This window comes from Mycobacterium sp. NGS68, from assembly GCF_059812195.1.
Genome location: NZ_JCALCE010000030.1, coordinates 1 through 55,521, shown reverse-complemented (window position 1 = coordinate 55,521; position 55,521 = coordinate 1). Strand labels below are relative to the sequence as shown.

Below are 55,521 nucleotides of genomic sequence, written 5' to 3'. Positions count from 1 at the left end.
CGACATTCAGGTCGGGATCGCCGAATCGGTTGTCCACCGCGTGCACGAGCAGGCCGTCGGTACTCTGCCGAAGGCTCGCGTCCACCGCCAGCGCCGCCGCGGCCACCAGAACATTGACGGGGACCTGCTTTTCCTCCGACAGGGCAAGGATCGCATCAAAGGCCTTGCCGGAGACAGTCACCGAGTCGTGCAGGACCCCCTTGGCGGCGGCCCCGGGCGCGCGATCCGAGGATTGACCGGGTCCGCCGTGGCGCGCCTCGTCGGCGAGTTCACGCTGCACGACATCGCCGAGGCGCTCAAGCGACTCCTCGACCTTGGCCGACTCGCGGCGGTGCGCCTCCGCCAGCCTGGCCAAACCCCTACTGACACAAGGCGGCTCCGCCTCATCGTCGGCCAGATGCCGGGCCAGATCGGCCTCGATGATTCCTGTGGCGCCGCCGTCGACCAGGATGTGGTGGGTGTACACCTCGAGGCCCGACACGGCACCGTCGTCGTTCGTGCGGACGGTGTAGCGCACGAGTGGTGGGCCGAGGATGCCGTCCGACCATCCACGGGTCAGCTCGTCGTCGCCGTGGTTTGTGTCGTCTGACCGCACCCGCACGATGTCGTCGAATTTCAGCCGCTGCACGAGCTCCGGATAGTCGCCCGCCGCCTCGAGAACGCACAGTTGTACGGGGTTGTCCAGAATCGAGCGATGCAGGGCCGCCAGGAATTTCGAGAGCTGCAGCGGATGGAACCGGTAGGTCTTGCCGATCAGGTACAACGCGGAATCGCCATCCTGGCGCACGCCGTTGTACAGGTTGCGCTGCGACCTACTCAGAGGAACTCGATCGACGCGACCTTCGTCAGGCGCGCTCACTCAGGCTCTCCAGCTCCCGGACCCAGCCGGCGATCGACAGGTTTTCCGCCAGGCGGGACGGCACTTCCGATTCCCGGTCCACGCCCAGCTGTTTCATCAGCAGAACGAATCGCACGGAATCCAGACCCAGGTCCCGCAGATCGGTCGCGTCGCCGTCGATCAGGTCCGCCTCGTCGATATAGAGCACCTCGCAGATAGCGCCGAACACCCTGTCCCGCATCGTCTCAGCCACGCGCCGCCACTCCGTTGATCGCCGTCGCCAGCGAGGCACGCATGACCTTGCCGGACTGTGTTCTCGGGATGTCGGCGACGATCACGATGCTCGACGGGCGCGCCGCCGACTCCGACTCCGCGCGGAAGCGGGCCGCGATCGCCTGCTTGAGCTTGCGGCCCGCCCCCTCGTCCAGTTCCTCCGAGGGGACGACGGCCAGGCCCACCAGGGCGCCGAACTCGGCGTCCGGTATCTCGTAACACGCGGCCTCGCGGACGCCGGCGACGCCCTCGGCGATGCGGTCCACCTCGTCAGGCGCGACGTTCACCCCGCCGGAGATGATCATCTCCGACGATCTGCCCTTGATGTAGAAGAAGCCGTCCTCGTGGCGCTCCAGCAGGTCGCCGGTGTTGACCCACCCGTCGACCAACACCTCCGCGGTGCGTTCCGGATTGTTCCAGTAGCCCAACATGTTCGCCGGCGATTTGATCCAGAGGGTGCCGAACGACGAGGCCCGCTCGCCGTCGGGGCCCGCGAGATACACCTCGACGCCCGGATACGGACGTCCCACCGCTCCCGCCTCGATCTTGGCGATCGAGCCGTCATCGGTCGGCAAACACAATGCGGTGCAACCTGTCTCGCTCAATCCGTAGACCTGGGCGGTGCGAACGCCCGTCGCCTCGATGAAGCGCACATCGGCCGCGATCGCCCGCGAACCGCCGTACCCCACCAGTCGCAGCGACGGCACCTTCGCGTCCGCGGTCTTCAGCTCGGAGACCAGTTTCGACAACAGCGTCGGAACCAGACACGTCGTCGCGACCTCATGCGTATTGAGGATCTCCAGCAGCGAGGTCGTGTTCTCACCGCCCGTGACACACAGCCCGCCGCGCATCAGACAGGTCAGTATCCACCACAGTCCGCCGATGTGGGTCGCCGGCAGCGGCGAATACGTGGTTTCGCCGTCGACCCAAGTGACCCAGTTCAACCCCTCGTGCCGCAGGATGTCCTGGACCGCGAAGAAGGTGCGGTTGGCCAGGAGCACGGCCTTCGGCTCGCCGGTCGTGCCACTGGTGAAGATCATCGCCATCGGATCGTCGGCGCCCAGCTCCGTCTCGCCAACGTCCAGCGCAGCCCCGTCCGGGGCGCCGTTACTTACATCGACGGTGAGCGCGGGTATCGAGCGCAGGCCTTCCGGTAAACCGGATGACCCGATCCTGCTGCCGGGGGTGACGAGAACCGCACTTGGGGCAGTGATCTGACCGAACCGATCGATGGTTGCCGGCGGAAGATTCCCGTCCGCCATGACCGCGATCGCCCCGAGCCTCGCGCAGGCCAGCACCGACAGATATGTCTCCGGCCCGTTGTCTGAGACGACCAGCACGCGGGACCCCCGTGAAACCGACTGTGCACGAAGGGCCGTGGCAAGCCTGTTCACCTCGACGACGAGTTCGGAGTACCGTAGCGCGCTGCTGCCGTCGCAGCGGCGCAGGGCGAACGCGTCGGGCCGCTGCCGCGCCTGGTCGAAGACGCGCTCCAGCACGGTAGATGGTAAGTGCGACATGGCTGTCCAGTGTTCTCCTAGTTGCGGATCACGGTATGTTGAGGGCCGCTAATTCGACCTCGGCGGACGCGGCCCCGCCGTACTCGTCCCAGAACTCGATGGCACACGGGACCGAGAGGTACCGCAACGAGCGGTCCATGACCTTGAAGTTCTGGCACAGCAGGCGCGCGGAGAACTTCTGGGCGTGGATCATTCGCTTGAACCGCGACGACGTGTTCTTGATCAACATGCTGGGCAATTGGAGGTCGAAGTAGTCCGAAATCGACCATCCCCGCAGTACCGGAATCTCCTCGTTGAGGATGGCCGGCGCGAAGGCGCTGTACGCGAGCTGATTAAAACACAGGATCAATTCCGCCGCATTGAAGTGCCCGGTGGCCCGAATGTAAGCGGATTCGGCGATGCTGAAATTGCCGTACGCCAAGACCGAATCCTCGGTGGCCTTGTAGCTGGCGTCGATGAGATAGCGACATCCCTTGTACGAGTAAGGTTCTAGCACCCGGACGAGGAGGTCCTCCTCGATCGGAGCGGTGTCGCTGATGTCCGCGAAGGATGTCCCGGTTCGGATCGAAGGGGACAGGTTGATGGCAGTCATACTGCGTATCCTGGTGTCTCGAGGCCGTCCAACATGGTCAGCCGGTGGGTGGTCAGATGGCCGGAGGCCGTGCCGTGCTTTGCGCGGTGCATGAGGACGCGGTTGTCCCACAAGATGATGTCGCCAACCTCGTAGTGCTGAGTGTGGATGAATGGTGATTTGAATTCGGGGTCGGTCTGGCCCGTCGCCGCCATGAGTTCCTGCAGGATCGCCGGGTCGAGCAGGTTCCCGTCCTTGTCTTCGATCTTGGTGGTGCCCGTCGCGCAGATGTAGAGGATCTCTTCTCCGGTGTGCGGGTGCCTGATCACCGTGGGCCACTTGATCGGCGGTGTGGTGCGGCTGATTTCGGCCCAGACTTCACCGATGGGCTTGAAGACGTCGCTGGGGCGGATCTTGATGTGCCGCCGCGGGTCGTGGGTGCTGAACGTTCCCCGGACCGGGTCCCGCTGGTCCGCCGGCAGCGATTCCCAGACGCGATTGAGATCGATGAAGTAGGTCCCGCGGTCGCTTCCCGGCACCGTGAGCGGCAGGACCATCGAAAACGCGAACGGCTCCGGCATGAACATGTAGTCGATATGCCAGAACGCCCCCGTCTTCGGGACTCCCTGGCCCTCCTGGGTGGAAGAAACAAAGATCTCCGAGTGGTCCTCGTGGTGGTACATGGGCTCGTAGTAGGGAACGATCTCCCCGATGATCCTGCCGAGCCGGATGAATTCCTCGGGCGACGGGTGAACGTCTTTCAGGACGACGAGCTTGTTCGTGTAAACGATCTCACGCAGCTCTTCGGTGCTTATGTGGTCCAGATTTTTGGGATCGAGCCCGGTAACCTGAGCACCGAGTCCCTCACCTTTCACGTTGAGCGTCATCGGCTGTCTTCTCCTCAATTGCTGTGTCGGTCAATTAGCAGACTGATCCGTGCCGGCGCTCGGATACGGCGCCCTCACACGACTTTCGGCTTCCTAGCCGTGATGCCGCACCTCCTCGACGAGTTCCAGGATGGTGTCGTCAAGGTTGCTGGCCGCGGCCTGACGGATTCTGGACGGACTCTTGGCGAACCTTTCGAACGGCGGGACGCGCCGCCGTGTGCGAAGTCGAATCAGACTGCGGGACAACGTCATCGTTGGTCCAGAGTGTCGAGGCTGTCGGTTGTCCAGGTGGTCGGCAGCAGCGGAACGGTGGTGCCCGTGTCCTCGGACGCGAGCCGGATCATGCCGGCCGCGGTACCGGTGGGTGTCGGCGCGGTGCCGGTAAAACCGAGGGGGCCAGCGCCTGCGCTGCTGGCGGTCGCGGCGTCGGCTGTATCGGCGTCGCCGTCGCTCATGGTGGCGGTCGCGTCCAGGAACTCGTCGCGGTAACCGCGGGCGCCCGCCGCGGCCTTGCTGCGTCGCTTGCGACGGGCCCGCGCCTCAAGCGGGACGGTTCTCGCGGCGGCCGCGGCCGCGGCCGTATCGCTCATGCTGGCAGGCGATTTCGCGCCGATTGTGGGGTCGAAGCTGACGCCCGGTGGCACCAGGCCGGGTACGGCGTAGCCGATGCCGGGCGCCGGGGGAGCCGCGGTCGCGGTCGCGGAGGCGGGTGCTGTCGGCGCGGGGTTGCCGGTCGGTGTGGCGGCGGAACCGGGGGCGACGGAAAGCGGCAGCGCAACCCCGAGATCCAGGCGCGGGCTGAGGGCCGCGACGGGATCGGAGTCGGCGTCGTCGGGCAGCTCGTCGAAGTCGGGCCACTTCAGCAGCAGGGCCAGCGCGCTCAGCGCGCTCAGTGCGCTCAGGGCCGGGGTGAAAAACGGCAGCAGCAGAAGAGAATAGGACGCGTAGTAGGGATACCAGAGGACGTCGTACAACAGCAGGGCGATGACGGCCAGGACGACCGCGGTGGCGGGGCTGAAGCCGAGCCGTTGGAAGAATTCGAGAAAATACTTGTACGGGTCGGCGATGAAATTGAGTAGATCCGTGATCAGCTGGCCGATCGAGTTCAGTATCTGCGGCTGGGTGCTTTCGGCCGCGGCGCCGGGCGCCAGGATGGTCGGCGCCGGCTGGGTGGGTGGCGTCGCCGCGGCGGCCGCCGCGGTGACGGCCTGGTAGGTGGTCATGGTCTGGGCAGCCTGCACCCACATGCGGACGTAGTCGGCCTCGTTCAGGGCGATCGGGATGGTGTTCAGGCCGAAGAAGTTGGTGGCGATCAGGACGGCATGGGTCGCGTGGTTGGCCGCCAGTTCGGGCAGGGTGGGCATGGTTGCCAGGGCGGTGCCGTAGGCGGCGGCTGCCGTTTCGTGCTGTGCGGCCCGCACCGCGCTGTCGATCGAGGACTGCTCGAGCCAGGCCAGGTAGGGCACGTGCGCGGCCACATATTGGGTGGCGCTAGGTCCCTGCCAGCTGCTGCCCTGGACCTCGGCCAGCAGCTGGCCCAACTCGGCGGCCGTCCGGGTGTACTCGGTGCTGAGCTGCTGCCACTGGGCGGCGGCGGCAAGTAGTGATCCCGGGCCTTCGCCGGCGCTCAACAGAGCCGAGTGCACCTCCGGAGGTATCGCCATCCATATCGGCGCGGTCAGGGCTCCACCTCCTCGCACGGGCTACCGGACTCGTGGTGCTTGGCCACTTCCGGCGCCCCACTCGCGGTGTTAGTCGTCCGGCGGACGCGGAAAGTTCCCGCGGCGCGCGATTAGGGTGGAGCCATGCCAGGCGTCGATGCCCGTCATCTCGGCGGCATATCCGAAACCGCGCTGCTCACACTGCATCAGCGCGCGACCGAGGCCGCCCGGCCCGACGGCCTCATCTCCGACCCGATGGCGATCGCCCTGCGCGACGGCATCGACTACGACTATCACCATTTCGGGCGCCTGCACCAAGCGACCGCCCTGCGGGCCCTGGCGTTCGACAACGGCACCCGGGAGTACCTGGCGTCGCACCCGCGCGCCACCGTGATCGCGCTGGCCGAGGGGCTGCAGACCAGCTTCTGGCGGCTTGACAACGGCGAACTGACCTGGCTCTCGGTGGACCTCGAACCCATCGTGCGGCTGCGCCAACAGCTGCTGCCGTCATCCGAGCGGCTGCATTACCGCGCGCAGTCCGCACTCGACTACTCGTGGATGGACCAGGTCGACGACGCCGACGGCGTCTTGATCACCGCCGAGGGTCTACTGCAATACCTGCAGCGCGACGCGGTGTTCGACCTGATCAAAGCCTGCGCCGCACGATTTCCCGACGGCCGGCTGCTCTTCGACAGCATCCCCCGACTGCTGAGCGTGTATTCGCAGCGACGCGGCTTCAAACTCAGCGAGCACTACACGGCGCCCCCGATGCCGTTCTCGTTCACCGCTAACCAATACGACGAGCTGCGCGCCATTCCCGGCGTCCGCGCGGTGCGCGAGCTGCCCGGACCGCCCGGTCGCGGCAAGCTGCTGCGGTGGGCCGTTCCGCTGGCCTACCGGATGCCGCTCCTCGGCCGCCTCCGCGCCCCGGTGACACTGGTCGAATTCGCCACGCCGGGCCACTCGTAGGCTGACGCGGTGCACTCAAGCCAGACACGTCCGTCGCGCCCGGCGGTCCGAACCGGTGTGCTGCCGTGGCTGGCCGCCGGTTGTGTTGCCGCGTTGGCGGGTCTGGCCTGCTACGCGCTCGCCTCCGGGCATCGTGTCTACGACGCGAAGGGCGAGGCATACCCGGGTGTGTTGACCGCGGCGGCCGAGCCGCTGGGCTACTTCATAGCGGCCCTGGCCGGTGCGGTCTGCTTCGGCGGGTTGCTCTACGTCGTCGTCGTTGCGGAACCCGACGGGGACGGGGTCATCGACGAGCGGGCGTTCGCGACGCATTTGCTGATCGAGCGGACGTCGGCGCTGTGGGCGTTCATCGCGATCGCAATGGTGCCGGTGCAGGCGGCCAGCGACGCGGGCGTCTCGGTCGTCCGGCTACTCGGCCGCGGTGCCGTCGGTGACGCGATCGGCGCTTCCGAGATGGCGCGGGGCTGGGTCGCGGTCGTGCTCGGCGCCGTGGCCGTGGCGGTATGCGCCCGGCTGTCGGTGCGGTGGGTCATGCATGTCGTGCTGCTGGTGCCGGCCCTCATCGGCGTCGTCGCCCTTCCGCTCACCGGCAACGCGGGGGAGGGCCCCAACCACGACTACGCGACGAGTGCGGTCATCGTGTTCGCGGCAGCGCTTGCCGGGTTGGCGGGGGTCAAGGTCGCGGCCGCGATCGGCCCGCCCGCCACCGCGCTCGCGCGTCGCGTGCTGTTTCTCGAAACGGTTATGGGCGCCGTCGTTCTCGGCTACGGAGCGCTGCTTTGGTGGATATTGGCCGGTCCGGGCAACCTGGCCGGGACCGCGTACGGCCGCGCCGGCGCCGCCGCCGCCGCGTTGCTGATGTTCACCTGGCTGACGGACCTGAGGTCGCTGATGTCGTCGCGACGCGGCCCGTCGCGATCGGTCGGCGCGCTGACGAGCATCGCGGCGGTGGCACTGGTGTCGTCGATGGCGACGCAGACTGCGCCGCGGCTGCTGGCGCACCGGTTCACGACATGGGACGTGTTCCTCGGGTATGTCCTGCCGAATCCGCCCAGCGTGCTGCGGATCCTGACGGTGTGGCGCTTCGACACGTTCCTCGGCGCGGGTGCGCTGATCCTGGCCGCGGTCTACGCGTTGGGCTACCTCCGGTTGCGGCGACGCGGCGACGACTGGTCCGTCGGGCGCCTGCTCGCATGGACGGCGGGGTGTCTGGCGGTGACCTTCACCACTGGATCCGGGGTGAAGGCCTACGGGTCGGCGATGTTCAGCGTCCACATGGCCGAGCACATGACCTTGAACATGTTCGTTCCCGTGCTGCTGGTGCTGGGCGGACCGGTGACTCTGGCGTTGCGCGCGCTGACGCCCGCTGGGACCGGCCAACCGCCGGGGCCCAGGGAGTGGATCCAGTGGCTGGTGCACTCGAAGGTGACCGCGTTCCTGTCGCATCCCGTCATCGCTTTCGTGCTGTTCGTGGCCTCGCCGTATCTGGTGTACTTCACGCCGGTCTTCGACACTTTGGTGCGCTACCACTGGGGCCACGAGCTGATGAGCCTGCACTTCCTGCTGGTCGGCTACCTGTTCTTCTGGGGCATCATCGGGATCGACCCCGGGCCCCGGCGGCTGCCCTTCCTGGGCCGGCTCGGACTGCTGTTGGCGGTGATGCCGTTTCACGCGTTCTTCGGCATCGCGACCATGACCATGAATTCGGTTCTCGGCGGCCAGTTCTACCGCTACGTCGGCCTGCCGTGGCTGTCCAGCCTCAGCAGCGACCAGCATCTCGGCGGGGCGATCGCCTGGAGCTCGAGCGAACTGCCGGTGATTCTGGTCGTCGCCGCCCTGGTCGCGCAGTGGGCGCGGGAGGATCGGCGCACCGCGTCGCGGTCGGATCGGCATGCCGACTCCGGCTACGGCGATGACGAATTCGACGCCTACAACGCGATGCTGCGCGAGTTGTCGCGCAACCGGCAGCGGTAGCCGGTCAGGAGCCGAAGTTACGCAGCCGCAGGCTGTTCGAGATGACGAAGAACGACGAGAACGCCATCGCTGCACCGGCGACGATCGGATTGAGCAGCCCGGCCGCCGCGATCGGGATGGCCGCGATGTTGTACCCGAAGGCCCAGACCATGTTGAGCCGCACCGTGCGCATCGTCGCGGCGGCCAGGTCCAGCGCCAGGGGCACGACGGCAAGGTCGTCGCGGACCAGGATGATGTCGGCGGCGCCGATGGCGACATCGGTGCCGCGCCCGACGGCCATGCCCAGGTCGGCCCGCGCGAGCGCGGGCCCGTCGTTGATGCCGTCGCCGACCATCGCAACCACGCGCCCGCGGTCGCGCAATTGCTCGATGACCTCGACCTTGCCCTCGGGCAGGATGTCGGCGATCACCTCGTCGATGCCGACCCGGGCGGCCACCGCCGCCGCCGAGGCCGGGTTGTCGCCGGTCAGCAGCATGGTCTGGAAACCGCGCGCGTGCAGAGCCGTCACGGCATCGGCCGCCGAGTCCTTCACGGCGTCCGCCACCGCGATCACACCGCAGACCTCGCCGTCGATCTCGACGAATACCGCTGTTTCGCCCCGCGATTCGGCGCTGTTTCGGGCCTCGAGCAGCGCCGCATCCACGTCTCGGCCGCCCGCGGATGTGATCCAGGCGGGCTTGCCGACGCGCACCGACCGCCCGTCCACCGTGCCGCTGACTCCGCGCCCCGGCACCGCGCGGAAGTCGGCGAGGATGCCTCGCGGTGTCGCCGATGCCGCGATCGCGAGCGCGACCGCGTGCTCGGACGCGGATTCCAGCGTGGCGGCGGCGGCGAGCACGTCGTCGGCGTCCCAGCCCGGCGCCGGCGTTGCCGCACTGACCGTCAGCCGGCCCACAGTCAGGGTGCCGGTCTTGTCGAACACGACGGTGTCGACGGCCCGGGTGGCCTCCAACGAGTTGTAGCCCTTGAGGAATATGCCCAGTTGTGCGCCGCGACCGGAGGCCACCATCATCGCGGTCGGGGTCGCCAACCCGAGGGCGCAGGGGCAGGCGATGACCAGCACGGCCAGCGCGGCCGAGAACGCCCGATCGGTTCCACCGCCGGCGATCAGCCATCCCACCGCGGTCAGGGTCGCGATGGCGAACACGCAGGGGACGAAGACCGACGCGATGCGGTCCGCCAGACGCTGGGCGTTGGCCTTCTGTGCCTGTGCCTGCTCGACCAGCCGGACCATGCCGGCGAACTGCGTGTCGGCGCCCACCGCGGCGGCCTCCACGATCAGCCTGCCGTCGAGCACCGTGGTGCCGCCGATGACGTGTGTGTCCGGAGCCGCCTTGACCGGCTTGGCCTCGCCGGTCATCGCGCTCATGTCCACCGCTGCAGATCCGTCGACGACGAGACCGTCGGCCGCGATCGTCTGCCCCGGCCGCACCACGAAGCGCTGACCCTCTTTGAGTTCGTCGGCCGGGAGCACCATCTCCGACCCGTCCGGTTGCAGGACGGTGACGTCCTTTGCACTCAGCGCCGCCAGGGCGCGTAGCGCGCCGCTCGCCTTCGATTTGGCGCGTGCTTCGAAATATCGCCCGGCCAGCACGAACACCGTGACCCCGGCGGCGACCTCGAAGTAGATGGCGTCGCTGCCGAGCAACGCCTGCCAGACGCCCCTTGGCTCGGCGGACTGATGGTGGCCGAAGACGGTGTACAGCGACCAGATCGTCGCGGCGGTGATACCCACCGAGATCAGGGTCTCCATGGAGGCGCCGTGGTGCATGGCGTTACGCATCGCCACCCGGTGGAACGGCCACGCCGCCCACGTCACGACGGGCAGGGCCAACGCCGTCAGCACCCAAGCCCAGCCCGTGAACCGAGTGCTGGGCAGCACCGCGAACATCACCGACAAGTGGGCGACGGGCACGAACAGCACCGCCGCGACAGCCAGCCGGACCAGCAGGCCACGCGCGTTCTCCTCGTCGGGGTCGACGTCATCGTGGGCGGCGTCCGTCTCGCGCAGCGCCGCCTCGTAGCCCGCCTGGTGAACCGCCTCGCACAGCGTGTCGGACGAGGTGTCCTCGTCGGCGTCGATGGTGGCGACCCGGGTGGCGAAATTCACGCTTGCCTGAACCCCCGGCAGCTTGTTGAGCGTCTTTTCGACGCGCTTTGCGCAGGCGGCGCAGGACATGCCGGTGATCTCGAGTTGTACCTGCCGCACCCCCGCTGCCTGCGTGTCCGTTGCCGCGGTCATCGACATCGTGGCCCTTCACCTCCTATGAACCCGTCGCCCACAAGTCGTCACAGCCGGGCGATAAGTTCCCGAGGCGATCCATCGTCAACGTCCAAACTACCCAGCCCCGCGCTCGTGCCGTGCTGACTATGCGTTGAGTGTGGTGGTTACTCGTACTAATGGGCGGTAGACGCAGAGTCATCGCGACGGCATACCTGCCCGGCGACCAAGCGGCGGTGTTTAGTTTGCGATATGGAGTACCAAACTCGGTCGCAGTGGCAGAAGCGCGTCGTAATCCGCCTGATCGTGGCATTGGTGGTCGGCGTCGTCGTTGCGCTGACGCTTGGCTGCACGACGGGATGGCGGTACGCGCCGGCGGTCGGATGGATCGCGGCGGCGTCCGTCTACCTCGCGTGGACCTGGAGGGTCGCTCTGCCGATGGACGCCGAACAGACACGCCGGCACGTCGGGCCCGAGGACCCGCCGAGGGGATGGGTCACCGACGGCATCATCCTGGCGGCGAGCGTAGCGAGCCTGGCCGGTGTCGGGCACTTGCTTGTCGCGGGCTCGAAGTCCGGGGTGGAAAAGCAGGTCGCCGCGGCGGTCGGAGTGGTGAGCATCGTCGCGGCGTGGTGTGTCATCCACACGGTCTTCGCCGTCCGTTACGCGGACGTCTACTACTCGAACGCGGCGCGGGGGATCAACTTCAACGGAAAAGAGCAGCCGCGGTTCGTGGACTTCTTCTACCTCGCGTTCACCATCGGGATGACCTACCAGGTGTCCGACACCAGCCTGGAGACGGGACGACTGCGCGCCATCGTCCTGTGCCAGGCAGTGCTTTCCTACCTCTTCGGCGCGGTGATCCTGGCGGTCACCATCAATCTCGTTGTCGGGCTGAGCAGCTCAAGCGGCTGATCCGGAACGCTTGTCCAGCCTGTGACGCATTGCACACCTTCGTCTATCTCTACGTCTAGACAGCTGTCCATTTTCCTGGGTAACGTGATTCTCACCCGCTATTCGTTCGGGGCACTCCGGTACACGTAGCTGTGCAGCGCGGTGACAAAGACGTTCGCGTGCGTCGGCATCGACAAATGTGCAGTAGCAAGGGCGGCATCGAATCTTCTTCTACGAAGGGGCCATACAGTGCAACGACTCACCGGTTCGGACGCGATGATGCTCTACACCGAGGCCGCCAACGTGCCCATGCACACGGTTAAAGTCGCGATCGTCGACGCGCCGGCCGCCGGCTTCTCGGTGGACACGGTCCGCGAGGTCCTGCGTCGGCGCCTACATCGATTCGAACCGTTGCGACGGGTCCTCGTCGATACCCCCTACGCGTTCCACCGCCCGATGTGGCGGGAGCATTGTCCGGTGGATCTCGCGTATCACGTGCGGCCACTGCGCTTACCGGCCCCGGGCGGGCGGCGCGAGCTGGACGACGTAATCGCCAAGCTGATCGAGCGGCCGCTGGACCGCAGCCGCCCGCTGTGGGAGATCTACGTGGTCGACGGTCTGGCAGACGGGCGGTTCGCCGTCGTCACCAAGATCCATCATGCGCTGGCCGACGGAGTCGCGACGGCGAATCTGCTTGCCGGCGCGGTGGACCGGCCGGAAAGCGTGAATGCTCCCGAATCCGATGCGCTTCCAACCAGGACCCGACTCCTCTGGGACGCCACCCTTGACCATGTCCGGCAGATCGTCGAGTTGCCGGACCTCTTGCGTTACACCGCGGCCGGTGTGCGCCGGGTCCGCCGCGGCAGGCGCAGCCACGCCGCCGAGCCCGTCAAGGCCCCGAAGTCCTTCATGAATCACCGGCTGACCACCGGGCGCCAGTTCGCAACGGCCAGTATGCCGTTCGCCGACATCAAGCAGGTGACCCGGGAATTGGGCTGCACGGTAAACGATTTGGTTCTGGCCATGAGCGCCGGTGCCGCCCGGGAACTGCGACACCGCTACGACGGCCGCTCCGACTCCCCCCTGGTGGCGATGGTCCCGGTCTGCCTCGACGCGGCGCCGGGGAGAGCGGCGGGGAACAACTTCACCCAGATTGCGGTCGCGCTGCCCGCCGATGTCGACGACCCGTTGCTGCGGGTCGAACACAGCCATGACGCGGCGATCGCCGCCAAGCGGACGCATGCCCTGCAAGGCCCCGAACTCTGGACGCGCTGGTTCGCCTACATGCCGCCCAATTTGGCACGGCTGCTCAGTGGCTGGATGGCACGCACCAACTCGCACAACAAGATGCAGAATCTGATCGTTTCCAACGTCCCTGGCCCGCGCGAATTCGTGACGGTCGCCGGAGCGAAGGTCGCCGAGTTCTACTCCGTGGGCCCGCTGGTCGCGGGCAGCGGACTGAATATCACCGTGTGGAGTTATGCCGACCAGCTCAACATTTCGGTGCTGTCCGACGCGGTGACGCTTGCCGATGCGCACGAGGTCACCGATGCGATGATCTACGAGTTCGGTGAAATCCGATCGGCGGCAATGCTTCTCGATAACCGCCAGGCCAGCGTGGCCTGACTGGACCGCTACGGAAGGACAGCATGAGCACCACCGACACCGACATCCACGCAGCCGAGATTGCGAAATGGGACCCGGGCCTCACCGAGCGCGTCATGGGGATCATCCGACCCGTGCTCAAGCGCTACTTCCGCTCCAAGGTGCACGGCCTCGACAACATGCCCGCGGGCGGCGCGCTGGTGGTTTCCAACCACTCCGGCGGTCAGTTGGCATTCGACGTGCCGGTTTTCGCTATCGACTGGTACGCCGAGCGTGGGTACAGCCGTCCGATCTACACGCTGAGCCACGACATGATCATGGTCGGCCCCATCGGAAACTTTCTGCGGCGCATCGGTTTCATTCCGGCCAACCACGACAACGCGGCGAGCGCACTGCGCAGCGACGGCATCGTCGTGGTGTTCCCGGGCGGTGACTACGACGCCTACCGGCCGACGGCCACGCGCAACGTCATCGACTTCAACGGTCGCACCGGTTACGTGCGGGCGGCGATCGAGGCGGGTGTGCCAATTGTCCCGATGGTCTCCATAGGCGGCCAGGAAACGCAGCTGTTCCTGACGCGCGGCACCTCGCTGGCGAAGCTCCTGGGGCCCATCGCGCGTCTGGGCCGGGCGAAAATTGTTCCGATCACGGTGGGCTTTCCTTTCGGTGCAAGCCTTTTCGTTCTGCCGCCGAATCTTCCGCTGCCCGCCAAGATCGTGACCAAGGTCCTCGAGCCGATCGACATCCGCAAGCAGTTCGGCAGAAACCCGGACGTCGCAGCCGTCGACGCCTACGTGCGCGAGGTCATGCAGGCTGGGCTCGACGAACTCGCCGCCGAGCGTCGCTTCCCGATTCTCGGCTAGCGCGCTGGACGCGTGGATGTAGTAGCGTCTAGACACATGTCCAACGGTATGTCGGTCGAGTCGGCGCGGCGCCGGTTCACCGGTAAGCGCGCCGACACCGTCCTCAAACTCGGCAGCGCCACCCTCGAGGTGCTGCGCGACGTCGGCTACCAGGAGCTGACCCTGCAGGCGGTGGCCGCTCAGGCCGGGCTGGCGCGTGCGACGGCCTATACGTATTTCTCGTCCAAGGAACACCTGATCGCCGAGGTTTTCTGGCGGCGTATGTCGAGCATCGAGCCGGCCGTGGGCGAATCCGACGTGGTGGAGCGGGTCGCGGGCGTGCTGCGTGACCTGGCGTTCATCGTCAGCGATGAGCCTGCCCTGGCCCATGCGGTCGCCGTCACGATGAACAGCGGCGATCCGGATGTGGAACTGCTTCGGATTCAGATGGGCCGCTTCGTCCGCAACCTTCTGCTCTCGGCGGTGGGGGAGGACGCGGACGCGGAATCCGTCGAGCTACTCGAGCTGATCTATGTCGGAGTGATGGTCCGCGCGGCCAGTGGCACCATGTCCTACGCTCAGGTCGCCGACCAGCTTGACACCGCCACACGTCGCATCCTCTCCAGTCCGCAGCCGAAGCCGCGTCGACGCCCGTCCAAACCAGCCAAGACCCGGTAGCTCAGACGGCGTCGCGTTTTGCCGGGTGATCGGCGGGTATCACCCCGTAATGGTCGAGGAGACAAAGCCGGCCCTGCGAGCGGTGGCGCTGGTCTGCAGCCTCAAGCCGAATCCCGCGCCATCCAGCAGCGCGCTGATGGCCGAACACGTGATCGGGCAATTGAAGCGCAGCGACGTCGAGTGCGAGCTGATCCGCTGCGTGGACCACGCGATCGCGCCGGGCGTCGAGGACGACATGGGCCCCGGCGACGACTGGCCGGAGATCCGTCGCAAGGTGCTGGATGCTGACATCCTGCTGCTCAGCACACCGGTGTGGCTGGGCCATCCGTCGAGCATCACGCAGCGCGTCCTGGAACGCCTCGACGCCGAGTTGTCCAACACGGACGACAACGGAACCCCGGCGATGGTCGGCAAGGTCGCGATTGTCAGCGTGGTGGGCAACGAGGACGGCGCGCACAAAGTGGTCGCCGACGTGTTCCAAGCGCTCAACGACATCGGCTTCAGTATTCCGGCGCAGGGCTGCACCTACTGGAACGGTGCGGCGATGGAAACCGCGGACTACAACGACCTCGACGAAGTGCCAGAGCAGATCTCCTCGGCCACCGCCGCGGCCGCCCGCAATGCGGCCCATCTGGCACGCACGCTGAAGCAGCAGAAGTACCCGGCGTACGACGCGTGATCGGTCCGCGAATTTCTACCGGAGAGGACGTAATGAGTCTGCAAGAGACAGAGACTGCGCAGAGCGAGACCGGGATAAGCCGACGACGGGTGTGGGTGACCTGGGGACTCGTGCTACTGACCGTGCCCGCGGCCGCGGCCGTGATGATCTTCGGGATCGGTGCGGCGATGAGCGTGGCCGCGTGCAGCAGCACCCAATGCCCCAACCTGGGGCCGAGTGGCTTGCTCTACGGCGTTCTGCTCTACGGCGCGCCCGTGGTGGCCGTAGTGACCATTGCCGTCAGCATTTTCAGCGCGTCGCGTCGGTGGGGCCTGGCGGTGCCGTTGTGCGGGTTGGCGATCCTGCTCACCGACATCGCGGTCATGGCGATCGTGTTCAGAACCTAGCTGAACCCGACGGACCTAGCTGAAAGCACCTGGAAAGCACATGGCCCCAGCCCGATCGCCGGGCTGGGGCCATGTCGACCAACAGTTACTGGTTGGACTTCTGCCGCTCCTCGGCCGCCTTGGCGGCGCCGCGGGCGGAGTCCGCCTCAGCTTCCTTCTTGGCGGCGTCGCGCTGGGACTCACCCTTGTCCTGCTGGGCCTCGCCCTCACGCTTGACGTCGTCGCGGCCCGTCACGGCGCCGATCACTTCCTTGGCCTTGCCCTTGACGCCTTCCACGACGCCTTCGACCGCTTCCTGGGGTCCACTCTTCTCGCCCATGAATTCCTCCCTGTCATCGCTTCTACGAGGCTGCGAGCGCTCAGTTTTCGACTCCACACAGCCAGCGGCACCTGAGACGAAACCGCGAACCGGTCGCGTCGTTGCGTCCCAGGATTTCCCGCTTCGGGCAGGGTTTCCGGGTGACCGCCCACTCAAACATGTGTCATGGCTCACCCCGGCGCTGTCGCACCAACCTCAGGAGTTAACTTGTCATGCGCGGGTGGATCACGGTTTGGTTACGATGGATCGTCACGATTCCCTAAGAACCAGGCCAAATTTCTGAGAATTCTCAGCTTTGTCGCGGCCCTCTGGTTGTCCGCTTAGCAAAAAGGGCTTATTCGGGTGGCGCATGACACTTGATGGCCCGCCTGCGCCGTTTCGTCCAGCGCGAACACAAGATTGACGCGGTTTCGATTCGGTTACTTTGGATTTCGGGGGATCGGGAACCTCCATGATCGATTCGAGTTCAATTCACCATTCGAAGGACAAATCATGAAATTCAGCAGTGTGCCCGCACGTCGCCGCATCGCCGGCATCAGCGCAGGCTGTCTGCTCGGGGGATTGGCCATCGGCATCGTCGGCGCGCCTTCGGCGGCCGCGGCCGCCGATTGCAGTCCGGAAGGCGTCAACGCCACCGTCTCGTCAGTGACCGGCGCGGCGCGCTCCTACCTGGACGGCCACCCGGGCGCCAACCAGGCGGTAATGGCGGCCTACGGTCAACCGCGTCCGCAGGCGGCCGCGGGATTGCGCAGCTACTTCACCGCCCACCCGCAGGAGTACACCGACCTGCGCGGAATCCTGGCGCCCATCGGGGACACCGAGCGCCAGTGCAACGTGACAGCGCTGTCGCCGGGTCTGGAGTCCGCCTACCACGAGTTCATGGCCGGCTGACCTATTGGCCTGACCCTGTAAGTCATACCTGCGCGCCGCATCTGCGGCGCGCAGGTATGAACGATCCTCCGTGCGGGTAACTTCTGGTAAGTCAACGGAAGTGGGGACGGACATGCGGCTACGGCGCAGCGTGGTCAGTGGCCCGGGAATTGCGCGCAGGCGCTGCGGCAAGGGGTTCGCCTACAGCGACCCGCAGGGCGATCCGGTCTCTGACCCCGACACCCTGCAACGGATCAAGGATCTGGTGATTCCACCGGCGTGGAAGAAGGTGTGGATCAGCCCGCACCCCAACGGACACATTCAGGCCGTCGGCACCGACGCGGCCGGACGGCGCCAGTATCTCTATCACGAGGCGTGGCAGCAGGAACGCGCGGAAGAAAAGTTCGACCGCGTTCTCGAGATGTCCAAGGAACTACCGCGGTGGCGGCAACAGATCGCTAAAGATCTCGCCGGCCGGGGTCTGACCCGTGACCGGGTGCTGGCGCTCGCGCTGTATCTGCTTGACAGGGGGTACTTCCGCGCCGGTGGTGAACGGTATGCGGAGGAGAACGAGTCCTACGGCATCGCCACGCTCCAATGTCAGCACGTCACGGTGGGACGCGACGCTGTCAAGTTCGACTACCCGGCCAAGAGCGGAGTGCAGCGCACGCTCGAGATCGAGGATGCCCAAGTGGTCCGGGCGGTTCGGGCGCTGCAGCGACGGGGTACCGCATCGGAGCGGCTCCTGGTGTGTCGCACCGGATCCCGATGGTCGGAGGTCCGGGCTGAGGATCTGAACGCGCGGTTCAAGGAGTTGGTCGGCGATGAATACACCGTCAAAGACCTGCGCACCTGGCACGGAACGGTGTTGGGCGCCGCGGCGTTCGCCGACGCAGACGCTGCCGTATCGCGCCGGGTGGCCAAGAGGGTGGAGGCCGCCGTCATGCGAGAGGTCGCCGAGGAACTGGGCAACACCCCGGCGGTCGCGCGTGGCTCATACGTAGATCCGCGCGTCGTGACCGGTTACGAACAAGGGGTAACCATCGCCTCCGCAATACGCCGCGCGGAGCGTGCCCGCCACCCGAACGACGCGCAGGAGATCCTGGAGAGAGCGACCCGACTGATGATCGGGCGAGCGGCCAAGGGCGGCAACGCGTCTCGCTCAGCCCTGGCCAAGACGGCGTAAGTGCCTCAGGCCGCCGGGCTGGTGGACACTCTCTGCGGTTTGCGCGGAACGGTCACCTGACTGACGAAGTTGCCCAGGTAACGGATCGCGCGGCGCCCCTCCGGCAAAATGTCTGCGGCTAAGGGGAAGTCGTGGATCTGACCCTCCCACACGTGCAAGTCGCACCGAACCCCCGCGGCTTGCAGCCGCGCCGCCATCAATTCCGCGTCGTGGAGCAACAATTCGTCGGCGCCGGCATGAATCGCGACCGGGGGCATCTGGGACAGGTCGGCGTCGACGGGCGGCACGAGTGGCCGGTGCGGTCCCTCGGGATTCAGCCGCCGATGACATTGGTCGACGTACTTGGCAAAGATCGGTAGCACGCCGCTGCCGAACATCGCACATCGACGGGCGTTGGGGTGCTCCAGGCGCCGAGAGGTGCCCAGGTCGGTGAGCGGCGAGACGGTCGCTATCCCGGCGGGCGCGCGCCCGCCGGCGTCGATTGTGGCCAGCGTGAACATGAAAGCCAATAGCCCGCCCGCAGAATCGCCGGCGATAACGACACTGCTGGGCGGATAGCCGTGGCTGCCGAGCCACCGCAGCGCGTCGGCGCAGTCGTCGACGGCATCGTCCACCGCGTGCTTGGGCAACATGCGGTATCCGACGTTGAGGACGACGGCATCCGCCTCGCGGGACAGCCTAGCCACCAGCGATCGGTGTGTGTTGAGTCCGCAGGCCAAAAATGCGCCGCCGTGCAGGTACAGCACCGCGCGCGATCGCGAAACCCCGTGCGCGGAAACCAACTCCGCCTCACAGTGGGGGAGCTTGACCCTCTTGAATGTCGCTCGCCCGCCTCGCGGCATGACACCGGCGAGGGAATCGATCGCGGCGAACGGCCAGTTGAGATTTGGCCGCAGCGCCCAAACCCGCACCGCATTCTTGACAAACGCGCGACAGCTGGCCGCCAAGGCGACGGATTGGATGCTTCGCCGACGGTGTACCGTCCGCGAAGGTGCCTGGGCTCTGCCGGAATTCATAGTGATCAGCTTCCTAACGTTGCAAATCGCATACCCGGCCAGATACGCGATAAACGTCAGTGCAGAGGAAGCAGAATTCGGCGAGCGGCTAATTCTCGATGGTGAAGAACGATTCGCCGTCCTCGGGTGTCCCGTCGATCTGGCCCTTTTCACGACCATGGGCTTCCGGATCGATCCGGTCCAGTTCGTCGTCGCTGACCACCTCGAGCGCACCACCCTCCCCGGCGTCGTGCGCGTCCCGCGCGGGTTCCCCACCGGGTCCGTCCTCGGGGTTTTCCGCCGCCAGCTTTTCATCGAGCGACTCGTGCACGTCGGCTTCGATCCAGGCATCGGGCGGGTCGGCCACCTCGTCGCCGTCGTTGTTACGCACCTCGTCGGAATCCAGGCTCTCCGACTGGTCCAGCATGTCGTCGTTGTTTTCGCGTTCCACAACGGCCGATTGCCCGGCTCGTAGCGCAATTAAACCGATACGAGGTGAACCCATCGATCCCGCGAAGACGAGATATGTTGCGGCTAGGGTGGCTATACGGAATTTGTTGGAGCGTGAAAGACAACCATCGGGATGACGGCTGACGAGGACTGGGACCGCCTGATCGGCGACTCGGAAGTGGTGCGCAAGGCGTACGACGCCACGCCCGTGGTGCTGTGCACGCTCGAAGGGCCGAATCACCTTCTGGTGAGCTGCAATGCCGCGTTCCGCGCCTACTACCCTCGCGGCGCCCAGCTCGGTCGCACGATCGAGGAAGTAGCGCCCGAACTTCGCGGCCTGGGGATCATCGACATCTATGACCGGGTCTTCCAGACCGGCGAACCATTCGACGTCTCCGAACTGCGCGTACAGGTCGATCTGGACGGGTCGGGCGTTCGGGAGCAGTTCCTCAACATCGCCGCCGTGCCCCAGTGCGCACCCGATGGGAGCATCGTGGGCGTGGTGGTCGTCGGCAGCGACAGCACCGCGCAGGTGCGGATGCGGTTGGCCGCCGAGAAGCGGGCGCAGGAAATCGCCGGGCGTTACGAGTCCCTGCGCGACTCGGCCACTGTGATGCAGAGGGCGTTGCTGTCCCCGGTGGTACCGGTACTGCCGGGCGCCGAGATCGCCGCGGCATACCTGGTTGCGGCCGAGGACACGGCGGCCGGCGGTGACTGGTTCGACGCCATTGCCGATTCCGCCGGGCGCATCGTGCTGATCCTGGGCGACGTCGTGGGCCACGGGGTGGAGGCCGCCGCGGTGATGGGACAGCTGCGCGCGGTCACCAGGATGCAGCTGGAGATCGACGGCAACATCGTCGAATCCTTGTCGGCAGTAGATCATTTCGCCTCCGACGTGGGAGGGGCGAAGTCAACGACGCTCTGTGTGGCGCGGCTGGATCCGATCACCGGCGAGTTCGAATACTGCACTGCCGGCCATCCGCCGCCGCTGCTGATCGCCGCGGACGAGGCACCCAGGTACCTGGAGCCGACGGGCGCGGGCCCGTTGGGCAGCGGCCGTGGCTTCGCCACCGGGACCGCACGTCTCGAAGTCGGCGACGTGTTGCTGCTCTACAGCGACGGGATCATCGAGCGGCCCGGCCGTACCCCGGCGGCCAGCAGCGTCGAGGTCGCCGAAGTAGCGGCTCGAGTCCTTGGCGGGGAAGCGTTTCCGCTCGACCTGGCGCGGCGGCCCATGGAGCGGCTGTGCTCGGAGGCGTTGGAACTGTTGTTGCGCACCAGCGGCTACAACGACGACGTCACCATGCTGGCCGCTCAGCGTCGCACCGCGCCCCCGCCGCTGCACGTTTCGGTACTTGCGGACCGCAATGCCGAACGATCGATCCGGAACCGACTGCGCGACTGGATCGACATGCTCGGCGGCGCCCGTACGAGCCGTGGCGCTCTCGAGCACGCCATCAGTGAGTTCGTCGCAAATTCAGTCGAACACGCCTATGCCACTACGATTCCCGGCGATGTGACGATCGATGCGGTGTTGGGCGCCGACGGCAAAGTGCGCGCCTGTGTCTCCGACCGCGGCACATGGAGCGCGGACCCGGTCCCGGGCGCGAATCGCGGACGCGGCCTGTCGATCGCTCAGAACCTGGTCTCCGATACCACCGTGCGTCACGACAAGAGCGGCACCACAGCCACTTTGGTCTATCGACTGACCACCGACGCACACATCGTGACCGATCCGGCCACCGCGCCGGAGACATCGGCCGCGCGGCCGGCGTACACCTTCGAGGTCGGGGTCAGTGAAGACGGGTACGTCATGGTGGCCGGCGACGTCGATACGTTCGCCGCCGCGGCGCTGACCGAATTCCTCTCGATGCGTACTCACGCCGGCGCCGACCCGATATGTGTCGACCTGAGCGCGGTGACACTTCTGGGCTCCGCCGGCGTCAGCGTGCTCGCCGAGGCGTACCAGCGTGCCACCCGCCAGGGCAGCGTGTGCCGGCTCGTGGCACCGCCGGGCGGGATCGCCCACCACGTGTTGTCTCTGGTAGGGCTGCCGATCACCGACGAAAGGGTTGACACCGAAGGTCCGTAGAGCGAAGCGGATCTCCCGGAGGTATCCAGAATGCGAAATGAATGATGCCTTCGAACGCAGGCCATGGTCGGTCGCAGACTGCGAAATGTCCTGTCTGTAAACAGCGTTGAGCGATGGCGCGAACCGAATCCACGCCGCACGCGGACAATCGGCGTTCCGCGGGCCGATAGTACGATCTTTGCGTGCATCGGGACGCGATACTGGAATCGGGTGTGCATGGAGGATCTCGACTTCGACAGCTGCGATTCGGATCTGATCGAGCGATTTCTCAGCCACGCCTACGGACCCATCCGAATCCGCGCCGACGGCAGCGATGCGCGCGCCCGCGTGACACGGCGCTGGCTCGGCCCGGTCAATGTGGACGATCTCGCCTTCAGTCACGACATGACCTACTCCGCGGCGCCGCTGCATCGAATCTGTCTGTGCCGCGTACATTCTGGACACATCGAGATGAACCGATTCGGCGAGGCGGCCGACGCTTTCGTCCCAGGTGATCTAGCGCTGCTCGCCCTACCGGACGTGTCGTACTCGGGCCGCGTGTGCCAAACGCATTATGACGTAACGATGTTCGACGCGGCTCAGCTGGAAAGAGTTGCCACGACGGCACCGAATGCCAGTGAGACGCGCATCCAACTGACGAGCCATCGCCCCGTCTCACAGGCCGCCGCCCGGCAGCTCAGCGCGCTCATCGACTACGTCCGCTCGCTGGCCACAGCGGAGACTAAACCGTCTGAACTACTGGTCGGGACCGCGATGGCACACCTCGCCGCCGGCGTGCTGAATGTGTTTCCCAACAACGCGCTCACCGAACCGACCGCTGCGGATCGCAACGGGGCCGTTCCGACGCTCCTGCGCCACGCTATGGACTACTACATAGACGAGCACGCCCACGCCGACATCGCGATTGCGGACATCGCGGCTCACGTCTACGCCACGCCGCGCGCCGTGCAGTACGTGTTCCGCCGCCATCTCGACCTCACGCCCACGCAGTATCTACAGCGGGTTAGATTGGATCGCGCACACCGCGAACTCGTCCTCGCCGATGCCAGAGTGACCACGGTGAGCGCCGTCGCGGCGCACTGGGGATTTGCCCATCCGGGTCGCTTCGCCAACATCTACCGGCACACTTACGGCCGGAGTCCCCGACAGACGCTGATCGGCTGAGGTCACTGCGTGGCCACGGGAGCCGGCCGATGCCCGGAAATCAATCGCTCGCCAAGGTCGTAGTCGTCGTCGGCGTTGTAGGTCAGCACACCGACCACCGCCTCGCCCGACTCGTACCACACGGTGAAACCGTCGGAATGCTCGACTAGGCGGCTTCGTTCGTAGCCGTCGCCCCACGCGTGGTACTTGACTGTCGCATCTCCGATGGATGTCCAAAACCCGGGCACCGTATCCCAATTCGTCCGCTGTCCCGCGGCGCCGGCCCCGGCGATGGCACCCTGGTCCATCGCGTCCTGCCAATGTTCAATGGCCAGGGGCCGCCCGGCGACCTCGTGCCGCGCCAGCGCGACGTCGCCCGCGGCATACACCCCGGGCACCGAGCTGAGCATGTCGGAGCCGACGACGATGCGCGAATCGCGGATCGGCAACCCCGCCTCAGCGGCGATGCGACTCTGCGGCGCAACGCCGGTGGCCGCGAGCACCAGATCGCAGTCGATGGTCACACCGTCGTCCAGCCGCACACCCACGTCGGTGATCCCCTCCACGGTCGCCCCGCCCACATGGCGCACGCCGGTGTCCGTCACCAGGTCGCGCAGCCGTCTCGCGGCCTCCGGTCCGAGCCGCTGTTCCTGCGGAAGCGGCTCGGGGGCAACCAAAGTCACCGACACGCCCCGCAGCGCCAGCGATGCGGCGGCCTCACAGCCGATGAAACCTGAGCCGATAACGACGGCCGAGTCCGCGCTTGCCGCGGCGTCGCGCAATGCGATGGCGTCGGTCAGCGAACGCAACAGCCGCGCGCGTTTCCCGCCAGGGAAGGGCGGGGTCACCGGCGCGGCGCCGCAGGCCAGGATCAGGGTGTCGAACGAGTGGCGTTCGTCGCCGGCGTACAGCGCACGGCCCTCGAGGTCCAACCGGTCCACGGCGGCATCGAGTACAACCTCGATCGCGCGATCGCTGTACCACTGCGCGGGGTGCAGGGCCGGTTCGTCGGCCTCACCGCGCAAAAACTCCTTGCTCAACGGCGGCCGCTCGTACGGCAGGTCGACGTCGGCGCTGAAGATCCGTATCCGCGTGTCTGAATTGTGTTCGCGGAACGATTCTGCCGCGGCTACACCGGCCGGCCCGCTGCCCACGATGATCAATCCGGGTTCGGTCACTACGGTCTGATACCCGCGACGGACCTGCTCAACCCGGGTGTTTTAGGGTCCACCAGGCGGGTATGCGCCAAGGCATGAAAGCTGTCACCTGGCACGGCAAACGCGACGTGCGCGTGGAGACGGTGCCCGACCCGAAAATTCAGCAGCCGACCGACGCCATCATCGAGGTCACCTCGACGAACATCTGCGGCTCCGATCTGCATCTGTACGAGGTCCTCGGCGCCTTCATGAAGCCCGGGGACATCCTCGGACACGAACCGATGGGCGTCGTGCGAGAGGTCGGAAAGGACGTCGGCGACCTGCGGGTCGGTGACCGCGTCGTCATCCCCTTCCAGATCTCCTGCGGCAGCTGCCACATGTGCGACCGGCAGCTGTATACCCAGTGCGAGACGACCCAGGTGCGCGAGCAGGGCATGGGCGCGGCGCTGTTCGGTTATTCGGAGCTGTACGGCGAAGTCCCCGGCGGCCAAGCCCAGTTGCTGCGGGTGCCGCAGGCCCAGTTCACCCATATCAAAGTCCCTGTGGGACCGCCTGATTCGCGCTTCGTCTACTTGTCCGACGTGCTGCCGACCGCCTGGCAGGCGGTGGCCTACGCCGACATCCCGGAGGGTGGCACGGTGGCCGTGCTCGGCCTGGGCCCCATCGGCGACATGGCCGCACGCATTGCCGACCACCTCGGCTACCGCGTCTTCGCCGTCGACCTGGTGCCCGAACGGCTCGCGCGTGCCGCGAAGCGCGGCATCCACACCATCGACCTGAGCCACCTCGACTGCTCCTTGGGCGAGGCCATCCGGAACCTGACCGACGGGCGCGGCACGGACTCGGTGATCGACGCCGTGGGGATGGAGGCGCATGGATCCCCGGCGGCCAAGCTGGCCCAGCGGGCGACCTCGGTACTACCGGACGCGCTGGCCAAGAAGCTGATGCAAACCGCCGGAGTGGATCGGCTCAGCGCGCTGTACTCCGCGATCGACGTCGTGCGGCGCGGAGGCACCATCTCGCTGATCGGTGTGTACGGCGGAATGGCCGATCCGCTGCCGATGCTCACCCTGTTCGACAAGCAGATCACTCTGCGCATGGGCCAGGCCAACGTCAAGAGGTGGGTGGACGACATCATGCCCTTGCTCACCGACGAGGATCCGCTGGGCGTCGACGACTTCGCCACCCACGTGCTCCCCCTCGACGAGGCCCCGCACGCCTACGAAATCTTCCAGAAGAAGCAGGATGGCGCCGTGAAGGTCATGCTGCGGCCGTGAAATCCGCCACGTCGGGATGCTCGGCGTAACCGCAATACTGCTGTCCGCCAGAATATTTCACATATCGCCACGCCGGCGGCGTTGCCGGTGCGCGGTTTGACAACTCACTCGGTAGGGTATGAGGTGCGCCATGACCAGCACAGCCGCTCAGTCCGCTCAGCCCGCCGTCGAGGTGTGGCCCGGTAAGGCATATCCATTGGGCGCGACATACGACGGTGCCGGCACCAACTTCGCGTTGTTCAGCGAGGTGGCCGAAAGTGTCGAGTTGTGCCTCTTCGACGCGGACGGCACCGAGACCCGCGTGCGGCTGCCCGAGGTCGATAGCTTCGTCTGGCACGGATTCGTGCCGAACATCGAGCCCGGGCAGCGCTACGGCTACCGCGTCCACGGCCCGTACGAGCCCGAGGCCGGGCTGCGGTGCAATCCCAGCAAACTACTCCTCGACCCGTATTCGAAGGCCATCGACGGCACGTTCGACTGGAACCAATCGCTGTTCAGCTACAACTTCGGTGATCCCGACAGCCGCAATGACGACGACTCGGCGGCCAGCATGCCCAAGTCCGTGGTGATCAGCCCGTACTTCGACTGGGCCAACGATCGCCCGCCCAGCCGCGAGTACGCGGACACGGTGGTCTACGAGGCACACGTCAAGGGGCTGACCCAGACCCATCCGGACATTCCCGAACAGATCCGTGGCACCTACGCCGCCGTCGCGCACCCGGTGATCATCGAACACCTGAAGAACATCGGAATCACGGCGATCGAGTTGATGCCGGTGCACCACTTCGCCAACGACTCCACGCTGATCGACAAGGGCCTGTCGAATTACTGGGGCTACAACACGATTTCGTTCTTCGCGCCCGATCCCAAGTACTCCAGCGCCACGTCGCCGGGAGGGCAGGTGCAGGAGTTCAAGGCCATGGTGCGTGCCCTGCACGAGGCGGGCATCGAAGTCATCCTCGACGTGGTCTACAACCACACCGCCGAGGGCAATCACCTGGGCCCGACGCTGTCGATGCGCGGTATCGACAACGCCGCCTACTACCGGTTGGTCGACGACGACAAGCGCTACTACATGGACTACACCGGCACCGGCAACAGCTTCAACGTCGGGCATCCGCACTCGCTGCAGCTCATCATGGATTCGTTGCGTTACTGGGTGACCGAGATGCACGTCGACGGCTTCCGCTTCGACCTGGCCTCCACGTTGGCCCGTGAGTTCTACGACGTGGACCGGCTCGCGACATTTTTCGAACTCGTGCAGCAGGATCCGACGGTGAGCCAGGTCAAGCTGATCGCCGAGCCGTGGGATGTCGGACCGGGTGGCTACCAGGTGGGCAACTTCCCGCCGCAGTGGACGGAGTGGAACGGGAAGTACCGCGACACCGTGCGCGACTTCTGGCGCGGCGAGCCGGCCATCCTCGACGAGTTCGCCTACCGATTGTCGGGGTCGGCCGACCTGTACGAGACCACGGGTCGCCGGCCGGTGGCGTCGATCAACTTCGTCACCGCTCACGACGGGTTCACGCTGCGCGACCTGGTGTCCTATAACGAGAAGCACAACGAGGCCAACGGCGAGGACAACAACGACGGCGAGAGCCACAACCGGTCGTGGAACTGCGGCGCCGAGGGCCCCACCGACGACCCGGACGTCAACGACCTGCGTGCCCGCCAGCAGCGCAACCTGATCACCACGCTGCTCCTCTCCCAGGGTGTGCCGATGATCTGTCACGGCGACGAACTCGGCCGGACCCAGGAGGGCAACAACAACGGCTATTGCCAGGACAACGAGCTCACCTGGATCGAGTGGGCCGACGCGGACACCGGCCTGCTGGAGTTCACCGCTGTCGTGTCGGCCCTGCGCGCCAACCACCCGGTGTTCCGCCGCCGTCGCTTCTTCAGCGGCAAGCCGGTGGGGCGTCGCGGCCAGGATGGCCTGCCCGATATCTCCTGGTTCGCGCCGGATGGCACCGAGATGACCGAGGAGGACTGGGGCGCGGGGTTCGCGAAATCCGTCGCGGTGTTCCTCAACGGCCACGGCATTCCCGACCTCGACCCGCGGGGCCAGCGGGTGCTCGACGACTCGTTCCTGCTGTGCTTCAACGCCCACTACGAACCAATCGAGTTCACCCTTCCACCGAAGGAGTTCGGCGCCGGCTGGCGGACCGTCGTGTGCACCGCGGCGGAAGCGGCCCCCGAGCAGTTGGGCCCCGCGGCGACGTTCACCGTCGGCGCCCACGCCGCCGTCGTGCTGCAGGCCGAGTCGGCGCCTGCCTAGCCGGGGATCTTGCCGAGGATGTAGTTGGCGATGCCGACGGCGGGCTTGGCGCGGTCGGTCACCGTCCCCAAGGCGGCGTAGGACAGGTTCAGGTCGACGACGACGTTGCTCTTGACGGCGAGCGCCCGCACGGCACGCCGCAGTCCCTTGGTCTCCACTTCGATGGTGGTGATGCCGTTGCCGGCGTCGGTCGTAGTGCCGATGGAAAACGTCAGCGTCTGTCCCGACGGGAGCGTGGATTTAACCTCGGAACCGCCGCACTGATGCCAACCTGACAGTAGTTGTGTCAGTTGCTTCTGGGCCGCCTCGGCGTCCCGGAACGCCGCCACGCCCGCGACCACCTGCCGCGAGTTGCGCGGATCGCTGGTATCGGTGAATTCCGCAGCGCGGTAACCGAATACGGCTTCGACGCGGTAAGCGTCCGGGGTGCCGGGGCTGATGCTGCCCCAACACTCGGGGCGGTCGATCTGTCCCTCCCGGCCGCTGGTTGCGATCTGGTCCCAAGTTTTCCCGGTCGCCAGGTGCTGATCGCCCGTGATCTTCCTGACGTCGGCCACGCCGGGCAAGAGCCCGGCCAGGTCGGCCGGTGCCACGGTGGGTTGGGGGCTGGCGGCGGTTGCGGTGACGGGCGCCGGTCGCTGGTCGGAGCGGATGGCGCTGAGCCCGGCCCAGCCGATCAGTGCGACGACGGCCAGCGCGATGACGGCGTACGACAACCACAGCCCGGCCAGGGCCCGGTCGCGGCCGCGCTCGCCGGTGCGACGGATCTTGGCGAGTCCCAGGTGCCCGAGGATCGCCCCGGCCGGCGCGAACACGAACGCGAAGACCAGCGACAACGTCGCCAGCGCATTGACCGGCGGTTCGGGTGGCTCCGGATAGTCCAGCGTTTCGTATCCGGGTGAGTCGAATTCGAAGGGCTCGACAGGGTAAGGTTCGGCACCAAAAGCGTTGTGACCGAACGGATCATGAGGGTTGTTCACGCCCAGTGCCCTCCCTAAGCCCGCCCTAACCAGGGATTGCGGAAGCCATGCCATCGACAATAGCTCGTACGCCCGCCCGCGGGGACCGCCCGTAGCCTCGCAAGATGGCGTACTATTACCAACTGAGTCCGTTCTGGACTTTTCGCCGTTTAGCAAAGAGCGGTCAGTAGTCGCACGACTGCTGGGATGCGCGGCTTCGGCAGAAATCCGTCACCGCCGTTCCGTAATTGTGCGCGGTAAAGCGAGATCCGTCTCGGCGGATCCGGGTGCAGTGGGAGGACCATGCGCACCGACTGCGGTGTTTGCTACGGACGGTTCGCCGAAAGCGTGCCGGCGACGCGACCTAGGCGGGCCACGCGATGACCGATGTAATCACGCCCCCCGTGTCCACCCGGGCGGCACCGTCGTCCGGGGACTCCTATGACGACGTTGTCGACATGTTTGTCGCGCTGCGCAGGCTGCCGGCCGAATCGCGCGAATTTGCGCGCCAGCGTGAACGCATCGTGGTGCGCTGCCTGCCCTTGGCCGACCATGTGGCGCGGCGCTTCGCGCGTCGCGGGGAAAATCTGGACGATCTGACCCAGGTCGCGCGGCTGGGCCTGATGAACGCCATCAACCGGTTCGATCCCACGAAGGGACCCAGCTTCATCGGCTACGCGGTCCCCACCATGATGGGCGAGGTCAGGCGGCACTTCCGCGACTACACGTGGAGCATGCGCGTGCCGCGCCGGTTGCGTGAACTGCACGTCCAGATCGGCAAGATCACGCCCGAGTTGATCCAGAAGCTGGGCCGCGCGCCGACGGCGAGCGAACTGTCCGAGGCGCTGGGGATTTCGCGCGAGGAGGTCGTCGAATGCCTGATCGCGGGTGATGCCTACCGGCTCGAATCGCTGGACGCGCCCCTCGGCGACAGCAGCTCGGGCAAAGACCGAATGGTCGCCGAGTCGGTCGGCGAGACCGACCCGCAGATCGACCACATCACCAACCGCGAAGCGGTCCGCGGCTTCCTTGCGGTCCTACCCCAGCGCGAACGCGAGGTCTTGCAGATGCGGTTCTTCGAATCGATGACGCAAAGCGAGATCGCGCGGCGCGTCGGCTGCTCGCAGATGCAGATATCGCGGATCCTGGCCAGCACGTTGCAGCGCCTGCGCGACCACATGGAGTAGCGGGCTGGGGCCACGCAGCGGCTCGCAACTTCGATACGGGCGTGCGTCAGGTAAGGGCCACGACAAGCACCACGACAATGATGATCGCGGCGATCACCAGCACCGTCCACGCTGCGGCGGCACGGTTGAACCCGCCGCCCGGTCGCGTCATCTGCGGGCTACTTGAGGGGGCGACGCCCCACTTGCCCTTCGGCGACATGTTGGGTGGGTCGGGCGGCGGCGGATTCGGTTCTGCGCTCATGCTTGCAGTGCATTGCCCCTCCGGGCGGGCCTAAACTTCTTGGAGATTAAGGAGAGGCGGGCGAGAATCGTGACGGACCGCTACGACGAGGTCATTGCGCACGCAATGACCGAGTTGGCGACCAGCGTGGGGGACGATTCTGTGCCCCTCGAAACCGCTCTCAGCGAGCTCACGGCCACGGCCGTGCAGTTAATCGATGGTGTGGACTGCGCCGACATCCTGCTGATCAATGGCGACGAGTTTCGCTGCGTCGGTTCGACTTCCGCGACTGCCACCATGGTTGATGAGGCGCAGAAGCGCACGGGGGAGGGGCCGTGTATCGACGCTGCGGAGCGCGATGTCATCGTTCGGTGCGACGACCTGAACAATGATGGCAGGTGGCCGAATTTCGCGCGCGCGGCGCGGGATGCCGGTGTGCTGCGCGTGATGTCGTATCAGCTCTACACCCAGGGACCCGATAGTGGCGCACTAAACCTCTTCGGGTTTCAACCGGGATCGTTCAACATCGAACTTGAGGCGTTGGGCGCGATGCTTGCCACCCACGCGGCACTGTCCATCATTGCCGACGACCGGCAGAAGCAATTCGAGTCCGCCCTGGCCAGCCGCGATGTCATCGGACAGGCCAAGGGCATCATCATGGAGCGGTTCGACGTCGATGCGATCCGGGCTTTCGAGTTGCTCAAACGGATTTCGCAAGAATCGAACGTTCCGGTGCGGATCATTGCCGAGCGCCTCACGGCCCGCGGTTCGAGCCGGTCGGCCGACTGACTCGCTATCGCCCGACGTTCCTTAGCGCGTTCGCGTAGTTTTCTGGTCGCATCCTCGCCGATGTCCAAGGTCCGCGGCCTCACGTTGCGCGTCTTGCCTGACAGCGCCAAGGGCGCGGTGAACCGACTGCTTTCCGTGCTGTCCGGGACCTGAGACGAGGCGTGCCGTGCCCCGGGAGGGCAGCTCGTTTATGCGGCGATAACCCGGGTACCACCACTGCAAGCATTCTTCAGCCGGCAGGAATGGTCCTGCGCCATGGTTTATCAGGTTGCGAAAGTGCTGTGAATTGTGGTGCCCCACTTGAGTTAGGGGGCTTGGTCAATGCGTGTCGCTTCGGTGCCGGGCTCCCACGTTTACGTGCGCCACCTGTCGCAGCCGGGCGGAATCGACAGCGTTGTGCGGCTCGCCGATCCGGTTCCGGCCGACGGACGAAAGGTGCCGGGTGGCTGGTGGCCACCCATGATGCTGGAGCCGGGCTGGGTGACGTCCCACCACAGCCAATTCGACGTCTTCCATGTGCATTTCGGCTTCGACGCTATAGGACGGGAGGTCCTGACGGGCGTGGTGCAGGAGCTCAAGGCCCATGGCAAGCCGCTGTTGTACACCATTCACGATCTGCGCAACCCGCACCATCCCGATCCCGCGGCTCACACCGGTCAGCAGGACGTGCTGATTACCTCCGCCGATGCGTTGATCACGCTGACATCTGGTGCCGCGCAAGCGATTCTGCAGCAGTGGGGACGCGAATGTGTGGTGATTCCCCACCCGCATGTGCTGAGCAGTCATCGCATCGCGCGACCGCGCCACGACAGCGAGCAATTCGTGGTGGGCGTACACGCCAAGAGTTTGCGCGCAAACATGGACCCCCTGCCAATCGTGAACGCGCTGACCGACATCGTGGCATCGCTACCGCGCGCCGTGCTGCAGGTCGACGTCCACGACGAGATCTTCTACCCCGACAACCATTGGTACGCGCCGCAAACCGGCGACGCCCTACTGGACTGCGGCCGCTTCGACCACGTCCGTGTCCGCGTGCACCCGTACTTCACCGACACTGAGCTATGGGAATATCTGGGCGCGCTGAACGTTTCGGTGCTGCCGTATCGGTTCGGCAGCCACTCGGGTTGGCTCGAAGCATGCTTCGATCTGGGCACCGCGGTTATCGCGCCCACCTGCGGGTTCTATCACGAGCAACGTCCCTGCGGTGTATTCGAGTTCAGCGAGGACCGCTTTGATGAGGAGTCCCTGCGCCTGGCAGTCGGTGACGCGTACACGCGGTGGTCGACTGGGCAGGCCGCGCCCCGCGGAACGTGGTCGCAGCGCCGCGCCGAACGATCCGAAGTCGCGGGAACCCACCAGCGGCTGTACGAGCGCCTGGTGTCATGACTGCGACGCTCCGCATTGCGCTGATCGCCTCGAGCAGGTTCCCCATTAGGCAGCCATTCGCAGGGGGACTGGAGGCCCACGTGTGGCACCTCGCTCGCGCGCTGGCGGAGCGCGGCCACGACGTCTCCATATTCGCCGCCCCGGGCTCAGATGTAGGCCCGCGCTGTAACACGCTGGCAGTTCGGCGGATCAGACTGTCGGAGCAGGCACGGACCGATGCGTCCATGCCGGCTGAGGCGTTCTTGACCGACCACCACGCGTACCTGACGTTGATGATGCAGCTGGCCGGCTACGAACGAGACGATTTCGACATCATCCACAACCACAGCCTGCACTACCTCCCGATCGCCATGGCGCCGTTGCTGTCCACACCCATGTTGACGACTGTGCACACGCCGCCCACGCCGTGGTTGGAGTCGGCGATCGGCACGTCGTCCGGCGTGGGCACGTGGTTTGCTGCCGTCTCGCAGCAGACGGCAACCGCGTGGCAGGACATCATCGGCCATATCGCAGTGGTACCCAACGGGATTGACGCGCAGTGCTGGCCGTTGGGTTCGGGGGGCGGCCCGCTGGTGTGGTTTGGGCGGATTACCGCCGAGAAGGCGCCTCATCTGGCGATCGCTGCGGCGCGAAAGGCGGGTATGGCCTTGGTCCTCGCGGGGCCGGAGTCCGACCCGGCCTATTTTGCCGCCGAGGTGGCGCCGCAGCTGGACGACGACATCCGCTACGCCGGCCATCTTGCCCAGGATCGGTTGGCGCAGCTCGTGGGCGGCGCCACCGCCGCGTTGATCACCCCGGTATGGGACGAACCCTATGGACTGGTCGTCGCGGAAGCGATGTGCTGCGGTACCCCCGTGGTGGCATTCGAACGCGGCGGTATCCCCGAACTCGTTGCGCCCCAATCAGGTCGGCTCGTCGCGCCCGAAGACGTGGCCGCCATGGCGGAAGCAATTCCGGAAGTGGCGCGTCTCCCACGCACAGCGGTGCGCGAACACGCCGTCCGGACTTGTTCCGCGGAGATGATGGTCAGCGCCTACCTCGACCTGTATCGGCGGATGATCGCCGGATGGAGCTAGTTCAGCCATGATTGGCTACTACATTCACCATCACGGCTTCGGGCATCTGGCGCGGGCGATGAGTGTGTGCGCCGAACTCCGTCGGCCTGTCACGGCATTGAGCTCCCTGCACATCCCGGAGCCGCACCCGTTCGACACGATCGTGGAACTGCCGCGCGACGACCAGTCCGAAGATGTGCGGGAACCCACCGCGCACGGGGCGCTGCATTGGGCACCCCAGCACGACGACGGTTTTCGCGCTCGCATGGACGCGATTGCGCGCTGGGTGAGCGAGGCGCAGCCCGAGGCCTTCGTCACGGACGTATCGGTGGAGGTCGCGGCTTTCGTTCGACTGCTCGGCGTGCCTGTCATCGCGGTGGCGCTGCCGGGTAAGCGCTTCGACGCTCCTCATGTGTTCGCGCATCGTCTGGCCGATCACATTCTGGCGGCGTGGCCGCAGCAGTTGTGTGTGCCGGCGTGGTTGCGGCCCTACCAGGAAAAGACAAGCTACGTCGGTGGTATCAGCCGTTTCGACGGACGAACATGTTCTGCGTCGCCGAGCGGCGACCTCGTGCGGGTGCTGGTCCTGGGTGGGGCCAGCGAGACCTTCGGAACCGCTGTGCGTGACTGCGAGCGTGCCTGTCCGGGGACGACATGGACAGCGCTGGGCGGGACCGATGGCTGTTGGGCCGCTGACCCGTGGCCGCTGATCTGCGCTGCAGACGTAGTCGTCACCCATGCGGGCCAAAGCTGCATCGCGGACGTGGCGCTTGCGAAGCGGCCGGCCATCGTGATCCCGCAGCCCCGTCCCTTCGACGAGCAGCGGACCACCGCACGGGTCTTGCGCCGATACCGGCTGGCCACGGTAGCCGAGCGATGGCCCGACCTTCGCGCCTGGCCCGGGTTGCTCACCCAGGCGACGGCCGGCGCGCCGGAGAAATGGGAGCGCTGGCAGGTGCCGGGAGCGGCGGCCCGCGCGGCGGCAGCGATCGAATCGACCGCCCGACGCTGCGGGAGATCCGGGTGAAGACGGCGGTGATCACAACGGTGCGAGGCAGAAGCGCCCATTTCCGTCGGCAACTCGAAGGATTGGCCGCCGGCACCAACCAGGCCGATATGCACATTGTCGTTGCGCTCGACGACCCGCACGTCGCCGGGATCGTCGCGGAAGTCCACGCACCGGTACGGGTCGTGGAGTTACGGGCTTCGGGGCCCCTGCCGATCGCTCAGGCCCGCAATCGAGGTGCGGCCACCGCGTTGGAGCGGTGCGCCGAACTCCTGATATTCCTTGACGTCGACTGCATTCCGAGCGCGGAGCTGGTCCGCCGCTACCGGCAAACTGCGGCTCAGCCTGAACATGTCGACGCTCTGCTGTGCGGACCGGTCACCTACTTGGCGCCGCCGGGGCCGCGTGGCTACGCGCTGACGAACCTTGAGGCGCAACGTCGTCCGCATCCCGCCCGCCCGTCACCGGCCGACGACGAGGTCGTGACGACCAAGGACTACACATTGTTCTGGTCGCTGTCCTTCGCGGTCAACGCCCCAACCTGGAACAGGATCGGCGGCTTCTGCGAGCGATACCGCGGCTACGGCGGGGAGGACACCGACTTCGCACAATGCGCTGCCGCACAAGGTGTTTCGATGCGCTGGGTTGGTGGCGCGCACGCGTTTCACCAATACCATCCGACGGCCGACCCGCCGATCGAGCACCTCGACGACATCCTGCGGAACGCGTCGATCTTTTATGAGCGCTGGGGCTGGTGGCCTATGGGGGGATGGCTGGCGGGTTTCGAGGCCAGCGGCCTTATCGCGCGTGACGCCGAGGGACATCCATACCGTCTTACGCAACCACGCGGAAATGCCGCGCGCTCTGATCGGCCGGGTCGGGCAGTCCCATGCCCGCCTCGACACCCGACCGAAGATAATCGATGACGGCGTCGTTCAGGCGCTCTCCGGGTACGACAGCCGGGATGCCGGGCGGGTAGGGCGTGATTTGCTCGGCGGACACGCGGCCGGCGGCCTTGTCAGCCGGAACCATCTCGGTTGGTCCGAAGAATGCGTCACGGGGCAGTTGGACCGTCTCCAGTTGCAACTCTTCTGGGGAGACCAGCTCTATCGGCCGCGGCTTGTCGAAATCCTCTGCGGCAGTGCGCCATCGAGTCAACGCGTCCACCAGCCGATCGGCGGTGTGTGTGTCGTCGGCGAACGACATCGTCGCCAGCATCCGACGATGATCGCTCAGCCCCAGGTCCAGTTGGCAGTTCTCGCGGAGCCAGTCCACCGCCTGGTAACCCGATGTGCCCGTCGCCGAGATATCCATCAGGATCTGTGTCGTGTCGAGGTCGCGGGAAGCCTCCTTGCCCAGGAGCTCTTTTTCGAGCACACGCAGATCCGGGATCTGCGCGAGGCGGGACCGCAACTCGCCGGCGAGATCGAGTTCGGCCTGCAGCAGCCCGTGGCCGCACTCGACCATCTGGCGGCGCCAACCATCAAGGGCCGCATAGACCATGACGTTCGGGCTGGTGGTCATCAGCAGATCTGCGCAAGCCGAGAGCCGGACCGGGTCCACCAGCTCGCCCTGCAGGTGAAATACGGACCCCTGCTCGAATCCTGCCCCCATCTTGTGCACGCTGACGACGCAGATGTCCGCGCCGGCGTCCATCGCCCAGGTCGGCAGATCCTCGTGAAACGGCAGATGCGCGCCCCAGGCCTCGTCCACGATCAACGGCTTCTTGCGGTCGTGGCAGACCTCCGCGATGCCTTTGATGTCGGCACAGGTGCCGTAGGGACTCGGACTGACGACAAGAGCCCCGGCGGCGTCGGGATATTGTTGCCAGGCGGCGTCGACCTGCTCCGGCGACGGCGGATGCGAAAAGTGGTGCTCGGCATCCCACCGAGGGGTGATCCACCTGGGCCGCACGCCGGAGAAGATCAGACCGGCCACGATCGACTTGTGGCTGTCGCGGGCTACCAGCAACCCCCCGTCGTTGCCGCCCGCCACCGCCATCATCGCGGCCTTGACCGACAACGAGCTCCCACACGTGGAGAAGAATGCCGTTTCGGCGCCCACGGCATCGGCCATCAGTTTCTCGGCGCGCTGCAGAAACTCTCCCCGCGCTAATCGGTCGTCGAGTCCGCCGGTCGCAAGCACGTCGTTACGAAACGGATCCTTGCCCATCACGGCCAGGACGCGGACGTCGGCGCCGGTGCCCTGGCGATGGCCCGGGGGACTGAAGCCGTAACGGTTGCTTCGGTGGTAGTCGACCAGCGCGTCGAGCAGGGGGGCTTGGGACTGATCCATGAGGAACCGGGTACCCGGGCCTCAGGGCGCCAATCTAGACGTGGGAAGGGCTTTCCCAGTGGTGCGAATACGCCTGCCACCAATTGGCCCGGCGCGGCTCCCGGCACCGCTTGCCCGCGGCGGGGCGGGGGTCGGGGAGGACCGGCCGGACGAGGCGGAAACGGTCGATCAGGGGCGATACCGAACGCAACTCGTCGCACAGCGCGTGGAATCTGCCTTCGTCGAGGTCGCTGAGCTTGCCGAGCGCACTGTAATGCACCATTCGGCGCAGGCGCCCCACCGCGATGGTGCCCCACCTGATGCCGAAGTCATAGCGCTGGCTCTCGCTTACCTGCCCGACGGCACCGAGCTCCTTGAGAGCCCTGATCTGTGCGGTGAGCAAGTCGACATCTGCGTCGACGTCGACCGTCGTCTCGCTGCTGCGCGCCTGTGTCACGCTCATTGTTCGCTCACCGTCCCTGTGCGATGCCCGCTATTCGAGTTGAAATACCCGCGTGCGGGCCCCGCTACACCCGGTTATGCGTCCTGGTCACGGGTAAGTTTGGTGCGTCCCGCCACGGGTAGCCGCGAACGTAGGCGCGCAACAGCCCCGCGCGCCTCGACCCACGACCAGAGGAGGTCGGGAGCGCGATTGTGACCGCGACGAAGCACGTTGACGCTGAACGCTATCTGCCCGAGGACCGCTCGCTGCGGTCGCTGGCGGCTGCCGCCCGTGATTGCCAGGGCTGCAAGCTGTTTCGCGAGGCGACGCAAACCGTCTTTGGTCACGGGCCCGCCGACGCGCACATCATGCTGATCGGTGAACAGCCCGGCGACCAGGAGGACCGCGCCGGTTTGCCATTCGTCGGCCCCGCGGGCCGGCTGCTCGCCAAGGCGCTCGAAGACGCCGGCATCGACGCCGCGTCGACGTATCAGACCAACGCCGTCAAGCACTTCAAGTTCACCCGCAAGGGCGGAAAGCGGCGGATACACCAGAAGCCCGGCCGCACGGAGGTCGTCGCGTGTCAGCCGTGGCTGATCGCCGAAATCGAGGCGGTACAGCCGGCGGTAATCGTTTGCCTGGGCGCGACCGCCGCGCAATCGTTGCTGGGGCCGTCATTTCGGGTTTCGGCGCAGCGCGGGAAGGCGTTGCCGCTGCCCGCTCCGGTGGATCTGGGGACGACACCCGTGGTCGTGGCCACCGTCCACCCGTCGGCAGTGCTGCGCGATCGCAGCGACCGACACGACGAGGCCTATCAGGCATTCGTCTACGATCTCCGCGCGGCGCGGGACTGCCGCCGATAGCCGCGGTCCCGTGCATCGTTAGAAACGCTTGTGCGGCAAGAACTCCTGCGCCTTGGCCTTGAGGCCCACCTTGATTGCTTGGACATGATCTGCCTTCACGTGCGTGCGGCGACCTCAAGTGATTTCGGTGCTGTCCCGTTGATCCGGCTCATCGACTTCCCGGGCCGAACGCAGGCCGAGCAGCCACGTGTCGACGTCGGGGCCGAGGACTATCGCGTGGCTCGGCGCCCGCAGGCTGCCGTCGGCCAGCGCGGGGAGAGCCGGTTCGACGGCGTGCACCCGGCGGTCATCCCCTTGCTGGGCAAGCATCTTCGCGGTCAGCTCCGGCAACCGGATCTGTTCCGGGCCGGTGATGGTCAACGGCGCGTGCGTCTGCCCCAGCGCCGCCTCGACTAGAACGTCGGCCACCGTGTCGGCGGCGACGGGCTGAATGAGCCAGTCTTCGACCAGCACCTCGTGCTCCGTTGTCGTCACTGCTGCCGGGTTGGTAGCGAATTCGTGCCACTGGGTCGACGACACGACGGTGGTCGGCACCGGACTGGACAGCACTATTTCCTTGGCGGCGCGTTTGGCGGCGTAGTAGGGAAATTCGTCGAATGCCGAATCGTCGACGCCGGCGATCGTCATGAGAACCAAGCGCTGGACGCTTTGCGCGGCACAGGCCCCGACCAGATTTCGGGACGCCGTGGTGAGGATCTGCGTCATCTCGGTGATGTCGCCACGGCCGTCCGGCGGCATCGGGTTGGAGACATCGATGACGACATCAACTCCTTGCAGCGCCTCCAGCAGGCCGTACCCGGTGATCAGGTCGACGCCATAGGCCCGGGCCACCTCGACGACGGCGACGTCCCGGCCCTTCAGCCTGGCTACGACGCGGTTCCCGGCGGTGCCGTTAGCCCCGACTACAGCGATAGTGATCGTGTCGTAACCCCGCTTTCGACGCGCTTCCCGAAAAGCTGCCGGATGGTGCGCATACCCGCGAAAAGGGCGTCCAAACGGCGGTCCACCGCAGGGGCCGGGCGGCGCTCGTTGCGACCCGCCACCAGGCAGTATCGCCGAAGTATGACGAAATTGTTTGGCCGCCTCGCGCGCGGGAAGCCGATATCGGCTGAGTGCAAACCCAAAGTTACCGAAAGTGAGGGTAGATCTCGTGGGAGACGAAAAGAGCGGACCCAAAGAGGCCGTCGAGGGCGTCGTCGAGGGCGTCAAGGGCAAGGCCAAGGAGGTCGGCGGAACCGTGACCGGCCGCGACGACCTGGTCCGCGAAGGCCAGGCGCAACAAGACAAGGCGGACGCCCAGCGCGACGCGGGCAAGAAAGAGGCGGAAGCCGAATCGGCGCGCGCCGGTGCCGACGCCGCAGAGGCGCGCCAGAAAAAGAATCAGTAGATTCCGGACTCCGGATCGTGAAATCAGCCGTACGCAGACGCGCGTCGAGGTTCGTAGCCTTTCTGCGGGCCGGGTACCCGGTGGGCACGCCCGCCACCGGGTACATCCCGTTGTTGGCGTTGCTGCCGCGACGGCTGGCCGACGACGAGATCACAGTGATTGCGCGCCGTGTCGTTGGGCACGGCCGGCGCCCGCCGATCAGCTTCGTCGACATCGGGGCGCAGATCACGCGGCTGACCGACGAGTTGCCGCTACCGGATGACATCCGGCGTGTGCAGCGGCGGCTCGTCGGCGGCCGCTAAAACGTTCAACTGCTCGGGGGTGGGGCGGGATCGTCGGAATGCACGGCCGCCCACTGTAATTCGGCGTTGCGAACGCGACGGTGGGCCATCACCAGCCACGCCACTCCGGCCGTGGCCAGCACTGCGGCCACCACGACCGCCCCGGCTCCGACACCGAGGTGGCCGGTCGCCAGCGCAAACAGGCCCACGATCAGCGCCACGACACCTGCCGCCACTCCCACCAGACCGGGCGCATTAGAGCCGTCCTTCAACGACTCACCGGCGTGTTGGCGGGTAGTACGTTCATGATCTACTGGGTCGTGCTCGGGGTGGCTCAAGGTATTACTCCCTCGTGAGACAGGTTATTTGCCGGCTTTGTTCGGCTTCGGCCACCATCGGGCGAGGTCTGACCAAACCGGTTTTGGCGAACGAACCGGCATGGGCAACGTTCTACCCGCTGACTGTGGGAACCAAACGCGGCGCACGCCACGCCGGTGGGTCCATCACAGCCTCGCGAACGGGTGTTGACCAGCCCAATGTGGGTATGTATCGACCGAAGACGCGCTCACAGAAACGAGAATCCGATGAATCACCCGATCGCTGACACCCTGGAACGGCCCCGACGGGCCCCCGACGGCGCCCCTGCCGTCCTGTTCGACGTGGACGGCACGCTGGTGGATTCCAACTACCTGCACATCCATGCGTGGCAACGCGCCTTCGATGACGAAGGCATATCGGTCGCAAGCTGGCGCCTGCACCGCAGCATCGGCATGGATGGCGCGAAACTGGTGCGCACGCTTTCCGGTAACGCGCCGCGCGACGTTCAAGACCGGCTCAGCGAGGCCCACAGCGCGTATTACCGTGACCTGGCATCGAAATTGGAGCCGCTGCCCGGGGCCTGCGCGCTCCTGCGCGGCGTCGCCGATCTCGGATTGCAAGTGGTGCTGGCCAGTTCGGCGCCCGAAGACGAATTGGAGATCCTGCGCAAGGTGCTCGACTGCGAGGACGTCGTCTCGATCACGACGTCCTCGCACGACGTCGACACCGCAAAACCCGATCCGGGGATCGTGCAGGTGGCCCTCGATCGTGCCGGCGTGACCGCCGACCGGGCCGTATTCGTCGGTGACTCCGTGTGGGATGCGCGCGCGGCGGCGGGAGCGGGGCTGCCGTGCATCGGCTTGTTGAGCGGTGGCATATCCGGCGCCGAGTTGCAAACTGCCGGTGCGTCACCGATTTTCGCCGACCCGCGGGACTTGCTTGAGAATCTGGACTTCACCCGGATCGCGGAGCTGGCGCCCGAAGACTGAATCGCGAGGTATCACGATGGGCGATCGTCGCTCCGGAAAGTCAGAATCCGACGTCGAGTCCGACGACCATGTCGCGCAGTCGCGCGCAGACCGGGACGAGGACGGCGGGTACGTGGGACGCAAGTCCTCCGACGACGACTTCGGCAGCGGGGAAACCGGCGCCGAAGCACGCAGCCGCGACAGCTGACCGTCTCATCCGCGGTCGAGTTCGACCACCAGCGGGCGGTGATCGGAAATGGGCATCAGCTCAGCCTGCGCGGCGCGGCCATGCAGGTGACGGTCGTCGGTCAGGATGTGGTCGAGCTGACGGTGCGGCTCCTCGGCGGGAAATGTCGCGGCCACGGCCAGCGGTCGCATGCCTGTCCAGCGGCGCGCCGCGACGGGGGTGAGGTTGAGATCGCCGATCAGTAGCCGTGGACCGGGAAAGCCCCGCAGGTCGTGGACGAGCCGTCGCAGCTGGCGCCGGTTCCAGCCCGGGACGAACGACAGGTGGGTATTGGCGACCGTGAGTGTGCCCAGCGGAGTTTGCATCTGCGCGATGACCGCCGCCCGCGGCTCCTCGTCGACCATCATCACCCGGTTCGGCCCGGGCAGATACATGGGAAACCGCAACGGAATCCGGGGCAGGCGCACTACTTGCCAACTGGCCACCGGAAATCGGGACAGCAGGGCGATCCCGTAGGCGGCGGTCCCGGGTTGTTCGTCGCCGGTGGCGGCCATCCAGGTGGCGCCGGGCGTTCCCGAGATCGCCGCCACGAACCGGTGTTCCACGGCACCCATGGCCTCGGCCGCGGCCGCGGTGAGGTCGGCCCGCTCCGAACGCGGTTGCTCGAAGTCCACTTCCTGCAAGGCAAGCACGTCCGGGTCCAGGCGGCACACGCAGTCCCGCAGCAGCGCGGGATCGACGCCGTCGCCGACGGTGCGGCCGTGCAGGATGTTGAAGGTCGCTACCCGCACGGCTACCCCTTCGCCCCGGGCACCTCTTCGCGGGCAGCAACCGACCGGCCGTCACCGGTGTCGAACACCTCGATGACGACGTCACGGTCCCGGTAGCAGCCCAGCGCGGTTAGGCCCGGCGTATCCGCGAGGATCGCATGGGCGGCATCGCCGGTGAGCGGGTAGTCCGCCACCGCGTGCCGCCAGTGTGCCGCAACGATTGTCGCGCCCGGGTGCAGCCGGGGGCATTCGCGGCGCAACACCGCGGCCAGCGCGTCGGCGTGCAGGTAGTAGGCGACCTCGCTGAGCACCAGCAAGTCGAAGGGTCCCGCCGGCCACGCCTGGTCCAACGACGACGGCGCCAGCGTTACCCGGTCACGACAGCCGGCCTCCCGCAGCCTCGCGTCCGCGGTCTGCAACGCCGCGTCGACCACGTCGACCGCGGTCACGTGATCGCAGCGCGGCGCCAGCCGCGCCGTCAGCGTCCCGATCGAACAGCCTGGCTCGAACGCGTGGCGGTACCGGCGATTCGGCAGCATTGCCAGCGTGATGTCGTACTTGCGCTGCTCGTACCACCGCGTCGAGAGCTGCCAGGGATCGTCGCTGCCGGCGTACATGCGGTCGAAGTAGGCGTCGGGCAGGCGCGCGGTCACCGGAACACCAGCTCTCCGACCGCGAGCAGCCGCTCCAGCACGAACGCCGGCAGCACCGGTTCCGAGCCGTCGGCGCCGTGTTCAAATTGGCTTTGAAAGCATTGCACGGCACGGTGTTTACGCTCGAGCGCCGACGCAGATACGGAGACGGCGTACGCCCGGTCCCACGGCACAGCGGGGTCGGACGGGATGGCCCAGTGCCACATCCAGACGGGAAATTCGACCAGCGCCGCGTCGGTGCGCACGCATGCCGCGGCGGCGGCACGGCCGACGGCCTCGTGGTCGGGATGTCCGTCGCCGCGCCAAGTCGCCGCACACCAGGTACCGGGTGCGGCAGTGGCGAGGATCTCGGCCAGGGCATCGGTGAGCTCGCCTTCGTGGGCGGCCACGTCGCCGTCGGGCAATCCGAGTGACACGACCGAACCGACCCCCAAAATGCTTGTTGCCCGGCGGAGTTCGGCGCACCTGGTGGACTCCAGCTGATTGCGTTCCGACGGTGACGCGCCGGGGTGGGCGGCGCCGCCGTCGCTGACGGAGACCACCCGGACGTCGACGCCCGACGCGGCCAGCTGCGCCGCCATCGCGCCCAGGCCGAGGGTCTCGTCGTCGGGGTGGGGCGCGACGACGACCAGGCCCGGGCATCCGGTCAGGTCAAGCACCGGCAGGGGCGCCTCGGCAAAGGCGGCCAGCCACGCCGGCGGGGGTGTTCCCGGGTGGGACAGCGGCGTGGCCGCGAGGCGGGCACTGTTGCCGGTGGACACGAGGCTCAAGGGTACTCAGCACGGCCTGCCCGCCAGCCGACCGAGTTCGGCGAGGTCTCGCTCGGCGTGGCTTTGGCGCACGTAGATGGTCAGGTCGGCGACGCGTTGGGCATGCCGGCCGTCCTGGCACAGCGGACCCGGCCCCAGGGCGCGGCCGGTACGGGTGATGGCTTCGTCGACCGCGTGCTCGACGACCGTGCGTGCCCGCCGCGCCAGCAGTTGGGCGATGCCGGCCCGGTCGAACGGGTCGGCATCGATCTGCGCGGCCACCGAGCCCAGCATCGCCTCGCCGGCGGCCAGCGCGGCGTCCACGGCACCCAGGTGTGCGAGCGAGTATGCGTCTGCGGATTCGCTGCTGGCGCAGCGATATAACGGGCTGGCCACCCGGCGCGCGCCGCCGAGCCAGCAGGCCGCCACGCCCACAGCGCCGTGCCAGAATCCGGGCCGGCTCAGGTAATCGCCCGGATCGCCGACGGCGACGGCATGAACGTTGCTGAACTGGACGGGCCGGGTGTCGCTACCCGCCATCCCGGCGTTCCACCAGGTGCTCGGCAGCGGTTTGACGCCGGGGTCGGTGATCGTCACGGCGAACAGCCCGCGCTGGCCGCTGTCGGTGCGGGCGGTAACCAGCGCATGCGTGCAGAATCCGGCTCCCGAGCACCAGACCTTGGTACCGCTGAGCGTATGACCGCCGCCTCCGGTGCTGCTGGCAGTCAGGACCGCGTCGGGGGATTCGGCCGCCCACACGCCCCACAGTTGATTCGATTCCGGTGGCTTGCCGCCCAATTCGTGCAGGATCGCGACGGCGTCGGTATGCGCCTCAGCGATCCGGGCCGCCACGATGTCTTCCTCGGCCAGCAGTGCCAGGCGTTGCCAGCGTTCGCTGGTGCGCCCAGACGCGGGCAGCGGCAACTCAAGTCGTCCCGATTCCAGCCAATGCCTTACCAGGCCCGCGGTCACGTGCTATCTCCTGTCGCTGCTCGGCCCAATTGTGCGAGGTGATGGGCGAATCCGCGCGGCGCGCGGGCGTGGGCGCGCGCCGACGTGATGACCGACAATTCGGTGTCCCGGTGAATGCTGTAGCCGGCGGCCTCGAAGCGGGTCACCAGGTCGACATCCTCGCCGGAAGCCAGCGTGCGAAAGCCGCCGACACGCCAGTACGCGCGCGCGCTGAAACCCATGTTGGCCCCGTGGATGTGCTCCTGCTCGGCGTCATAGGCCCGCTCGTACCGCTCGGCGACGTCGGCGGAGTGGTGGCGCCAGTCCGTAACCCGTACGACGCCCAGCACCATGTCCGCGCCGACTTCCAGCTGGTGCACGAGCCAACCCGGGTCCACCTTGCTGTCGGCGTCGCTGGTGGCGTACCAGCATTCGGCGCCCGGCTCGTACAGCGAGCGGGCGTAGCCGAAACCGACCGCCCGCGCGGCGCCGACGTTGCCGACGTCGACGCTGACGAAGTGCACGTCCGGCCCGTACTCACCCGCCAACTCGCTGCTGCCGTCGGTGCTGGAGTCGAGGACCACCACGATGGTGACCGGAATGGGCACGCACAGAGCGGCGGTCAGCGCCGCGCGCAAACAGGCCGGTAGGCTGGCTCGTTCGTTGCGGGCGGGAATCACGACGGCGACCTGGTTATAGGTGCGGAGGGCGGGCGCTGACATAGCTGGGGATTGCCCGTTCCCCCGGGGCCTAAACGGGCCGGGTTGCCGAACGCGACGGTGGGTATGCCTGTCGGCGATGGTTCCGATCGAGACGCCCACAGCTTCGGTGTGCGCACCGTTGCGCGAAGCGCTGCGCGCCGCCGCGTCGGCGCTCAAGGAGCACGGCCCGCGTTTCGCGTTGGCCGGCAGCTACGCGTTATGGGCTTACGGCGCACCCGAACCCAGTCATGACGTCGACCTGGTGGTCGCCGAGTCCGACGTGGCGAGCGCCGAAGTCGCCCTGCGCGACGCCGGATTCCGCATCGAGCACCCACCCGAGGATTGGCTTTTCAAGGCCTGCATCGGTGACCGGGTCGTCGACGTGTTGCACCGCGTCAATGGAGTCCCCGTGGACCACGCCACCCTGGACGGTGCTGAGCAACGCGACGTGCTGGCCATCGGCATGCCGGTGCTGCCGCCCGGAATGGTTATGGTCCAGAAACTTCGGGCGCTGAACGAGCATTACTGTGATTTTGCCAAGCTGCTGCCGGCCGTGCGGGCCACGCGTGAACAGCTGGATTGGGATGCGGTCCGGGCCCAAACCGCCGACAACGACTACGCCGTCGCGTTCCTGGTGCTGGCGGACCGGCTGGGACTCACCGGCTGACGGCGGGGTCAGTGGTTGCGCAGCTTGGTGATCAGCTTGTCCTTGGTCAGTGACGAATACCCGGACAAGCCAAGCTCTTTGGCGCGCTTCTTCAGCTCCGGAACCGTCCAGTCGGTGTAGGAGCCCGCGCGGCCGCCCTTGCGGCCGACCGAGGACTTGCCCCGTGCTGCGGCGGCGTTGGATATGCGGGCCGACTTTTCCTTGGAGTTGCCCTCCTTGCGCAGGTCCTGGTACATCTTCTCGTTTTTGATCGACGGGTTCGGCACGTTTCACCCTCCTGAGCATGATGGGACACGAGCCCCTGCAGAATGCCCCGTCCGACGGCGCTCAAACGCGCATGCTCACGCACCTATCCAGGACGGGCCCGGTTGCCTACGCTTTGAGCGGGTAACCGAGAACGTGGTGATTCCCGCGAGCAATGGATCCGGCGCGATGCGCGGTGTGGTGGCGATAGGCGCTTCGGCAGGAGGCGTTGAAGCGCTGACGAGCCTTGCCGCCGGGCTGAAGCCCGACCTGCCCTACGCCTTTCTTGTCGTCCTGCACATGCCGGCGCGCGCGCCGAGCATTTTGGCGCGAATCATCGACCGGGCCGGTCCGCTGCCCGCCGTCACCGCCGACGAGGGCGCGCCGCTGGAACCGGGTCATCTCTACGTGGGACGTCCGGACCGTCACCTGCTGGTCGCCGACCACCACGTGGTGCTGTCGCAGGGCCCGACGGAGAACGGTCATCGGCCAGCGATCAACGCGCTATTCCGTTCGGCAGCACTGTCTTTCGGATCCCGCGCGGTCGGGGTGCTGCTGTCCGGAGTGCTCGACGACGGCGTACTTGGCCTGGCGGCGATCCGCGCGCGCGGCGGCATGACGATCGGCCAACTACCTGACGACGCGCTGTTCCCGGCCATGCCCACCAACGCGCAGGACGCAGGCGTAGTCGACACCCAGGTGGCGGCCGCCGACGTGGGCGGCGTGCTGGAAAAGCTATCGCAGCGAGAAGCCCAGGAGCTGAAGATGGAACGGGACCCCGCGATGGAGATGGAGAATCGCATCGCGCTGTCGTCGCGGTTCGCCACCGATTTCGACACCCAGGACCTGGGCCCGCCGTCCGGGTACACCTGTCCGGACTGCAACGGGTCTCTCGTCGAGCTGGGCGTCGGCAGCTTCCGTTGTCGTGTGGGCCATGCCTGGACCCGCGACGCGCTGTTGGCGGCCCGCGACGACGAGGTGGAGAACGCGCTGTGGATAGCGGTGCGCAGCTTGCAGGAGAAGGCGAAATTGGCTCGGCAAATGGCGCAAACCGTCGGTCGTGGAATGCTTTTCGAACGCTATGTCTCGCTCGCCGAGGAAGCCGAGCGCGCTTTGTCAGTGCTCAGCCGGCGGCTCGCCGCGAGCGGCCCCCAGGCAGGTGATGGTGGTGACTGAGTTGAAACCCACCATCCGGGTCGACGCGAACCGCGCGGGCGAGGTGTGCCTGTTGCGAGTTGCGGGAACATTGGATGGCGCGACGTACCGCGGGCTTCGTGACGCGGTGATTAAGGCGGCACTGGACCAACCCCGCGCGGTGATCGTCGACGTCGACGAGCTGTCTGTCCTGTCCGAGTCTGCGTGGTCGGTGTTCACCAGCGCCCGCTGGCACGTGAACATCTGGCCGGACGTGCCCGTCCTGCTGGTGTCTACGCACGCCGAGCGGCGACGGGCGATGTGGCACAGCGGCGTCACGCGGTATGTCCCGGTGCACGCGTCCCACGAGGCGGCGGTCGCCTCCATTGCCGAGCGCACGACGGACGTTCGGCGCCGGGCGCGCATAGAACTCCCCGCCAGCAGGGTAGCCATCGACATGTCGCGCAGTGCGGTCTCCGACTGGTTGATCGCTTGGGCGCAGGAGGATCTGGTTTCGGCCACCGGGACGGTCGCGACGATCTTCATCGAGAACGTCCTCGCGCACACCGCGAGCGCGCCGGTGCTGATCGTCGAGAGCTACCGGGAAACGGTGACCGTAGCAGTGGAGGATGGCAGCCCGCTGCAGGCTGGTGTGCACGAAGACGCCAGTCGCGGGGCCGAGATCGTGTCGGGTCTGGCCATCGTCGCCGCGCTGTCCCGCGCGTGGGGTAGCACCCCGACGCCGTCGGGCAAGACGGTGTGGGCGCTCATCGGTCGCGAGAACCGACTGTAACGTCGCGAGTAGTGTCAGGTCCTTCGAAACGACGCGTACTCAAAGAGGACTCCCATGGACGACGCGACCACCGACGAGTCCTTTGAGGCTTTGCTGCGCTACATGCGCGACTCCCGCGGCTTCGACTTCACCGGCTACAAGCGCACCTCCCTGATGCGGCGCGTCCGCCACCGAATGGACCAGGCCGGATACACCAGCTTCGAGGACTACCTCGACGTCTTGCAGGCCAGTTCGGACGAATTCGCGTCGCTGTTCAATACCATCCTGATCAACGTGACCGCGTTCTTCCGCGATCCCGAAGCCTGGGAATTCATCAGCGACGAGGTCATCCCCCGGCTGCTCGCCGAGCGGTCTCCCGGCGACCCGATCCGGGTTTGGAGCGCGGGATGCGCGTCCGGCCAGGAGGCCTACACGCTGGCCATGCTGCTGGCCGAGGCTTTGGGCGTCGACGCGTTCCGGCAGCGGGTGAAGATCTATGCCACCGATGTCGACGAGGAGGCCCTCACCGAGGCACGTATCGCGTCGTATGACGCCCGGGCGGTGGAGTCGGTGCCGCGCGATCTGCTGGCGCGCTACTTCGAGCAGGTCAACGGTCGCTACGTCTTTCGCAAAGACCTGCGGCGCGCGGTCATCTTCGGTCGCAACGACCTGGTCAAGGACGCCCCCATCTCGCGCGTCGACTTGCTGGTGTGCCGCAATACGCTGATGTACCTCAACGCCGAGACACAACGAAACGTGCTGGGCCGCTTGCATTTCGCGTTGGCGCCTCAAGGCACCCTGTTCCTCGGGCATGCGGAGATGCTGTTGAGTCACAGTGACCGGTTCACTCCGCTGAACCTGAAGAACCGGATCTTCCGCAAGAGTGTCGGGTCCCACAGCGGCGTAGACCGCTACGATCCGGCCGCGGCGTTCTACGACCGCCACGGTGATTTGCCCGGCCTGACGACGTTGCGCGAGTTGGCGTTCCGGGCCAGTCCGGTGGCGCAGATCGTCGTCACCGGCGACGACACCGTCGCGATGATCAACCAGCAGGCGGAGACCACCTTCGGCCTTTCCGCGCGCGACATCGGCCGGCTGCTGCGAGACCTCGAGGTGTCCTATCGTCCGGTCGAACTGCGCGCCTATCTGGAGCAGGCCAAGGTGGACCGGCGGTCGGCGCGGATCCAGGACGTCAAGTGGCAGCGCCCCGGCACCGACACGGTGTGGTTCGAGATCCACATCAACCCCCTCATCGACGCCGACAACGGCCTGCTCGGGGTGTCGATCGTGTTCTTCGACGTCACCGCGACGCGCGCGCTGCTCGACAAGGTCGTCCATACCAACCGGCAGCTCGAGGCGGCCTACGAGGAATTGCAGTCCACCAACGAGGAACTCGAGACCACCAACGAGGAATTGCAGTCCACGGTCGAGGAACTCGAGACGACCAACGAGGAGCTGCAGTCCACCAACGAAGAGCTCGAGACAATGAACGAGGAGCTGCAGTCCACCAACGACGAATTGCACACCATCAACGACACCCTCCGCGAGCGCAGCCTCGAGCTCGACGAGGCGCGAACCTTCCTGGATTCGCTGGTCAACTCGGTACGGCTGGGAATGGTGGTGGTGGATCGTGAGATGCGGGTGGCGGTGTGGAACCGCCGCAGTGAAGAGCTGTGGGGGCTGCGGTCGGACGAGACGACGGGGAAGAGCTTCACCTCGCTGGACATCGGACTGCCGCTGGAGTCCGTGCGGCCGTTGATCGGCAATTCGTTCGTGGACCCGGACGGCTACGGTGAAACGGTGGTGGACGCCATCAACCGGCGCGGACGGCCGGCCCGGGTGCGGGTCACGTGCACGCCGTTTCGGTCCACGAGCGGAAGCGTGGGTGGCGCGTTGCTGCTGATGGAGGTCGTGGAGCAGTCCTGAGGCGGGCCGCTTGCCGCTCAGGCCGGCGAACGTCCGGCCGCGCGTTCGGCGGCCTGCTGGGCTCGGCGCGCACGCCGCAGCGACTCTTCCGCTCGGTGCCGAGCGAGGGCCACGGTGTGCGCCGTGGCGCCGCGCCCGGCGGCCAGATCCTCGCGTCTGCGCCGCAGCTCGGCCACCCGCAAGCGGGCGGCTTCGGCGCGGGCCGCCGGGCTGTCGACGACGGGCTTTGGTCGTGTTTGGGTTGGACGGTCTAGGTGTGCGCGGCTCGCGTCACCGGTCTCCATCGGTACCCCTCCTGCTTCGGTCGTACTGCGGCCGGTCTCCCGAGCCCGCCGCTCTATCTCTGGGTTCAACAGTGTTGTCGCCCAACGAGTGTCGTCCGCACCTGCAACGATGTTGGTTAATACACCACCGATCTCAGTGACCGCCAAGACCAGGTCGGCGCCGGCCTCGGCGGCGGCCATGGGCATGGACGGGTATTCCGCCGTCTTTGGGCTCTCCGCGATGACGACACCGCCTGCTCGTTTCATCGCCGCGGTGCCCTCGGCGCCGTCGCGCCCGGAGCCCGACAGCACCACGGCGACCCCCCGGGCACCGTACGAATTGGCCAGCGAGGCCAGTAGCACGTCGAAGCGATGCTCCCCGGGCTTGTCTGCCTTGTGCAGGGCGCACGAGCCGTTGGGCCGCAGCTCCATGCGCATTCCCGGTGGACAGACGAACACCCGGCCGCGCGTCAGGAGCTGGCCGTCGCGCGCCCATTCGACCAGGTGTGACGTGCGTCCGGACAGGATGCTGGGCAGCACGCTGGAGTGGCCCCCCAGGTGCTGCTGCACGACGATGGGGGTGGGAAAGTCCACGGGCAAATCGCCAAGGACGACCGACAAGCTGTCCAACCCGCCGGCTGATGCCAGCAGGGCCACCAGCTGTACCGCCTGACCAGGCTGGTCGGTCGCCATTCCATCAGTTTCCACCCGCCGCCGGTCCCACCGCAGCCCCGAGGGCGGTGTCCTCGATGCGAAGCGATCAGGGACGGCAGGCGAATGACCGGGAGCGCGGTGTTTGGCCGGCACCCACCTGGGTATCCGGACCAGAGCCCTCGCGATTAGGCGCGTTGTCGCAATGTTGCGCGAAGGGTCAATAAGAGGAGTTCTGGTGAAGATCGCGATCGTCAGTGGTGACGACGTAGTCGGCGCGGACTCTGCCCAGCTCGCGGCCGCACTTGCGGCGCAGGGGCAAGACGTCACGCTCTACGTCCGCCAAGGGGGTCGGCGCCGTCCTCGAAAAGGCGTCAAGCAGGAGTATCGCATCGTTTCGTCGCGCGTCGGGCCCGACGAGGTCGCGGCAGACCGCGAATTATTGCCGTATGTGGGTGATTGGGCGGCCGCCTTGGAGCGCGCGTGGTCGTCGAACCGGCCCGACATCGTGCACGCGCACGGTTGGCTGGGCGGTCTGGCCGCGCAACTGGCCGCGCGACGCCGACGCGTACCCACTGTCCAGACCTTCCATGGCCTGGCCGGCACATCGCATTCCGCTGACACCGAACGCCGCCGCGTGGAACCGCTGCTGGCGCGCAACGCGACCTGGCTGACCGGTGAGAGCAACGCCGACGTCGACGCCCTGGCCAAGTTGCGCCACACCCGGGCGCAGGTATCGGTCCTGGCCGGCGGCGTCGATGCCGAGCGATTCACTCCGGTGGGACCGGCGCTCGCCCGCGCCGATCTGCACCGTGCCGTCTGTGTTGCGCCAAACCCGTTGGCAAGCAACGGATTTGACATCGTCGTCAGGACGCTGCCGCGGGTGCCGGGCATTGAGGTCGTCATCGCGGAAACCGATCCCACCACTTCCGCCCACGACGAGGCGCGCGCCGGTCTCACACAGCTCGCCGAGCAGTTGGGGGTGGCCGACCGGGTCCGTGTCACCGGCCCCGTCGTCGGTGAGCAGTTGCCGAAACTACTGCGTTCCGCCGATGTGGTCGCGTGCACCCCGCGCGAGCCACCGCGGGCGACGGCGGTGTTGCAGGCCATGGCCAGCGGAGTGGCCGTCATCGCGCTGCCTGTCGGTGTGCTCAGCGACGTCGTCGTACACACCGTGACGGGCTTGGTGCTGTCGCCGAACAAGCCCGGCGAACTGGTCGCCGCACTGAGAAGCCTGGCCGCGCAGACGTTTCAGTGTCAGAGCATGGGGTCGGCGGGCCGAAATCGCGCTTTGTCGCGCTTCACCTGGGACCGCCTGGCGCTCGAATCGTTGGCCATCTACCGCCAGCTCGCCTCCCCGTACACCTCACCCGCCGAACCACAACTGGCGCGCGCACAGTAACGCGGTGCCCCGCGGCGAGGGGTCGTCGCTATAGGCTTGTCAAATGCCATCGAGGCCGACCTCGAGCGGGACGAGCAGCACCGCAAGCCCTTCCGGCACGTCCTTTGGAGGGTCCGGCGCTCGGTCCGCGACGCGTGCCGCGGGTCCGAGCGGCTCATCTCTTGGCGGGCGGCTCGGCGCCGTCGCGCTGGGGTACGAAAAATTCCGGACCAGCGACGCGGACGCCGCACGACGGTTCTTCGCCGCCGCCTACACCCCCGCCTGGTTGGTCAAGGGGCTCGAGCGGCGCACCGCGATCACTCATCAACGCTGCGAAACCGGCACGATGACGCTCGACGAGGTGCTGATTCAAGGGCGAATGGAATGCGAGATCAGGGCCGCCGGTTCGGTCGTCGTGATCCAACCGCGTGCGGGATCGCTGGTCGTGAACGGCGACCAGCGTCCGGCCGCGGATTGCCCGCTACTGGTCGCCGACGGCATGCCCTGCGGGCTTCAGATGGACGCGGCGCGGTTTCATGTGGTGTGCATCGCGACGGATTTGGTGCACCGCGTCGCCGCGGATCGGCACGAGCTGCTGCCACAGCAGTTCCGTTTTCTGGACCGCCGCCCACGCTCCGACGGCGCGGTGCGGGCCTGGCACCGGGCGCTGGACTACGTGATCGCCACCTTTGCCTCGCCGGACACCCACCACCAACCACTGATCGCCGCGGCGGCGGGCCCCTTGCTGGCCACCACGTTGCTGGAGTGCTTCCCGTCGACTCTGACGGCGGAGCACGACCTGCTCAATGACCCGACCGTGTCGGACGCCCTCAAGGACGCGGTGGCGTTCATCCATCGCCATGCCGCCGACGACGTCGGCATCAACGACATCGCGGCCGCGGTGCACCTGACGTCCCGGGCGGTGCAGTACCTCTTTCGGCAACAACTCGACACCACCCCGACCGAGTACCTGCGCCGTGTCCGGTTGCACCGCGCCCATCACGACCTGTTGGCCGGCCACCGGTCCGCGATATCCGTCACCGAGGTAGCCCAGCGCTGGGGCTTCCTGCACACCGGTCGATTCGCGGCGCTGTACCGGCAGACATACGGGCACAGCCCGCACACCACGCTCAACCAGTGACCCGTCGGCCGCTATCTGGCCCGCGAACGCGCGTAATGCTTCCTTACCCGCTGCACGGATTCGGGGGGGCGTGACTGGTCCATGTAGTCCAGGACGGCCTCACGGGCCTCGCTGTCGGTGACCACGCGCTCCGCGATCATCCGCAGCTTGAGGTTCGCTTCCTGTGAGAGCTTCGACAGCAGCCCGAACGCGGCGTCGGCGCTGAGCCCGTAGCGCAGCATCAGCATGCCGATGGCCTGGTTGATCACGGCCTGCCGCGCACCGATCGCCACCACCGCGTCGGTCAGCCGGTCCTGCACGTCGGCGTTGAACTGTTCGGTGATATCCAGACAGAACCCGGAGACGCCGGCCGGCACGTCGCCATCGGACCAGCGATCGCCCACCACGATCAGCAAATGCTCGACGCCGTGCTTATCGATGATCCGATGCCGGCTGCTGAAGGGGCCGCCGTTCCGGCACACCTGCTTCATCAGCGCGGCAACCGCCGCCTTGTCGTCGGGATGCAGGTGCGAAAGCACCAATTCGGTCGTGGGAGTGACATCGTCCGGTCCGTAGCCGTGCATCCCCGCGACGTCGTCGGACCACTCCCAGCGGTCATCGCGGGCGAGGTAGCGAAAGGCCCCCACCCGTGACCAGTTGTCCGGTGGGACCGGCGGCACGTCACGCACGGTGACAACGTATTCCTGCGTTCGCCGGCAGGTACTTAGGCGGGAAAAGGGCTTCGCATTTCGGCTATCGAAACCCCCGGTGCGAAGCCGGCGGATGCAACTGCGTTGGCGGCCCAAATTGACGGCCTGGCAATGCTTTCAGCAAAAACAGTCATCGGGTGCCCTCGTTTTCGCGGGCGAGTTGCGGGTACCCGTGCCGCAGCCTCGTTCCACTACGGCGAGGCGCTCCAAGGAGGTGCGACCATGACCAGTCAGAATCCCGAATCCCCAGAGACGCGGCTGGACCACTTCGACGATCCGGAACTGGGCAGCGGTGCGCGTGACACCGGCGAGGACACTCCCGAGCCGGGCGGCGGGGACCGCCCCGTCGGCACGGTGGACGAGGATGCCAATCCGCCGATGAGCGACCCCACCGCGTCCGACACGTACGGCGGCACCGGGGAACTGCCCCCGCAGGACACCGGCAGGACCGTGCCGCCCTACGAGGGCCGGCAGTGAACATGAGAACTCTTGCGGCGCAGCCTGTCCGCGCTGTCTAACATGTGCTTTGACAACGCCGCCACGCCGGACAGGAGATCCGATGGTCGAGATTCACCTGGAGCGCACCATCGCCGCGCCCGTCGAAGACGTCTTCGACTGGCTGGCCGACCCGGCTAATCTGGCCGCCGCCCCGCTGGTGCTGCGGTCCGCGTGGGCCTCCGGGCGGGCGCCGGACTCCGTGGGTTCGGGCGCCGGATCGGTGCGCGAGGTGATCGGGGTCGGCACGTGGTTCCGCGAGGACATCACCGCCTTCGATCGCCCGCACAGCTACTCGTACCTGATCGTGCGCTCGTTCCCGCCGTTCAACCACGACGGCGGAACGCTGACGTTCACGGCGTCCGGCGGCGGCACGCACGTCGACTGGCTGACCAACTACACCCATCCGGCGCTGGCGGGCGGCAGGCTGCTGGAGGCGGTCAGCCATCGGCTGCTCCGCTCGAGCTTCCAGGCGATACTGAATGCCTGTGCTCAAGCGCTGGAACGCTAGCTGCGGCACGACGGGCGCGCGCGTGAGCGGTCAGCAGGAGCTGATCGAACCCGGTTGGCGAAACAGCGCCGGGGCCGGCCGCGCGGAAGTCCCGGGCGATCTGTTCGGCCAGCGGTCGCAACTTGATGTTGGCTTGCTGGGACAACGACCTCAGTAAATTGAACGCAGCGTCTTCCTCGATGCCGTAGACCAGCATCAACATGCCCTTGACTTGCTCGATGCCTGCCCGGCTTTCGGTGATCTCCGTGAGGCGTGCCGTGACGAGGTCCTCCTGCGCTTGTCTGGGCAGTGGGGAGACGTCGATGTAGAAACCGTGCGTTCCGACGACCGCTCCACTGTCGTCGTAGAGGCGGTCACCCACGACGATGACGTGGCGTACACCTCCGCGAACGTCGACGATGCGATGCCGAGTGCTGAACGCGTTGTGGGAGTGGAGGATTTCTTCGATCGTCGCCGCGACTTGACCGCGGTCATCCGGATGCTTGTGGGCGAGTACCAGCTCGGTGGTCGGGGTTACGCTGCCGGGCTCGTAGCCGTGCATCCGCTGCACCTGCTCGGACCACTCCCACCGCTGGTCGGCGAAGTAGAACCGAAACCTGCCGACCCGCTGCGGCGCACCGGCGGCCAAGGCCTGCTCGACTTCGGCCGACTGGCCGTTGAGATCCCAAGTCATGGGGACCACGCCTCCTCGGGTTGGCTACCGCACAGGCTGGTTCGTTGTCGTGTCGTGACTGGGT

General features: G+C 66.8%; 58 protein-coding genes and 1 pseudogene (1 of these 59 only partly in view). 33 read left to right on the top strand and 26 right to left on the bottom strand.

The annotated features are described in order from the left end of the window. The 6 genes from AC5Y5V_RS24970 to AC5Y5V_RS24945 all read right to left on the bottom strand — a co-directional run. Positions 1-859, bottom strand: partial view of an AMP-binding protein gene (locus AC5Y5V_RS24970; RefSeq protein ID WP_499940630.1) — the start only. Its footprint begins 3,299 nt before the window's first position; only the first 859 of its 4,158 coding nucleotides appear in the window; its start codon is at positions 857-859; its stop codon lies off the left edge, out of view. Continuing rightward, positions 846-1,079 (bottom strand): acyl carrier protein, encoded by a 234-nt coding sequence (locus AC5Y5V_RS24965; protein ID WP_499940651.1) that lies wholly within the window; start codon positions 1,077-1,079, stop codon positions 846-848. Before AC5Y5V_RS24965 ends, AC5Y5V_RS24970 begins: the two co-directional genes overlap by 14 nt. Positions 1,080-1,083: 4 nt before the next feature. After that, positions 1,084-2,631, bottom strand: coding sequence for a fatty acid--CoA ligase FadD10 (gene fadD10 / locus AC5Y5V_RS24960; RefSeq protein WP_499940629.1), 1,548 nt, complete (start codon positions 2,629-2,631; stop codon positions 1,084-1,086). 28 nt (positions 2,632-2,659) lie between these two features. Further along, a complete protein-coding gene (locus AC5Y5V_RS24955; protein WP_499940628.1) occupies positions 2,660-3,223 on the bottom strand; it encodes an FcoT family thioesterase in 564 nt (187 codons plus the stop codon). Then, positions 3,220-4,089, bottom strand: a complete 870-nt coding sequence (gene scoE, locus AC5Y5V_RS24950) for a (3R)-3-[(carboxymethyl)amino]fatty acid oxygenase/decarboxylase (RefSeq protein WP_499940627.1) — start codon at positions 4,087-4,089, stop codon at positions 3,220-3,222. The genes AC5Y5V_RS24955 and scoE overlap by 4 nt, the downstream gene beginning before the upstream one ends. A gap of 248 nt (positions 4,090-4,337) precedes the next feature. Next, positions 4,338-5,753, bottom strand: coding sequence for a PPE family protein (locus AC5Y5V_RS24945; protein ID WP_499940626.1), 1,416 nt, complete (start codon positions 5,751-5,753; stop codon positions 4,338-4,340). 141 nt (positions 5,754-5,894) lie between these two features. Between AC5Y5V_RS24945 and AC5Y5V_RS24940 the strand changes: the two genes are divergently transcribed. Further along, positions 5,895-6,719, top strand: a complete 825-nt coding sequence (locus tag AC5Y5V_RS24940; protein WP_499940625.1) for a class I SAM-dependent methyltransferase — start codon at positions 5,895-5,897, stop codon at positions 6,717-6,719. 9 nt (positions 6,720-6,728) lie between these two features. Beyond that, positions 6,729-8,693, top strand: coding sequence for a cytochrome c oxidase assembly protein (locus tag AC5Y5V_RS24935; RefSeq protein WP_499940624.1), 1,965 nt, complete (start codon positions 6,729-6,731; stop codon positions 8,691-8,693). Positions 8,694-8,697: 4 nt separating this feature from the next. Here the strand turns inward: AC5Y5V_RS24935 and AC5Y5V_RS24930 are convergent, their stop codons facing one another. After that, the gene (locus AC5Y5V_RS24930) at positions 8,698-10,935 is read right to left on the bottom strand and encodes a heavy metal translocating P-type ATPase (protein ID WP_499940650.1); all 2,238 of its coding nucleotides are present in this window, start codon (positions 10,933-10,935) and stop codon (positions 8,698-8,700) included. 231 nt (positions 10,936-11,166) lie between these two features. Between AC5Y5V_RS24930 and AC5Y5V_RS24925 the strand changes: the two genes are divergently transcribed. From AC5Y5V_RS24925 to AC5Y5V_RS24900, 6 genes are all read left to right on the top strand, one after another. Next, positions 11,167-11,829 carry a DUF1345 domain-containing protein gene (locus AC5Y5V_RS24925; protein ID WP_499940623.1) on the top strand — a complete coding sequence of 221 codons (663 nt, stop codon included), beginning with the start codon at positions 11,167-11,169 and terminating at the stop codon, positions 11,827-11,829. Between the two features lie 228 nt (positions 11,830-12,057). After that, the gene (locus AC5Y5V_RS24920) at positions 12,058-13,434 is read left to right on the top strand and encodes a WS/DGAT/MGAT family O-acyltransferase (RefSeq protein WP_499940622.1); all 1,377 of its coding nucleotides are present in this window, start codon (positions 12,058-12,060) and stop codon (positions 13,432-13,434) included. A 23-nt stretch (positions 13,435-13,457) separates the two neighbouring features. Further along, positions 13,458-14,276: a lysophospholipid acyltransferase family protein gene (locus AC5Y5V_RS24915; RefSeq protein ID WP_499940621.1), complete on the top strand. Its 819-nt coding sequence runs from the start codon at positions 13,458-13,460 to the stop codon at positions 14,274-14,276. A 36-nt stretch (positions 14,277-14,312) separates the two neighbouring features. Further along, positions 14,313-14,933: a TetR/AcrR family transcriptional regulator gene (locus tag AC5Y5V_RS24910; RefSeq protein WP_499940620.1), complete on the top strand. Its 621-nt coding sequence runs from the start codon at positions 14,313-14,315 to the stop codon at positions 14,931-14,933. Positions 14,934-14,982: 49 nt separating this feature from the next. Then, on the top strand, positions 14,983-15,612 hold the full coding sequence (locus AC5Y5V_RS24905; RefSeq protein ID WP_499940619.1) for a flavodoxin family protein: 630 nt from the start codon (positions 14,983-14,985) through the stop codon (positions 15,610-15,612). Between the two features lie 32 nt (positions 15,613-15,644). After that, positions 15,645-15,998, top strand: coding sequence for a hypothetical protein (locus AC5Y5V_RS24900; protein WP_499940618.1), 354 nt, complete (start codon positions 15,645-15,647; stop codon positions 15,996-15,998). 85 nt (positions 15,999-16,083) lie between these two features. Here AC5Y5V_RS24900 and mbp1 (AC5Y5V_RS24895) read toward each other — a convergent pair whose 3' ends face one another. After that, positions 16,084-16,317 (bottom strand): microaggregate-binding protein 1, encoded by a 234-nt coding sequence (gene mbp1 / locus AC5Y5V_RS24895; RefSeq protein WP_499940617.1) that lies wholly within the window; start codon positions 16,315-16,317, stop codon positions 16,084-16,086. 492 nt (positions 16,318-16,809) lie between these two features. Here mbp1 (AC5Y5V_RS24895) and AC5Y5V_RS24890 point away from each other — a divergent pair, with 492 nt between their 5' ends. Together AC5Y5V_RS24890 and AC5Y5V_RS24885 are read left to right on the top strand one after the other, a co-directional pair. Next, positions 16,810-17,208 carry a heme-binding protein gene (locus AC5Y5V_RS24890; RefSeq protein ID WP_499940616.1) on the top strand — a complete coding sequence of 133 codons (399 nt, stop codon included), beginning with the start codon at positions 16,810-16,812 and terminating at the stop codon, positions 17,206-17,208. A 112-nt stretch (positions 17,209-17,320) separates the two neighbouring features. Next, positions 17,321-18,373, top strand: a complete 1,053-nt coding sequence (locus AC5Y5V_RS24885; RefSeq protein ID WP_499940649.1) for a DNA topoisomerase IB — start codon at positions 17,321-17,323, stop codon at positions 18,371-18,373. A 5-nt stretch (positions 18,374-18,378) separates the two neighbouring features. Here the strand turns inward: AC5Y5V_RS24885 and AC5Y5V_RS24880 are convergent, their stop codons facing one another. After that, a complete protein-coding gene (locus AC5Y5V_RS24880) occupies positions 18,379-19,389 on the bottom strand; it encodes an alpha/beta hydrolase fold domain-containing protein (protein WP_499940615.1) in 1,011 nt (336 codons plus the stop codon). An 88-nt stretch (positions 19,390-19,477) separates the two neighbouring features. After that, a complete protein-coding gene (locus AC5Y5V_RS24875) occupies positions 19,478-19,795 on the bottom strand; it encodes a hypothetical protein (protein WP_499940648.1) in 318 nt (105 codons plus the stop codon). A 156-nt stretch (positions 19,796-19,951) separates the two neighbouring features. Here AC5Y5V_RS24875 and AC5Y5V_RS24870 point away from each other — a divergent pair, with 156 nt between their 5' ends. Continuing rightward, the gene (locus AC5Y5V_RS24870) at positions 19,952-21,910 is read left to right on the top strand and encodes a SpoIIE family protein phosphatase (protein ID WP_499940614.1); all 1,959 of its coding nucleotides are present in this window, start codon (positions 19,952-19,954) and stop codon (positions 21,908-21,910) included. 216 nt (positions 21,911-22,126) lie between these two features. After that, positions 22,127-23,074 carry a helix-turn-helix domain-containing protein gene (locus tag AC5Y5V_RS24865; RefSeq protein WP_499940613.1) on the top strand — a complete coding sequence of 316 codons (948 nt, stop codon included), beginning with the start codon at positions 22,127-22,129 and terminating at the stop codon, positions 23,072-23,074. Between the two features lie 2 nt (positions 23,075-23,076). On the opposite strand, the gene AC5Y5V_RS24860 is transcribed toward AC5Y5V_RS24865, so the two are convergent. Continuing rightward, a complete protein-coding gene (locus AC5Y5V_RS24860; RefSeq protein ID WP_499940612.1) occupies positions 23,077-24,231 on the bottom strand; it encodes an NAD(P)/FAD-dependent oxidoreductase in 1,155 nt (384 codons plus the stop codon). A 74-nt stretch (positions 24,232-24,305) separates the two neighbouring features. Here AC5Y5V_RS24860 and AC5Y5V_RS24855 point away from each other — a divergent pair, with 74 nt between their 5' ends. Together AC5Y5V_RS24855 and glgX are read left to right on the top strand one after the other, a co-directional pair. Then, positions 24,306-25,487: a zinc-dependent alcohol dehydrogenase gene (locus tag AC5Y5V_RS24855; protein ID WP_499940611.1), complete on the top strand. Its 1,182-nt coding sequence runs from the start codon at positions 24,306-24,308 to the stop codon at positions 25,485-25,487. 130 nt (positions 25,488-25,617) lie between these two features. Beyond that, on the top strand, positions 25,618-27,765 hold the full coding sequence (gene glgX, locus AC5Y5V_RS24850) for a glycogen debranching protein GlgX (RefSeq protein WP_499940610.1): 2,148 nt from the start codon (positions 25,618-25,620) through the stop codon (positions 27,763-27,765). Here glgX and AC5Y5V_RS24845 read toward each other — a convergent pair. Further along, a complete protein-coding gene (locus AC5Y5V_RS24845; RefSeq protein WP_499940609.1) occupies positions 27,762-28,745 on the bottom strand; it encodes a sensor domain-containing protein in 984 nt (327 codons plus the stop codon). The two genes, glgX and AC5Y5V_RS24845, sit on opposite strands and share 4 nt — an antisense overlap. Positions 28,746-29,104: 359 nt before the next feature. On the opposite strand from AC5Y5V_RS24845, the gene AC5Y5V_RS24840 reads away from it, so the two are divergent. After that, on the top strand, positions 29,105-29,911 hold the full coding sequence (locus AC5Y5V_RS24840) for a SigB/SigF/SigG family RNA polymerase sigma factor (RefSeq protein ID WP_499940608.1): 807 nt from the start codon (positions 29,105-29,107) through the stop codon (positions 29,909-29,911). A 46-nt stretch (positions 29,912-29,957) separates the two neighbouring features. Here the strand turns inward: AC5Y5V_RS24840 and AC5Y5V_RS24835 are convergent, their stop codons facing one another. Further along, positions 29,958-30,152, bottom strand: a complete 195-nt coding sequence (locus AC5Y5V_RS24835; protein ID WP_499940607.1) for a hypothetical protein — start codon at positions 30,150-30,152, stop codon at positions 29,958-29,960. A 69-nt stretch (positions 30,153-30,221) separates the two neighbouring features. Between AC5Y5V_RS24835 and AC5Y5V_RS24830 the strand changes: the two genes are divergently transcribed. From AC5Y5V_RS24830 to AC5Y5V_RS24810, 5 genes and pseudogenes are all read left to right on the top strand, one after another. After that, positions 30,222-30,920: a GAF and ANTAR domain-containing protein gene (locus AC5Y5V_RS24830; protein WP_499940606.1), complete on the top strand. Its 699-nt coding sequence runs from the start codon at positions 30,222-30,224 to the stop codon at positions 30,918-30,920. 321 nt (positions 30,921-31,241) lie between these two features. Then, the gene (locus AC5Y5V_RS24825; protein ID WP_499940605.1) at positions 31,242-32,306 is read left to right on the top strand and encodes a glycosyltransferase family protein; all 1,065 of its coding nucleotides are present in this window, start codon (positions 31,242-31,244) and stop codon (positions 32,304-32,306) included. Continuing rightward, positions 32,303-33,370 (top strand): annotated as a pseudogene (locus tag AC5Y5V_RS24820) (glycosyltransferase family 4 protein); the annotation flags it as partial. The gene AC5Y5V_RS24825 and the pseudogene AC5Y5V_RS24820, both read left to right, overlap by 4 nt. Before the next feature lie 19 nt (positions 33,371-33,389). Continuing rightward, on the top strand, positions 33,390-34,388 hold the full coding sequence (locus AC5Y5V_RS24815; RefSeq protein ID WP_499940604.1) for a glycosyltransferase: 999 nt from the start codon (positions 33,390-33,392) through the stop codon (positions 34,386-34,388). After that, entirely contained in the window at positions 34,385-35,293 is a 909-nt protein-coding gene (locus tag AC5Y5V_RS24810; protein WP_499940603.1) for a glycosyltransferase family 2 protein, read from the top strand. The genes AC5Y5V_RS24815 and AC5Y5V_RS24810 overlap by 4 nt, the downstream gene beginning before the upstream one ends. On the opposite strand, the gene AC5Y5V_RS24805 is transcribed toward AC5Y5V_RS24810, so the two are convergent. Continuing rightward, a complete protein-coding gene (locus tag AC5Y5V_RS24805) occupies positions 35,202-36,662 on the bottom strand; it encodes an aminotransferase class I/II-fold pyridoxal phosphate-dependent enzyme (RefSeq protein ID WP_499940602.1) in 1,461 nt (486 codons plus the stop codon). The two genes, AC5Y5V_RS24810 and AC5Y5V_RS24805, sit on opposite strands and share 92 nt — an antisense overlap. Before the next feature lie 34 nt (positions 36,663-36,696). After that, a complete protein-coding gene (locus AC5Y5V_RS24800; protein WP_499940601.1) occupies positions 36,697-37,104 on the bottom strand; it encodes a hypothetical protein in 408 nt (135 codons plus the stop codon). A gap of 191 nt (positions 37,105-37,295) precedes the next feature. Between AC5Y5V_RS24800 and AC5Y5V_RS24795 the strand changes: the two genes are divergently transcribed. Continuing rightward, a complete protein-coding gene (locus AC5Y5V_RS24795; RefSeq protein WP_499940600.1) occupies positions 37,296-37,946 on the top strand; it encodes a UdgX family uracil-DNA binding protein in 651 nt (216 codons plus the stop codon). Between the two features lie 114 nt (positions 37,947-38,060). Here the strand turns inward: AC5Y5V_RS24795 and AC5Y5V_RS24790 are convergent, their stop codons facing one another. Further along, the gene (locus tag AC5Y5V_RS24790) at positions 38,061-38,864 is read right to left on the bottom strand and encodes an SDR family oxidoreductase (protein ID WP_499940647.1); all 804 of its coding nucleotides are present in this window, start codon (positions 38,862-38,864) and stop codon (positions 38,061-38,063) included. A 232-nt stretch (positions 38,865-39,096) separates the two neighbouring features. Between AC5Y5V_RS24790 and mbp1 (AC5Y5V_RS24785) the strand changes: the two genes are divergently transcribed. Both mbp1 (AC5Y5V_RS24785) and AC5Y5V_RS24780 read left to right on the top strand, forming a co-directional pair. Continuing rightward, a complete protein-coding gene (gene mbp1, locus AC5Y5V_RS24785; protein WP_499940599.1) occupies positions 39,097-39,333 on the top strand; it encodes a microaggregate-binding protein 1 in 237 nt (78 codons plus the stop codon). Positions 39,334-39,350: 17 nt separating this feature from the next. After that, positions 39,351-39,635, top strand: coding sequence for a DUF3349 domain-containing protein (locus tag AC5Y5V_RS24780; protein ID WP_499940598.1), 285 nt, complete (start codon positions 39,351-39,353; stop codon positions 39,633-39,635). Positions 39,636-39,640: 5 nt separating this feature from the next. Here AC5Y5V_RS24780 and usfY read toward each other — a convergent pair whose 3' ends face one another. Further along, complete coding sequence (gene usfY, locus AC5Y5V_RS24775; RefSeq protein WP_499940597.1) at positions 39,641-39,952, bottom strand: protein UsfY; 312 nt, start codon at positions 39,950-39,952, stop codon at positions 39,641-39,643. Positions 39,953-40,198: 246 nt separating this feature from the next. Between usfY and AC5Y5V_RS24770 the strand changes: the two genes are divergently transcribed. Continuing rightward, entirely contained in the window at positions 40,199-40,921 is a 723-nt protein-coding gene (locus AC5Y5V_RS24770) for an HAD family hydrolase (RefSeq protein ID WP_499940646.1), read from the top strand. A 16-nt stretch (positions 40,922-40,937) separates the two neighbouring features. Next, complete coding sequence (locus AC5Y5V_RS24765) at positions 40,938-41,108, top strand: hypothetical protein (RefSeq protein ID WP_499940596.1); 171 nt, start codon at positions 40,938-40,940, stop codon at positions 41,106-41,108. Positions 41,109-41,113: 5 nt separating this feature from the next. On the opposite strand, the gene AC5Y5V_RS24760 is transcribed toward AC5Y5V_RS24765, so the two are convergent. From AC5Y5V_RS24760 to AC5Y5V_RS24740, 5 genes are read right to left on the bottom strand one after another with little or no spacing between them, the layout of a single operon-like run. Further along, positions 41,114-41,878, bottom strand: a complete 765-nt coding sequence (locus tag AC5Y5V_RS24760) for an endonuclease/exonuclease/phosphatase family protein (RefSeq protein ID WP_499940595.1) — start codon at positions 41,876-41,878, stop codon at positions 41,114-41,116. Between the two features lie 2 nt (positions 41,879-41,880). Continuing rightward, complete coding sequence (locus AC5Y5V_RS24755) at positions 41,881-42,510, bottom strand: SAM-dependent methyltransferase (protein ID WP_499940594.1); 630 nt, start codon at positions 42,508-42,510, stop codon at positions 41,881-41,883. Then, complete coding sequence (locus tag AC5Y5V_RS24750; protein WP_499940593.1) at positions 42,507-43,280, bottom strand: PIG-L deacetylase family protein; 774 nt, start codon at positions 43,278-43,280, stop codon at positions 42,507-42,509. Before AC5Y5V_RS24750 ends, AC5Y5V_RS24755 begins: the two co-directional genes overlap by 4 nt. A gap of 6 nt (positions 43,281-43,286) precedes the next feature. After that, a complete protein-coding gene (locus AC5Y5V_RS24745; protein WP_499940592.1) occupies positions 43,287-44,231 on the bottom strand; it encodes an acyl-CoA dehydrogenase family protein in 945 nt (314 codons plus the stop codon). Further along, a complete protein-coding gene (locus AC5Y5V_RS24740; RefSeq protein WP_499940591.1) occupies positions 44,228-44,932 on the bottom strand; it encodes a glycosyltransferase family 2 protein in 705 nt (234 codons plus the stop codon). The genes AC5Y5V_RS24745 and AC5Y5V_RS24740 overlap by 4 nt, the downstream gene beginning before the upstream one ends. A 76-nt stretch (positions 44,933-45,008) precedes the next feature. Here AC5Y5V_RS24740 and AC5Y5V_RS24735 point away from each other — a divergent pair, with 76 nt between their 5' ends. Further along, entirely contained in the window at positions 45,009-45,578 is a 570-nt protein-coding gene (locus AC5Y5V_RS24735; protein ID WP_499940590.1) for a nucleotidyltransferase, read from the top strand. A gap of 8 nt (positions 45,579-45,586) precedes the next feature. On the opposite strand, the gene AC5Y5V_RS24730 is transcribed toward AC5Y5V_RS24735, so the two are convergent. After that, positions 45,587-45,844, bottom strand: coding sequence for a DUF7218 family protein (locus tag AC5Y5V_RS24730; protein WP_499940589.1), 258 nt, complete (start codon positions 45,842-45,844; stop codon positions 45,587-45,589). Positions 45,845-45,977: 133 nt separating this feature from the next. Here AC5Y5V_RS24730 and AC5Y5V_RS24725 point away from each other — a divergent pair, with 133 nt between their 5' ends. The 3 genes from AC5Y5V_RS24725 to AC5Y5V_RS24715 are packed head-to-tail and all read left to right on the top strand — an operon-like array spanning position 45,978 to position 49,653. Continuing rightward, positions 45,978-46,997, top strand: a complete 1,020-nt coding sequence (locus AC5Y5V_RS24725) for a chemotaxis protein CheB (RefSeq protein WP_499940588.1) — start codon at positions 45,978-45,980, stop codon at positions 46,995-46,997. Continuing rightward, positions 46,990-47,748, top strand: coding sequence for an STAS domain-containing protein (locus tag AC5Y5V_RS24720; protein WP_499940587.1), 759 nt, complete (start codon positions 46,990-46,992; stop codon positions 47,746-47,748). Before AC5Y5V_RS24725 ends, AC5Y5V_RS24720 begins: the two co-directional genes overlap by 8 nt. 54 nt (positions 47,749-47,802) lie before the next feature. After that, positions 47,803-49,653, top strand: a complete 1,851-nt coding sequence (locus AC5Y5V_RS24715; RefSeq protein WP_499940586.1) for a CheR family methyltransferase — start codon at positions 47,803-47,805, stop codon at positions 49,651-49,653. 17 nt (positions 49,654-49,670) lie between these two features. On the opposite strand, the gene AC5Y5V_RS24710 is transcribed toward AC5Y5V_RS24715, so the two are convergent. Beyond that, positions 49,671-50,609: a chemotaxis protein CheB gene (locus AC5Y5V_RS24710; RefSeq protein ID WP_499940585.1), complete on the bottom strand. Its 939-nt coding sequence runs from the start codon at positions 50,607-50,609 to the stop codon at positions 49,671-49,673. Between the two features lie 196 nt (positions 50,610-50,805). Between AC5Y5V_RS24710 and AC5Y5V_RS24705 the strand changes: the two genes are divergently transcribed. Together AC5Y5V_RS24705 and AC5Y5V_RS24700 are read left to right on the top strand one after the other, a co-directional pair. Continuing rightward, a complete protein-coding gene (locus AC5Y5V_RS24705; RefSeq protein ID WP_499940584.1) occupies positions 50,806-51,969 on the top strand; it encodes a glycosyltransferase in 1,164 nt (387 codons plus the stop codon). Between the two features lie 43 nt (positions 51,970-52,012). Further along, positions 52,013-53,089 carry a helix-turn-helix transcriptional regulator gene (locus AC5Y5V_RS24700; RefSeq protein WP_499940583.1) on the top strand — a complete coding sequence of 359 codons (1,077 nt, stop codon included), beginning with the start codon at positions 52,013-52,015 and terminating at the stop codon, positions 53,087-53,089. An 11-nt stretch (positions 53,090-53,100) separates the two neighbouring features. Here AC5Y5V_RS24700 and AC5Y5V_RS24695 read toward each other — a convergent pair whose 3' ends face one another. Beyond that, positions 53,101-53,757, bottom strand: a complete 657-nt coding sequence (locus AC5Y5V_RS24695; RefSeq protein ID WP_499940582.1) for a PAS and ANTAR domain-containing protein — start codon at positions 53,755-53,757, stop codon at positions 53,101-53,103. Positions 53,758-54,000: 243 nt separating this feature from the next. Between AC5Y5V_RS24695 and AC5Y5V_RS24690 the strand changes: the two genes are divergently transcribed. Together AC5Y5V_RS24690 and AC5Y5V_RS24685 are read left to right on the top strand one after the other, a co-directional pair. Beyond that, positions 54,001-54,255 carry a hypothetical protein gene (locus tag AC5Y5V_RS24690; protein WP_499940581.1) on the top strand — a complete coding sequence of 85 codons (255 nt, stop codon included), beginning with the start codon at positions 54,001-54,003 and terminating at the stop codon, positions 54,253-54,255. A gap of 82 nt (positions 54,256-54,337) precedes the next feature. Then, the gene (locus tag AC5Y5V_RS24685) at positions 54,338-54,784 is read left to right on the top strand and encodes an SRPBCC family protein (RefSeq protein WP_499940580.1); all 447 of its coding nucleotides are present in this window, start codon (positions 54,338-54,340) and stop codon (positions 54,782-54,784) included. Here the strand turns inward: AC5Y5V_RS24685 and AC5Y5V_RS24680 are convergent. Continuing rightward, complete coding sequence (locus AC5Y5V_RS24680; protein WP_499940579.1) at positions 54,714-55,457, bottom strand: PAS and ANTAR domain-containing protein; 744 nt, start codon at positions 55,455-55,457, stop codon at positions 54,714-54,716. The two genes, AC5Y5V_RS24685 and AC5Y5V_RS24680, sit on opposite strands and share 71 nt — an antisense overlap. Between the last annotated feature and the right edge of the window lie 64 nt (positions 55,458-55,521).

Coding starts and splice junctions, on each gene's coding strand:
- AC5Y5V_RS24965 (WP_499940651.1), bottom strand. CDS start 1,079: ATGCGGGACAGGGTGTTCGGCGCTATCTGCGAGGTGCTCTATATCGAC.
- fadD10 (WP_499940629.1), bottom strand. CDS start 2,631: ATGTCGCACTTACCATCTACCGTGCTGGAGCGCGTCTTCGACCAGGCG.
- AC5Y5V_RS24955 (WP_499940628.1), bottom strand. CDS start 3,223: ATGACTGCCATCAACCTGTCCCCTTCGATCCGAACCGGGACATCCTTC.
- scoE (WP_499940627.1), bottom strand. CDS start 4,089: ATGACGCTCAACGTGAAAGGTGAGGGACTCGGTGCTCAGGTTACCGGG.
- AC5Y5V_RS24945 (WP_499940626.1), bottom strand. CDS start 5,753: ATGGCGATACCTCCGGAGGTGCACTCGGCTCTGTTGAGCGCCGGCGAA.
- AC5Y5V_RS24940 (WP_499940625.1), top strand. CDS start 5,895: ATGCCAGGCGTCGATGCCCGTCATCTCGGCGGCATATCCGAAACCGCG.
- AC5Y5V_RS24930 (WP_499940650.1), bottom strand. CDS start 10,935: ATGACCGCGGCAACGGACACGCAGGCAGCGGGGGTGCGGCAGGTACAA.
- AC5Y5V_RS24925 (WP_499940623.1), top strand. CDS start 11,167: ATGGAGTACCAAACTCGGTCGCAGTGGCAGAAGCGCGTCGTAATCCGC.
- AC5Y5V_RS24915 (WP_499940621.1), top strand. CDS start 13,458: ATGAGCACCACCGACACCGACATCCACGCAGCCGAGATTGCGAAATGG.
- AC5Y5V_RS24910 (WP_499940620.1), top strand. CDS start 14,313: ATGTCCAACGGTATGTCGGTCGAGTCGGCGCGGCGCCGGTTCACCGGT.
- AC5Y5V_RS24905 (WP_499940619.1), top strand. CDS start 14,983: ATGGTCGAGGAGACAAAGCCGGCCCTGCGAGCGGTGGCGCTGGTCTGC.
- AC5Y5V_RS24900 (WP_499940618.1), top strand. CDS start 15,645: ATGAGTCTGCAAGAGACAGAGACTGCGCAGAGCGAGACCGGGATAAGC.
- mbp1 (WP_499940617.1), bottom strand. CDS start 16,317: ATGGGCGAGAAGAGTGGACCCCAGGAAGCGGTCGAAGGCGTCGTGGAA.
- AC5Y5V_RS24890 (WP_499940616.1), top strand. CDS start 16,810: ATGAAATTCAGCAGTGTGCCCGCACGTCGCCGCATCGCCGGCATCAGC.
- AC5Y5V_RS24885 (WP_499940649.1), top strand. CDS start 17,321: ATGCGGCTACGGCGCAGCGTGGTCAGTGGCCCGGGAATTGCGCGCAGG.
- AC5Y5V_RS24880 (WP_499940615.1), bottom strand. CDS start 19,389: ATGAATTCCGGCAGAGCCCAGGCACCTTCGCGGACGGTACACCGTCGG.
- AC5Y5V_RS24875 (WP_499940648.1), bottom strand. CDS start 19,795: ATGCTGGACCAGTCGGAGAGCCTGGATTCCGACGAGGTGCGTAACAAC.
- AC5Y5V_RS24870 (WP_499940614.1), top strand. CDS start 19,952: ATGACGGCTGACGAGGACTGGGACCGCCTGATCGGCGACTCGGAAGTG.
- AC5Y5V_RS24865 (WP_499940613.1), top strand. CDS start 22,127: ATGGAGGATCTCGACTTCGACAGCTGCGATTCGGATCTGATCGAGCGA.
- AC5Y5V_RS24855 (WP_499940611.1), top strand. CDS start 24,306: ATGAAAGCTGTCACCTGGCACGGCAAACGCGACGTGCGCGTGGAGACG.
- glgX (WP_499940610.1), top strand. CDS start 25,618: ATGACCAGCACAGCCGCTCAGTCCGCTCAGCCCGCCGTCGAGGTGTGG.
- AC5Y5V_RS24840 (WP_499940608.1), top strand. CDS start 29,105: ATGACCGATGTAATCACGCCCCCCGTGTCCACCCGGGCGGCACCGTCG.
- AC5Y5V_RS24835 (WP_499940607.1), bottom strand. CDS start 30,152: ATGAGCGCAGAACCGAATCCGCCGCCGCCCGACCCACCCAACATGTCG.
- AC5Y5V_RS24825 (WP_499940605.1), top strand. CDS start 31,242: ATGCGTGTCGCTTCGGTGCCGGGCTCCCACGTTTACGTGCGCCACCTG.
- AC5Y5V_RS24815 (WP_499940604.1), top strand. CDS start 33,390: ATGATTGGCTACTACATTCACCATCACGGCTTCGGGCATCTGGCGCGG.
- AC5Y5V_RS24805 (WP_499940602.1), bottom strand. CDS start 36,662: ATGGATCAGTCCCAAGCCCCCCTGCTCGACGCGCTGGTCGACTACCAC.
- AC5Y5V_RS24800 (WP_499940601.1), bottom strand. CDS start 37,104: ATGAGCGTGACACAGGCGCGCAGCAGCGAGACGACGGTCGACGTCGAC.
- AC5Y5V_RS24770 (WP_499940646.1), top strand. CDS start 40,199: ATGAATCACCCGATCGCTGACACCCTGGAACGGCCCCGACGGGCCCCC.
- AC5Y5V_RS24765 (WP_499940596.1), top strand. CDS start 40,938: ATGGGCGATCGTCGCTCCGGAAAGTCAGAATCCGACGTCGAGTCCGAC.
- AC5Y5V_RS24740 (WP_499940591.1), bottom strand. CDS start 44,932: ATGTCAGCGCCCGCCCTCCGCACCTATAACCAGGTCGCCGTCGTGATT.
- AC5Y5V_RS24735 (WP_499940590.1), top strand. CDS start 45,009: ATGGTTCCGATCGAGACGCCCACAGCTTCGGTGTGCGCACCGTTGCGC.
- AC5Y5V_RS24715 (WP_499940586.1), top strand. CDS start 47,803: ATGGACGACGCGACCACCGACGAGTCCTTTGAGGCTTTGCTGCGCTAC.
- AC5Y5V_RS24710 (WP_499940585.1), bottom strand. CDS start 50,609: ATGGCGACCGACCAGCCTGGTCAGGCGGTACAGCTGGTGGCCCTGCTG.
- AC5Y5V_RS24700 (WP_499940583.1), top strand. CDS start 52,013: ATGCCATCGAGGCCGACCTCGAGCGGGACGAGCAGCACCGCAAGCCCT.
- AC5Y5V_RS24690 (WP_499940581.1), top strand. CDS start 54,001: ATGACCAGTCAGAATCCCGAATCCCCAGAGACGCGGCTGGACCACTTC.
- AC5Y5V_RS24685 (WP_499940580.1), top strand. CDS start 54,338: ATGGTCGAGATTCACCTGGAGCGCACCATCGCCGCGCCCGTCGAAGAC.
- AC5Y5V_RS24680 (WP_499940579.1), bottom strand. CDS start 55,457: ATGACTTGGGATCTCAACGGCCAGTCGGCCGAAGTCGAGCAGGCCTTG.